This window comes from Bradyrhizobium sp. MI1.4 (assembly GCF_055811315.1).
In genome coordinates this window covers 56274-104105 of sequence record NZ_JBVVPP010000021.1, presented here as the reverse complement: position 1 = coordinate 104105, position 47832 = coordinate 56274, and the positions used below count along the sequence as shown (strand labels likewise).

At 64.3% G+C, this 47832-nt stretch carries 46 protein-coding genes and 2 pseudogenes (1 of these 48 cut by a window edge); 32 read left to right on the top strand and 16 right to left on the bottom strand.

Features of this window, described 5'->3' with window-relative positions; translation table 11 throughout:
- Nucleotides 1–108: 108 nt before the first annotated feature.
- The 3 genes from AC0L23_RS22800 to AC0L23_RS22790 form a co-directional block, all read right to left on the bottom strand.
- On the bottom strand, nucleotides 109–1296 hold the full coding sequence (locus AC0L23_RS22800) for an acetyl-CoA C-acyltransferase (protein ID WP_085351713.1): 1188 nt from the start codon (nucleotides 1294–1296) through the stop codon (nucleotides 109–111).
- Complete coding sequence (gene pimA / locus AC0L23_RS22795; RefSeq protein WP_085361632.1) at nucleotides 1293–2987, bottom strand: dicarboxylate--CoA ligase PimA; 1695 nt, start codon at nucleotides 2985–2987, stop codon at nucleotides 1293–1295. The genes AC0L23_RS22800 and pimA overlap by 4 nt, the downstream gene beginning before the upstream one ends.
- Before the next feature lie 217 nt (nucleotides 2988–3204).
- Entirely contained in the window at nucleotides 3205–5301 is a 2097-nt protein-coding gene (locus AC0L23_RS22790; RefSeq protein ID WP_085361633.1) for a 3-hydroxyacyl-CoA dehydrogenase NAD-binding domain-containing protein, read from the bottom strand.
- A gap of 127 nt (nucleotides 5302–5428) precedes the next feature.
- On the opposite strand from AC0L23_RS22790, the gene AC0L23_RS22785 reads away from it, so the two are divergent.
- The 11 genes and pseudogenes from AC0L23_RS22785 to AC0L23_RS22735 form a co-directional block, all read left to right on the top strand.
- Nucleotides 5429–6295 (top strand): IclR family transcriptional regulator, encoded by an 867-nt coding sequence (locus AC0L23_RS22785; RefSeq protein ID WP_018458483.1) that lies wholly within the window; start codon nucleotides 5429–5431, stop codon nucleotides 6293–6295.
- A 66-nt stretch (nucleotides 6296–6361) separates the two neighbouring features.
- Entirely contained in the window at nucleotides 6362–7159 is a 798-nt protein-coding gene (locus tag AC0L23_RS22780; RefSeq protein WP_085361635.1) for an ABC transporter ATP-binding protein, read from the top strand.
- The gene (locus AC0L23_RS22775) at nucleotides 7156–7869 is read left to right on the top strand and encodes an ABC transporter ATP-binding protein (RefSeq protein ID WP_007599709.1); all 714 of its coding nucleotides are present in this window, start codon (nucleotides 7156–7158) and stop codon (nucleotides 7867–7869) included. The genes AC0L23_RS22780 and AC0L23_RS22775 overlap by 4 nt, the downstream gene beginning before the upstream one ends.
- A 12-nt stretch (nucleotides 7870–7881) precedes the next feature.
- Nucleotides 7882–8760, top strand: coding sequence for a branched-chain amino acid ABC transporter permease (locus tag AC0L23_RS22770; RefSeq protein ID WP_007599708.1), 879 nt, complete (start codon nucleotides 7882–7884; stop codon nucleotides 8758–8760).
- Nucleotides 8761–8762: 2 nt separating this feature from the next.
- Nucleotides 8763–9779 carry a branched-chain amino acid ABC transporter permease gene (locus AC0L23_RS22765; protein ID WP_026233593.1) on the top strand — a complete coding sequence of 339 codons (1017 nt, stop codon included), beginning with the start codon at nucleotides 8763–8765 and terminating at the stop codon, nucleotides 9777–9779.
- Between the two features lie 31 nt (nucleotides 9780–9810).
- A complete protein-coding gene (locus AC0L23_RS22760; RefSeq protein WP_026233592.1) occupies nucleotides 9811–11046 on the top strand; it encodes an ABC transporter substrate-binding protein in 1236 nt (411 codons plus the stop codon).
- Nucleotides 11047–11165: 119 nt separating this feature from the next.
- Nucleotides 11166–12392, top strand: a complete 1227-nt coding sequence (locus AC0L23_RS22755) for an ABC transporter substrate-binding protein (protein WP_085361636.1) — start codon at nucleotides 11166–11168, stop codon at nucleotides 12390–12392.
- Nucleotides 12393–12631: 239 nt separating this feature from the next.
- Nucleotides 12632–13861: an ABC transporter substrate-binding protein gene (locus tag AC0L23_RS22750; RefSeq protein ID WP_085351708.1), complete on the top strand. Its 1230-nt coding sequence runs from the start codon at nucleotides 12632–12634 to the stop codon at nucleotides 13859–13861.
- A 193-nt stretch (nucleotides 13862–14054) separates the two neighbouring features.
- Nucleotides 14055–15338: a glycerate kinase type-2 family protein gene (locus tag AC0L23_RS22745; RefSeq protein ID WP_085351707.1), complete on the top strand. Its 1284-nt coding sequence runs from the start codon at nucleotides 14055–14057 to the stop codon at nucleotides 15336–15338.
- A 187-nt stretch (nucleotides 15339–15525) separates the two neighbouring features.
- Nucleotides 15526–16470 (top strand): annotated as a pseudogene (locus AC0L23_RS22740) (PAS-domain containing protein); the annotation flags it as partial.
- 25 nt (nucleotides 16471–16495) lie between these two features.
- Nucleotides 16496–17338 (top strand): annotated as a pseudogene (locus AC0L23_RS22735) (putative bifunctional diguanylate cyclase/phosphodiesterase); the annotation flags it as partial.
- 198 nt (nucleotides 17339–17536) lie between these two features.
- Here AC0L23_RS22735 and AC0L23_RS22730 read toward each other — a convergent pair.
- Nucleotides 17537–18058: a MarR family winged helix-turn-helix transcriptional regulator gene (locus tag AC0L23_RS22730; RefSeq protein ID WP_085351833.1), complete on the bottom strand. Its 522-nt coding sequence runs from the start codon at nucleotides 18056–18058 to the stop codon at nucleotides 17537–17539.
- Nucleotides 18059–18234: 176 nt separating this feature from the next.
- Here AC0L23_RS22730 and AC0L23_RS22725 point away from each other — a divergent pair, with 176 nt between their 5' ends.
- Genes AC0L23_RS22725 through AC0L23_RS22715 form a run of 3 tightly spaced genes read left to right on the top strand, consistent with a single transcriptional unit; the run spans nucleotide 18235 to nucleotide 21780 of the window.
- Nucleotides 18235–19275 (top strand): branched-chain amino acid ABC transporter permease, encoded by a 1041-nt coding sequence (locus tag AC0L23_RS22725; protein WP_085385074.1) that lies wholly within the window; start codon nucleotides 18235–18237, stop codon nucleotides 19273–19275.
- Nucleotides 19276–19282: 7 nt separating this feature from the next.
- Entirely contained in the window at nucleotides 19283–21052 is a 1770-nt protein-coding gene (locus AC0L23_RS22720) for a branched-chain amino acid ABC transporter ATP-binding protein/permease (protein WP_085361637.1), read from the top strand.
- The gene (locus AC0L23_RS22715; protein WP_018458475.1) at nucleotides 21049–21780 is read left to right on the top strand and encodes an ABC transporter ATP-binding protein; all 732 of its coding nucleotides are present in this window, start codon (nucleotides 21049–21051) and stop codon (nucleotides 21778–21780) included. The genes AC0L23_RS22720 and AC0L23_RS22715 overlap by 4 nt, the downstream gene beginning before the upstream one ends.
- Before the next feature lie 181 nt (nucleotides 21781–21961).
- On the opposite strand, the gene AC0L23_RS22710 is transcribed toward AC0L23_RS22715, so the two are convergent.
- Nucleotides 21962–22585, bottom strand: a complete 624-nt coding sequence (locus AC0L23_RS22710; protein ID WP_473357439.1) for a pyridoxamine 5'-phosphate oxidase family protein — start codon at nucleotides 22583–22585, stop codon at nucleotides 21962–21964.
- A gap of 120 nt (nucleotides 22586–22705) precedes the next feature.
- Here AC0L23_RS22710 and AC0L23_RS22705 point away from each other — a divergent pair, with 120 nt between their 5' ends.
- On the top strand, nucleotides 22706–23590 hold the full coding sequence (locus AC0L23_RS22705; protein WP_085361640.1) for a LysR family transcriptional regulator: 885 nt from the start codon (nucleotides 22706–22708) through the stop codon (nucleotides 23588–23590).
- A gap of 5 nt (nucleotides 23591–23595) precedes the next feature.
- On the opposite strand, the gene AC0L23_RS22700 is transcribed toward AC0L23_RS22705, so the two are convergent.
- Nucleotides 23596–24015: a PaaI family thioesterase gene (locus AC0L23_RS22700; RefSeq protein WP_018458472.1), complete on the bottom strand. Its 420-nt coding sequence runs from the start codon at nucleotides 24013–24015 to the stop codon at nucleotides 23596–23598.
- A 234-nt stretch (nucleotides 24016–24249) separates the two neighbouring features.
- Nucleotides 24250–25419, bottom strand: a complete 1170-nt coding sequence (gene pobA, locus AC0L23_RS22695) for a 4-hydroxybenzoate 3-monooxygenase (RefSeq protein ID WP_026233588.1) — start codon at nucleotides 25417–25419, stop codon at nucleotides 24250–24252.
- Nucleotides 25420–25633: 214 nt separating this feature from the next.
- Here pobA and AC0L23_RS22690 point away from each other — a divergent pair, with 214 nt between their 5' ends.
- The 9 genes from AC0L23_RS22690 to AC0L23_RS22650 all read left to right on the top strand — a co-directional run bounded on the left by AC0L23_RS22690 (nucleotide 25634) and on the right by AC0L23_RS22650 (nucleotide 34578).
- The gene (locus AC0L23_RS22690; RefSeq protein ID WP_085361641.1) at nucleotides 25634–26650 is read left to right on the top strand and encodes a TRAP transporter substrate-binding protein; all 1017 of its coding nucleotides are present in this window, start codon (nucleotides 25634–25636) and stop codon (nucleotides 26648–26650) included.
- Between the two features lie 219 nt (nucleotides 26651–26869).
- On the top strand, nucleotides 26870–27379 hold the full coding sequence (locus AC0L23_RS22685; RefSeq protein WP_085361642.1) for a TRAP transporter small permease: 510 nt from the start codon (nucleotides 26870–26872) through the stop codon (nucleotides 27377–27379).
- 2 nt (nucleotides 27380–27381) lie between these two features.
- Nucleotides 27382–28701: a TRAP transporter large permease gene (locus AC0L23_RS22680; protein WP_018458468.1), complete on the top strand. Its 1320-nt coding sequence runs from the start codon at nucleotides 27382–27384 to the stop codon at nucleotides 28699–28701.
- 12 nt (nucleotides 28702–28713) lie between these two features.
- Entirely contained in the window at nucleotides 28714–29175 is a 462-nt protein-coding gene (locus AC0L23_RS22675) for a DUF3237 domain-containing protein (RefSeq protein WP_085361643.1), read from the top strand.
- Between the two features lie 254 nt (nucleotides 29176–29429).
- Nucleotides 29430–30239, top strand: a complete 810-nt coding sequence (locus AC0L23_RS22670; protein ID WP_085361644.1) for a crotonase/enoyl-CoA hydratase family protein — start codon at nucleotides 29430–29432, stop codon at nucleotides 30237–30239.
- Nucleotides 30236–32119 carry a feruloyl-CoA synthase gene (locus tag AC0L23_RS22665; RefSeq protein ID WP_085361645.1) on the top strand — a complete coding sequence of 628 codons (1884 nt, stop codon included), beginning with the start codon at nucleotides 30236–30238 and terminating at the stop codon, nucleotides 32117–32119. Before AC0L23_RS22670 ends, AC0L23_RS22665 begins: the two co-directional genes overlap by 4 nt.
- Before the next feature lie 25 nt (nucleotides 32120–32144).
- A complete protein-coding gene (locus AC0L23_RS22660; RefSeq protein WP_085351697.1) occupies nucleotides 32145–32906 on the top strand; it encodes an SDR family NAD(P)-dependent oxidoreductase in 762 nt (253 codons plus the stop codon).
- Between the two features lie 10 nt (nucleotides 32907–32916).
- The gene (locus AC0L23_RS22655) at nucleotides 32917–33348 is read left to right on the top strand and encodes an acyl-CoA thioesterase (protein ID WP_085351696.1); all 432 of its coding nucleotides are present in this window, start codon (nucleotides 32917–32919) and stop codon (nucleotides 33346–33348) included.
- Between the two features lie 78 nt (nucleotides 33349–33426).
- Entirely contained in the window at nucleotides 33427–34578 is a 1152-nt protein-coding gene (locus tag AC0L23_RS22650) for an ABC transporter substrate-binding protein (RefSeq protein ID WP_085361646.1), read from the top strand.
- A gap of 177 nt (nucleotides 34579–34755) precedes the next feature.
- On the opposite strand, the gene AC0L23_RS22645 is transcribed toward AC0L23_RS22650, so the two are convergent.
- Nucleotides 34756–35484 carry a glutathione S-transferase family protein gene (locus AC0L23_RS22645; protein WP_085351694.1) on the bottom strand — a complete coding sequence of 243 codons (729 nt, stop codon included), beginning with the start codon at nucleotides 35482–35484 and terminating at the stop codon, nucleotides 34756–34758.
- Between the two features lie 38 nt (nucleotides 35485–35522).
- Nucleotides 35523–35828, bottom strand: coding sequence for a hypothetical protein (locus AC0L23_RS22640; RefSeq protein ID WP_085351693.1), 306 nt, complete (start codon nucleotides 35826–35828; stop codon nucleotides 35523–35525).
- A gap of 112 nt (nucleotides 35829–35940) precedes the next feature.
- Here AC0L23_RS22640 and AC0L23_RS22635 point away from each other — a divergent pair, with 112 nt between their 5' ends.
- Nucleotides 35941–36639, top strand: a complete 699-nt coding sequence (locus AC0L23_RS22635) for a helix-turn-helix transcriptional regulator (RefSeq protein ID WP_007599649.1) — start codon at nucleotides 35941–35943, stop codon at nucleotides 36637–36639.
- Between the two features lie 2 nt (nucleotides 36640–36641).
- Nucleotides 36642–36971 carry a YkgJ family cysteine cluster protein gene (locus AC0L23_RS22630; RefSeq protein WP_018458459.1) on the top strand — a complete coding sequence of 110 codons (330 nt, stop codon included), beginning with the start codon at nucleotides 36642–36644 and terminating at the stop codon, nucleotides 36969–36971.
- Between the two features lie 73 nt (nucleotides 36972–37044).
- On the opposite strand, the gene AC0L23_RS22625 is transcribed toward AC0L23_RS22630, so the two are convergent.
- Nucleotides 37045–37443 carry a hypothetical protein gene (locus AC0L23_RS22625; protein WP_018458458.1) on the bottom strand — a complete coding sequence of 133 codons (399 nt, stop codon included), beginning with the start codon at nucleotides 37441–37443 and terminating at the stop codon, nucleotides 37045–37047.
- A gap of 307 nt (nucleotides 37444–37750) precedes the next feature.
- Nucleotides 37751–38098: a DUF3307 domain-containing protein gene (locus AC0L23_RS22620; protein WP_018458457.1), complete on the bottom strand. Its 348-nt coding sequence runs from the start codon at nucleotides 38096–38098 to the stop codon at nucleotides 37751–37753.
- Nucleotides 38099–38499: 401 nt separating this feature from the next.
- Between AC0L23_RS22620 and AC0L23_RS22615 the strand changes: the two genes are divergently transcribed.
- From AC0L23_RS22615 to AC0L23_RS22600, 4 genes are all read left to right on the top strand, one after another.
- On the top strand, nucleotides 38500–39945 hold the full coding sequence (locus AC0L23_RS22615; protein ID WP_085361647.1) for a TAXI family TRAP transporter solute-binding subunit: 1446 nt from the start codon (nucleotides 38500–38502) through the stop codon (nucleotides 39943–39945).
- A gap of 104 nt (nucleotides 39946–40049) precedes the next feature.
- Nucleotides 40050–40268: a hypothetical protein gene (locus AC0L23_RS22610; RefSeq protein WP_085351690.1), complete on the top strand. Its 219-nt coding sequence runs from the start codon at nucleotides 40050–40052 to the stop codon at nucleotides 40266–40268.
- Nucleotides 40269–40376: 108 nt separating this feature from the next.
- The gene (locus AC0L23_RS22605; RefSeq protein WP_085351831.1) at nucleotides 40377–41486 is read left to right on the top strand and encodes a cyclic nucleotide-gated ion channel; all 1110 of its coding nucleotides are present in this window, start codon (nucleotides 40377–40379) and stop codon (nucleotides 41484–41486) included.
- 30 nt (nucleotides 41487–41516) lie between these two features.
- On the top strand, nucleotides 41517–42302 hold the full coding sequence (locus tag AC0L23_RS22600) for an enoyl-CoA hydratase/isomerase family protein (RefSeq protein WP_085351689.1): 786 nt from the start codon (nucleotides 41517–41519) through the stop codon (nucleotides 42300–42302).
- Here AC0L23_RS22600 and AC0L23_RS22595 read toward each other — a convergent pair whose 3' ends face one another.
- Together AC0L23_RS22595 and AC0L23_RS22590 are read right to left on the bottom strand one after the other, a co-directional pair.
- Complete coding sequence (locus AC0L23_RS22595) at nucleotides 42303–42737, bottom strand: DUF6157 family protein (RefSeq protein WP_085351688.1); 435 nt, start codon at nucleotides 42735–42737, stop codon at nucleotides 42303–42305.
- Nucleotides 42738–42754: 17 nt separating this feature from the next.
- Complete coding sequence (locus AC0L23_RS22590; protein ID WP_085351830.1) at nucleotides 42755–43399, bottom strand: glutathione S-transferase family protein; 645 nt, start codon at nucleotides 43397–43399, stop codon at nucleotides 42755–42757.
- An 81-nt stretch (nucleotides 43400–43480) separates the two neighbouring features.
- Between AC0L23_RS22590 and AC0L23_RS22585 the strand changes: the two genes are divergently transcribed.
- Both AC0L23_RS22585 and AC0L23_RS22580 read left to right on the top strand, forming a co-directional pair.
- Nucleotides 43481–44500 carry a helix-turn-helix transcriptional regulator gene (locus AC0L23_RS22585; protein ID WP_085361649.1) on the top strand — a complete coding sequence of 340 codons (1020 nt, stop codon included), beginning with the start codon at nucleotides 43481–43483 and terminating at the stop codon, nucleotides 44498–44500.
- Nucleotides 44501–44599: 99 nt separating this feature from the next.
- Entirely contained in the window at nucleotides 44600–44833 is a 234-nt protein-coding gene (locus tag AC0L23_RS22580) for a hypothetical protein (protein WP_018459448.1), read from the top strand.
- Between the two features lie 68 nt (nucleotides 44834–44901).
- On the opposite strand, the gene AC0L23_RS22575 is transcribed toward AC0L23_RS22580, so the two are convergent.
- From AC0L23_RS22575 to AC0L23_RS22565, 3 genes are all read right to left on the bottom strand, one after another.
- A complete protein-coding gene (locus AC0L23_RS22575) occupies nucleotides 44902–45849 on the bottom strand; it encodes a fatty acid desaturase (RefSeq protein ID WP_018459447.1) in 948 nt (315 codons plus the stop codon).
- Between the two features lie 15 nt (nucleotides 45850–45864).
- Entirely contained in the window at nucleotides 45865–46881 is a 1017-nt protein-coding gene (locus tag AC0L23_RS22570) for an alpha/beta fold hydrolase (RefSeq protein WP_085385073.1), read from the bottom strand.
- Nucleotides 46882–47034: 153 nt separating this feature from the next.
- On the bottom strand, nucleotides 47035–47832 hold the 3' portion of the coding sequence (locus tag AC0L23_RS22565) for an MBL fold metallo-hydrolase (protein ID WP_018459445.1). 6 nt of this gene lie beyond the right edge of the window; 798 of the gene's 804 nt are visible here — the last part of the coding sequence; its start codon lies off the right edge, out of view — the gene reads right to left on this strand; the stop codon is at nucleotides 47035–47037.

Genomic DNA, 47832 nt, shown 5'->3' with positions numbered 1-47832 from the left:
ACCACCGGCCTTCGTTGGTTTGCGAAGGCCATTGTTGTTCGCGTGCCACACTCCTGCTGCGGAGTATGGGTCCCGGCTTTCGCCGGGACGACGGTTACTGGACGACGGCTACTGCAACACCTCGAAAAGCCCCGCCGCGCCCATGCCGCCGCCGACGCACATGGTGACGACCGCGTACTTCGCCTTGCGGCGGCGGCCTTCAATCAGAGCGTGGCCGGTGAGGCGCGCGCCCGACATGCCGTAGGGATGGCCCACCGCGATCGCGCCGCCGTCGACATTGATCTTGTCGGGGTCGATGCCGAGCTTGTCGCGGCAATACAGCACCTGCACCGCGAAAGCTTCGTTCAGCTCCCACAGGCCGATGTCGTCGACGGTCAGGCCATGACGCTTGAGCAGGCGCGGCACGGCGAATACCGGGCCGATGCCCATCTCGTCCGGCTCGCAGCCGGCGGAGACGAATCCGCGGAAGATGCCGAGCGGGTTGAGCCCGCGCTTCGCCGCTTCCTTGTCGCTCATGATCACGCTCGCGCTGGCCCCGTCCGAAAGCTGGCTGGCATTGCCGGCGGTGACCGAAAATCCCTCACCGCGCACGGCCTTGAGGCCGGCGAGGCCTTCTGCGGTGGTCTCGGGGCGCGGGCCCTCGTCCTGCGACAGCGTGACGTCCTTGAACGAGACTGCACCGGTGGCCTTGTCGGTCACCGCCATCTTTGTGGTGATCGGCGCGAGTTCGTCCTTGAACTTCCCGCCCTGCTGGGCCGCGGCGGTGCGGCGCTGGCTCTCCAGCGAATAGTCGTCCTGCTTCTCGCGCGAGATGCCGTAGCGCTTGGCGACGATCTCGGCGGTGTCGATCATGGGCATGTAGACCTCGCCCTTGATCTCGAGCAGCGCCGGGTCCTGCGCGTGGAAGCCGTTCATCTTGTCGTTCTGCACCAGCGAGATGGACTCGCCGCCGCCGCCGACCGCGATCTCGACACCGTCGAAGATCACCGAACGCGCGGCGAGCGCGATCGCCTGCAGGCCCGAGGCGCATTGCCGGTCGATAGTGGTGCCGGCGACGGTGACGGGGAGACCGGCACGGAGCAGCGCCTTGCGCGCGATGTTGCCGCCGGTCGCGCCCTGCTGGAGTGCTGCGCCCATCACGACGTCCTCGACCTCCTTGGGGTCGATCTTGGCGCGCGCGACGGCCTCGCCGATGGCGTGGCCGAGCAGGGTTGCGCCCTCGGTGGCGTTGAGCGCGCCGCGATAGGCCTTCCCGATCGGGGTGCGGGCGGTGGAAACGATGACGGCGTCGGTCAAGAGCGATCTCCTGATGCAAGTTGGGTGGCAAGTTGGGCGGATTGTGACGGTTTCTGCCGCTGGCGCAATTCGTGGCGCGACAGCTTTCCGACCGGCGTGCGCGGCAGATCGTGGACGAATTCGACCTCCGCCGGCAATTCGTGCTTGCCGAGCTTGCCGGCGAGCTGAGCGCGCAGCTCGTCGAGCGAGAACGGCTTTGCATCCGTCTTCAGCTTGATGAAGGCTTTGGCGGCCTCGCCGCGGTACTGGTCGGGAATACCGAGCACGATCACCTCGTGCACGCCTGGTATGGTATAGATCGCCTGCTCGATCATCTGCGGATAGACGTTGAAGCCGCCAGAGATGATCATGTCCTTCTTGCGGTCGACCAGGAAGAAATAGCCGTCGGTATCAACATAGCCGATGTCGCCGGTGAGGAAGCGGCCGTCGACGAAGGCCTCCGCGGATCCTTCGGGCTTATTCCAGTAGCCTTTGGTGACGTTCGGGCCCTTGATGCGAATCTCGCCGACTTCGCCCGGCGGCAGCACCTTCGTGGGATCGTCCAGGGAAACGACGTCGAGCTCGATGCCGGGCAGCATCAGGCCGATCGAGCCGGGCTTATCGGGACCTGTGGGCGGATGGCCGGTGCCGGGCGAGCAGGTCTCGGTCATGCCCCAGCCGCTGCGGAGCTTCTTGCCGACTTTGCGCTCGAAGAAACTCGCGATCTCCACCGGCAGCGGCGCTCCCCCGGAGCCGATCGTCGCCAGCGAGGAGAAATCGCGCTTGTCGAGATCGGGAAGGGCTGCGATCGCGATCCACATAGTCGGCACGCCGGGAAAGTAGGTTGCGCGCTTGATTTCGATGTCGCGCATCACCGCTTCGACGTCAAAACGCTGATGCAGCGAGATCAGATTGCCGCGCCTGAGCGAGGACAGCAGCACGACGGTGAGCGCATAGATGTGGAACAGGGGCAGCACGCAGATCACGCGCTCGACGACGTCGCCACGCGTCGCGCGCGACGGCTTGCCCCAGACGTCGTAGATCGACACGGCCGAGGTGAGATTGCCGTGGGTCAGCATCGCGCCTTTGGGCAAGCCGGTGGTGCCACCGGTATATTGCAGCAGCGCGACGTCGTCGGCGCTCACTTGCCGCCACTCTGCCGGCGCGGTGGCGCCCTCGACAAAGGCCTTGAAGGTGACGATGCGGGGATCGCTGGGGATCGCAGCCTGCGGCGTGCCGACCTTACCCCAATTATCGTCCTCGCAGACCACCAGGCGGTCGATCAGGCCCTTCTCCAGGAATTTCAGCGCGGTCGGCAGCAACGCCGCCAGGTTAGAGGTGACGAGCAGGCGCGAACCGGAATCGGAGACCTTGTGCGTCAGCGCGATCTCGCCGTCGAGCGGTGAGAGATGCGCGACGCGGGCGCCGGCCTTCAGCGCGCCGAAGAAATTGACGGGATGGTCCGGCGTATTGCCGAGGAACAGCGCGACCGAACTGTTCTTGCCGTAGCCGGCGCGCAGGAAGGCGGCGGCTGCGCGCTCAGCCATCGCGGCGAGTTCGGTGTAGCTAATCGGATGGTCGCGGAATTCCAGCGCGGTGCGCGGGCCGTACTCGGCGGCGGCTTTTGCCAGCAGATCAGGCAGCGTGCCCTGGACGATGGTGTCGTCCCAGCGCACGCCCTCGGGATAAAACTGTTCGCCGGGATGGGTCATTAGGGGTCGTTACTCTGCAAGGCGGCCGCGACGATGTCGTGTGAGGTGGGCACAAGCGGACCGGCTCCCTTCTCCCTTGTGGGGAAAGGTTGGGGAAGGAGGTGGCCACAAACGCCGGCGCCCGGGGCTGCCCCCCTCCCTGACCCTCCCCCACAAGGGGGGAGGGAACGGAGAGAGCGTTGCCCGGGACGAGACATCACAGCCACCGCCAATCCAATCACGCCGCTTTCGAGCCCGCCGCGAGCGAGGCGAAGGTCTTGCCTTCGGCCGCGAGCTTCTTCAGCAGCGGCGCGGGCTCGAGGCTCGGATCGTTGGTCTCCTTGGCGTAGTAGGAGAGCCGATCGGCGATGTGCTTGAGGCCGACGGTGTCGGCCCAGAACATCGGGCCGCCGCGGTAGATCGGCCAGCCATAGCCATAGAGCCAGACCACGTCGATATCGGACGGGCGCGCGGCAATGCCCTCTTCCAGGATCTTCGCGCCCTCGTTGATCATCGGGTACATCATGCGCTCGAGGATCTCATCGTCGCTGACGACGCGCTTCTTGCGGCCCAAACGAAGCAGCGTCTCATCGATCAGCTTCTCGACTTCGGGATCGGGCAGCGCCGAACGGGAGCCGGCTTCGTATTTGTAATAGCCCTTGCCGGTCTTCTGGCCGAAGCGTCCGGCTTCGCAGAGCGCATCCGCGATCTCCGACTTGATGCCGCGGTCCTTGCGCGAGCGCCAGCCGATGTCGAGGCCGGCGAGGTCACCCATCGCGAACGGCCCCATCGGCATGCCGAACTTCGTCACGACGGCGTCGACCTGCTGCGGAAGCGCGCCTTCGAACAGCAGCTTCTCCGACTGCTTGCCGCGCTGGGCCAGCATGCGGTTGCCGACAAAGCCGTCGCAGACGCCGACCACGGCCGGCACTTTTGCGATCTTGCGCGCGATCGAGACCGCCGTCACGAGGGCATCCGGCGCGGTCTTGTCGGCGCGCACGATCTCGCACAATTTCATGACGTTGGCGGGCGAGAAGAAGTGCATGCCGAGCACGTCCTGCGGACGCTTGGTCGACTTCGCGATCTCGTCGATGTTCAGGTAGGAGGTGTTGGAGGCGAGCACGGCGCCCGGCTTGACGTACTGGTCGAGCTTGCCGAACACTTCCTTTTTCACTGCCATGGTCTCGAACACGGCTTCGATGACGAGGTCGGCGTCGCCGACGTTCTCGATGCCCACGACGCCGTTGATCAGCGCCATGCGCTTCGCGGGCGCATCCGCCGGGATGCCGCCCCGCGCCGCGGTCGCTTCCCAGTTCTTCTGCATGATGCCCATGCCGCGCTTGAGCTGCTCCTCGCCTGTCTCGATCAGGGTGACGGGAAAGCCGGCATTGGCAAAGGACATCGCGATGCCGCCGCCCATCGTGCCGGCGCCGAGGATGGCGACGCGGTTCACGGGCCGCGGCTTGGTCCCTTCAGGAACGCCGGCGATCTTGCTGGCCTCGCGCTCGGCGAAGAAGGCATAACGCTGCGCCTTGGACTGATCGCTGGCGACGAGCTTCAGGAAGCCCTCGCGCTCCTTCTTCAGACCTTCGTCGAACGGCAGGTCGATGGCGTAGCCGACGGCGTCGGCCGCCGCGAACGGCGCTTCCAGGCCGCGCGACTTCTTGGTCATGGCGGCGACCGCATTGGTGAAGATCGAGCGGTCGGCCTTGGCCGCCGCGATCTTGGAGTCGTCGTCACGCAGGCGGCGCAGCGGACGCTTCTCAGCCAGCAGCTTTCGTACGAAGGCTTCGCCTCCGGCGGCCGGGCCCTCGACGATCTCCTCGATCAGACCGTTCTTCAGCGCTTCCGCCGCACCGATCGGATCACCGCCGACGATCATCTTGACCGCGAGCTCCGGTCCAACAGCGCGCGGCAGGCGCTGGGTGCCGCCGGCGCCCGGCAGCAGGCCGAGCTTCACCTCGGGGAGGCCGAGCTTGGCTTCCTTCACCGCGACGCGGAAATGACAGGCGAGCGCGACCTCGAGGCCACCGCCGAGCGCGGTGCCGTGGATCGCAGCCACGACCGGCTTCGGTGAATTCTCGATCTCGGAAAGCACGTCGTTAAGGGCGGGCGGCTTCGGCGGCTTGCCGAATTCGGTGATGTCGGCGCCCGCGATGAAGGTGCGGCCGGCACAGGTCAGCACGATGCCCTTGATGACGGGATCTGCGACCGCCGCCTTGATGCACTCCAGAATTCCGCCGCGAACCGCAGCGCTCAGTGCGTTGACCGGAGGGCTGTCGACCGTGACGATCCCGACTTCGTCATGACGCTCAAGCTTGACCACTTCGCTCACGGTGTCCCTCCTTGGTGGGGTAACTTTGTTCAATTTCGCATTGCGGAATTTAATTCCGCATCTTGACGGCAGGGTTATTTTGAAGCACGTGGCTTGTCAACGACTCCGCGCAAGAAGCAGATCAGGGATGAAGCGTACAGGAAAGAAGACAGCGACCGATCGGAATTTCGTCGTCGCGCTTTCCCGCGGACTTGACGTATTGCGCGCATTCCAGCCCAGCGACGGACTTCTTGGCAATCAGGAAATCGCGGCCCGCACCAATTTGCCCAAGCCGACGGTTTCGCGGCTGACCTATACCTTGACCAAGCTCGGCTATCTGACGCCGGTTCCCCGCTTCGAGAAATATCAGCTTGCGCCGGCCGCGATGGCGCTCGGCTACGCCGCGTTGTCCAATCTCGGCGTTCGGCATTTGTCCGAGCCGTTTCGCGAGGAAATGATGCGTGCGACCGGCGGTGCCGTCGCCATCGGCGGCCGCGACCGGCACAGCATGATCTATTTCGGGCAGAGCCGTGGCAGCGAGACGGTCGGCGTTCAACTGGACGTCGGCTCCCGGGTGCCGATTGCAACCAGCGCGATGGGCCGCGCCTATTTCTGGGCACTCGACGAAGACAATCGCGCTGAACTGTCCCGCGTCTTGCGCGAACATTACGGCAGCCGCTGGCCCAAGATGCGCGACGGCTTGGAACGTTCCGGCGAGACGGTCGCGAAATATGGATTTGCGATTTCGGTCGGCGACTGGCACGACGACATCGGCGCCGCCGGCGTCGCGCTCAGGCTCAACGACGGAACCGGTCCCTACGCATTCAATTGCGGCGCGCCCGCATTCCGCTTCACGGAAGAGCGTTTGATCAACGACATTGGACCGCGTCTGCTTGCGATGGTAAGGAACATCGAAGCGGCACTCGGGGGTCTGATGCCGCATTCCAAAAAAGACGTCAGCAAAAAGCTGAAATCAGGAGGGAAAGTTGCGCGTGTGGCCGAGGGGATCAGATAGCCTTTGTCATCATCGGGAGCGGTTCACATCGCCCCTTCGCTCACTGAACACAGTGGGCGAGACGAGATGACGCAGGCACAGCTCGCGCAGGGGACATCGCCCCTGCTCGCGGTTCGCGACGTCAGCGTCGTGTTCGGCGGCATCGTCGCGCTCAATGGTGTGTCCTTTGACATGCACAAGGGCCAGATCCTCGGCTTGATCGGCCCCAACGGCGCCGGCAAGACCACGCTCTTCAACTGCCTCTCGCGGCTCTACCAGCCGTCGTCCGGCGACATCCTGATGGAGGGCGCGAGCATCCTGACGCGCCCGCCGCACCGGATCGCGGAGATCGGCATCGGCCGCACCTTCCAGAACGTGGCGCTGTTTCCGAATTTGTCGGTGATGGACAATGTCCGCGTCGGCACCCATGCCCGCACCTCCAGCGACATCATCAGTGACTCGCTGCGGCTGGCCTGGGTTCGCCGCAGCGAGAGCGACGTCAACAAGAAGGTGCACGAGATCCTCGCCTATCTCGACCTCGAGGACGTTGCCCACACCGTTGTGTCGGGCCTGCCGTTCGGCACGCAGAAGCGCGTCGAGCTGGCGCGCGCGCTCGCTGCCGATCCGAAGATCCTGCTGCTCGACGAGCCCGCCGGCGGGCTCAACCACGAGGAAGTCCACGTGCTCGGCGACCTCATCCGCCGCATCCGCGACGAACGCCACATGACCGTGCTGCTGGTCGAGCATCACATGGGCCTCGTGATGTCGATCGCCGACCACGTCGTCGCGCTGAATTTCGGCAAGAAGCTCGCGGAAGGCACGCCCGCCCAGGTGCAGGCGGATCCCGACGTCATCAAGGCCTATCTCGGGAGCAAGGACCAATGACGACACTGCTCAACGTCAAGGACCTGCGCGCCTATTACGGCCAGGTCCAGGCGCTCCACGGCCTCTCCTTCTCGCTCAGCGAGGGATCGCTGACCACGCTGCTGGGGGCGAACGGCGCCGGCAAGACCACCACGCTGCGCGCGATCTGCAACATGGTGCGCTCGACCGGCGGCATCGAGTTCGACGGCAAGCCGCTGAATAACCGCTCCACCGAGAGCATCGTTCGGTTCGGCATCGCCCATGTGCCGCAGGGCCGCGGCACTTTCACCACCATGACGGTGGAGGAAAACCTCCAGCTCGGCGCCATCACCCGCAAGGACAGCGCCGGCATCGTCTCCGACATCGAGCGCATGTATGCGCATTTCCCGGTGCTCAAGCAGCGGCACACGCAGCAGGCCGGCACGCTCTCGGGCGGCGAGCAGCAGATGCTGGCGGTCGCCCGCGCCCTGATGCTGCGGCCGCGGCTGATGCTGCTGGACGAGCCTTCGTTCGGCCTGGCGCCGCTGGTGGTGCGCGACCTGTTCGGCATCCTCGGCAAGATCAACCGCGAGGACAAGGTGTCGATCCTGGTGGTCGAGCAGAACGCCCAGCTCGCGCTGGAGCTCGCCGACCAGGCCTATGTGATCGAGACCGGGCGCATCGTGATGTCGGGCAACGCCAAGGACATCGCGAACAACGAAGAAATCCGCAAATCCTACCTGGGTTACTGAGGAGCCGGCACGATGGAGCTGTTCACCAACCAAGTGCTGGCCGGCATCGCCACGGGCGCGATCTACGCCTGCATGGCGCTCGCCGTGGTCATGATCTATCAGGCGATCGACCATCTCAACTTCGCCCAGGGTGAGATGGCGATGTTCTCGACCTTCATCTCCTGGCAGCTGATGCAATGGGGCATCCCATATTGGGCTGCCTTCGTGATCACGCTGGCATTGTCCTTTGTCGGCGGCATCGCGATCGAGCGCATCCTGTTCAAGCCGCTCGCCAAGGCGCCGGTGCTGACCAACGTCGCCGGCTTTATCGCGCTGTTCGCGATCATCAACTCCTCGGCCGGCCTGATCTGGGACTTCACCATTAAGCAGTATCCGACCCCGTTCGGCTCCTCGCCCTTCCTCGGCAGCCAGCTGATCTCGACCCACCAGGCCGGCATGATCGGCGTCACCGTGCTGCTGCTGCTCGGCCTCTACTTCTTCTTCCAGTACACCAAGATCGGCCTCGCCATGCGCGCGGCCGCCTCCGTGCCTGAATCGGCCCGACTGGTCGGCATCAACACGAGCTGGATGATCGCGCTCGGCTGGGGCATGGCGTCCGCGATCGGTGCGATCGCCGGCATGCTGATCGCACCGGTCGTGTTCCTCGAGCCCAATATGATGGGCGGCGTGCTGATCTACGGCTTCGCCGCGGCGGTGCTCGGCGGACTGACCAGCCCGTTCGGCGCCGTGGTCGGCGGCTTCCTGGTCGGCGTCTTCGAGAACCTCGCCGGCACCTACATTCCCGGCGTCGGCAACGAGCTGAAGCTTCCGATCGCGCTCGCGCTGATCATTTCTGTCCTGGTCGTCAAACCCGCTGGCCTGTTCGGCCGGCAAATCGTCAAGCGAGTTTGATCATGAGCGCTGCAGAAGACGTCGTCACGGAAGCCCCGGCCGTCGAGGCGGTTCCGAAGCGGGCGATGACGCTGGGCACGGGCACCTCCCTGTTGGTGCTGGCGGTGCTGTTGATCGTGCCGGTGTTCGTCAAGAACTTCATCATCTTCCAGATGACGATGCTCCTGATCTACGGGCTCGCGGTGCTGGCCTTGAACATCCTGACGGGCGGCTCCGGCCAGTTCTCGCTCGGCCAGAGCGCCTTCTACGCCGTGGGCGCTTATACGTCGGCGGTGCTGATGGAGTACTTCAACGTCAACTATGCGCTGACAATTCCGATTTCCGCCGCGGTCTGCTTCGCATTCGGCTACCTGTTCGGCAAGCCGGCGCTGCGGCTGTCGGGCGTCTATCTCGCGCTCGCGACCTTTGCGCTTGCCACCGCGATGCCGCAGCTGCTGAAGCTGAACTTCCTCGAGCACTGGACCGGCGGCGTGCAGGGCCTCGTCGTCACCAAGCCCGACGCGCCGTTCGGGCTGCCTATGTCGCAGGACACCTGGCTCTACTACTTCTCGCTCGCCGTCGTGCTCGCGATCTACATCTTCTCGGTCAACCTGCTGCGCTCCCGGTCGGGCCGCGCCTTCATGGCGATCCGCGACAACGAGATCGCGGCCTCCTCGATGGGCGTCAACGTCGCACTGTACAAGACGCTGGCCTTCGGCGTGTCCGCCGGCATCACCGGCGTTGCCGGCTCGCTTGGCGCCATCGCCGTGCAGTTCGTCGCGCCCGACAGCTACACGATCACGCTGGCGATCTCGCTGTTCCTCGGCATGGTCGTCGGTGGCGTCGGCTGGCTGCCCGGCTCGTTCGTCGGCGCCGCCTTCATCATTTTCGTGCCGAACATGGCGGAGGGCATCTCCAAGGGCCTCTCCGGCGCGGTGTTCGGCGTACTCCTGTTCGCCGTCATCTACCTCGTGCCGCACGGCGCGAGGCAGATTGCGATCATGGGCCAGCAACTCGTCGGCCGGCTCAGAAAGAACTGACAACCCGTTGATTAAGCTAAGGAGACCCGAATTGTTTTTTGAAAGAACACTGCGAACCGCTGCGCTGGTGACGGCAACGGCGGTCATCACTCTCACCTCCGGCGCCGCATTCGCCCAGAAAAAATATGACACCGGCGCGTCCGATACCGAGATCAAGATCGGCAACATCATGCCGTATAGCGGTCCGGCCTCGGCCTATGGCATCATCGGCAAGACCGAAGAAGCCTACTTCAAGATGATCAACGACAAGGGCGGCATCAACGGCCGCAAGATCAACTTCGTCACCTATGACGACGGCTATTCGCCGCCGAAGGCCGTCGAGCAGGTCCGCAAGCTGGTCGAGAGCGACGAGGTGATCGTCGTGTTCAACCCGCTCGGCACGCCCTCGAACAGCGCGATCCAGAAATACCTCAACGCCAAGAAGATCCCGCAGCTGTTCGTCGCCACCGGCGCCACCAAGTGGAATGACCCGAAGAACTTCCCCTGGACCATGGGCTGGCAGCCGTCCTACCAGAGCGAAGCGCAGATCTACGCGAAATGGCTGTTGAAGGAAAAGCCGGACGCCAAGATCGCGATCCTCTATCAGAACGACGATTTCGGCAAAGACTACCTCAAGGGCACCAAGGACGGCCTGGGCGCCAAGGGCGCGTCCATGATCATCATGGAAGAAAGCTACGAGGTGTCCGAACCCTCGATCGACGGTCACATCGTCAAGATCAAGGCGGCCAATCCCGACGTCCTGCTGATCTACGCGACGCCGAAGTTCGCGGCCCAGACCATCAAGAAGACCGCCGAGCTGAGCTGGAAGCCGCTGCAGATCCTCACCAACGTGTCGATCTCGGTCGGCAGCGTGATGAAGCCGGCCGGCTTCGAGGCCTCGCAGGGCGTGCTGTCGGCGGCCTATGCCAAGGACTCCACGGACCCGCAGTGGGCCAACGACCCCGGCATGAAGAAGTGGAACGAGTTCGTCGACAAGTACATGCCGGGTGCCGACAAGTCCGACACCAGCATGGTCTACGGCTACGGCGCGGCGTCGACGCTGGCCAAGGTCCTGGAGATGTGCGGCGACGATCTGACCCGGGCCAACATCATGAAGCAGGCGGCCTCGTTGAAGGATTTCGCACCGGACACCCTGCTGCCCGGCGTCAAGATCAACACCAGCCCAACCGACTTCGCCCCGATCGCCCAGCTCCAGATGCAGCGTTTCAAGGGCGAGAAGTGGGAACTCTTCGGCGAGATCATCAGCGGCGACATCGCCACGGAGTGACGCTCTGACGCTATAGTCGACACATCGAGAAGCCCCCGCGAACGATCGCGGGGGCTTTTTGTTGACGTCCCGCATCAATCTTGTTCAATGCGGCGGCGATCCGTTCCGGGTGGAGAAAGATGACTGCCGTTCGATTTCAGGTTGCGGGCGTTCTGGCCGCATTCGCGTTGTGCACTGCGATGAGCGGCCCGGTCTTGGCGCAGAAGAAATACGACAGCGGCGCTTCCGATACCGAGATCAAGATCGGCAACATCATGCCCTATAGCGGCCCGGCCTCCGCCTATGCGGCGATCGGCAAGGCCGAGGAAGCCTATTTCAACAAGATCAATGCCGAGGGCGGCATCGGCGGCCGCAAGATCAAATTCATCTCCTACGACGACGGCTATTCGCCGCCGAAGACGGTGGAGCAGGCCCGCAAGCTGGTCGAGAGCGACGGGGTGCTGCTGATCTTCGGCTCGCTCGGCACCTCCACCAACGGTGCCATCCGCAAATACATGAACGAGAAGAAGGTGCCGCAATTGTTCGTGGCGAGCGGCGCCTCGAAGTGGAACGATCCGAAGCAATATGCCTGGACCATGGGCTGGCAGCCGAGCTACGCCAGCGAGGCGCGCATCTACGCCAAGTACATCATGAAGGAGAAGCCGGACGGCAAGATCGGCGTGCTCTATCAGAACGACGATTTCGGCAAGGACTACCTGAAAGGGCTGAAAGAAGGCCTTGGACCCAAGGCCTCGATGATCGTGCTGGAAGATGGTTACGACACGTCGGAGCCGGCAATCGACGAGAACGTTGTGAAATTGAAGGCCTCGGGCGCCGACATCTTCGTCAGCATCACCACACCGAAATTTGCAGCGCAGGCGATCAAGAAGGCGGCCGAGATCAGCTGGCATCCGGTCCACATCATCTCCAACGTCTCGGCCTCGGTCGGCGGCGTACTCGAGCCGGCGGGGCTCGAGATCTCGCAAGGGATCCTGTCGGCGAGCTACACCAAGGACGCCTCCGACCCGCAATGGAATGCCGATGACGGCATGAAGAAATTCTACAACTTCCTCGCCAAATACGATCCCAAGGCCAACAAGCTCGATGCCGGCGTGGTGTTCGGCTATGCCGCCGCGCAGACCATGGTGAAGGTGCTGCAAATGTGCGGCGACGACCTCACCCGCGACAACGTCATGAAGCAGGCCGCCTCCTTGAAGGATTTCCAGCCCGACACGCTGTTGCCAGGCATCAAGATCAACACCGCAGCCGACGATTTCGCCCCGATCGAGCAGCTCCAGATGATGCGCTTCAAGGGCAAGAAGTGGGAGCTGTTCGGGGACGTGATCTCGAGCGAGCTCGACCACTGAAGTCGCGCAACTCAAACTCGCTCCTGATCGGTTCATCAACTCAAGCGGATGTCTCTTCTCGCAGTCGCACACGAGCGCGCGGCCGCCCCTGACTACTAAAGAAGCAGCCTCCGCGACCCCGCCGCAGGGGCTTTCTGTTGTAGGCATCAGGTAAATCGTATTGAATTGCGGCTGCGTCACCAAAAACAGGCAACACAAGAAAAGGGACGCACACACACCAAGAAAATAGGGAGATAGGAATGCCCGCTGTCACCGGCAAACTTGCGGCCGCGTCACTGGCGCTCGCGCTCATTGCGGCCTCGGCCTCCACTGCATCGGCCCAGAAGAAATACGACACCGGCGCGACCGATACCGAGATCAAGGTCGGCAACATCATGCCTTACAGCGGACCGGCCTCCGCCTACGGCATCATCGGACGGACCGAAGCCGCCTATTTCAAGAAGATCAACGACGAAGGCGGCATCAACGGTCGCAAGATCAACTTCATCAGCTACGACGACGCCTACTCGCCGCCGAAAACGGTGGAGCAGGCGCGCAAGCTGGTCGAGAGCGACGAGGTGCTGTTCATCTTCAACTCGCTCGGCACGCCGCCGAACTCGGCGATCCACAAATACATGAACTCGAAGAAGGTGCCGCAGCTCTTCGTCGCCACCGGCGCCACCAAGTGGAACGATCCGCAGAACTTCCCCTGGACCATGGGGTGGCAGCCCAACTACCAGAGCGAGACGCAGATCTACGCGAAGTGGCTGCTGAAGAACAAGCCCGACGCCAAGATCGCCGTGCTGTTCCAGAACGATGATTACGGCAAGGATTATCTCAAGGGCCTGAAGGACGGCCTCGGCGCCAAAGCCGCGTCGATGATCGTCGTGGAGGAGAGCTACGAGACCTCCGAACCGACCATCGACAACCACATCGTCAAGCTGAAGTCGACCGGCGCCGACGTCTTCATGAACATCACGACGCCGAAATTCGCAGCCCAGGCGATCAAGAAGAACGCCGAGATCGGCTGGAAGCCGCTGCACTTCCTCAACAACGTCTCTGCCTCCGTCGGCAGCGTGATGAAGCCTGCCGGCTTCGAGAACGGCCAGGACATCATCTCGGCCGATTATCTGAAGGACGTATCGGATCCGCAGTGGGCCAATGATGCCGGCATGAAGGACTTTCTCGCCTTCATGACCAAATACTTCCCCGAGGGCGACAAGCTCGATAAGGGCACGATCGTCGGCTATGCCGTGGCCCAGACCCTGGTTCAGGTCTTGAAGCAGTGCGGTGACGATCTCACGCGCGACAACGTCATGAAGCAAGCGGCGAATCTGAAGGACTTCCGCACCGAGGCCCTGCTGCCGGGCGTGAAGATCAACACCTCGCCGACCGATTTCGCGCCGATCAGCCAGCTTCAACTCGAGAAGTTCAAAGGCGAGAAGTTTGAGCTGTTCGGAGACGTGATCAGCGCCGACGTCGGCGGTTAGCCCCATCAAGGACGCGACGACGGAAACCCCCTGCGAACCATCGCAGGGGGTTTTTGCTTGCGCGGCGATTATGATCACGCGATTGCACAATCGAATGATGGCAAAGCCGGCTTACGCTTTGGCGCATGATGCGGTAGGCAGGAGAGCGGCGCGTTCGCCGCCAGTCTTTCCTGTCCGCTCAAGGCCCTTCGTCATGACCGACCGACGCCCCCTGCTCCGCGCGCTCTACGACGCCGCCGTTGCCGCCGCTCATCCGAGCACAATTCTGGCGCCGCACCTGCGGCCCGCGCCAAAGGGACGCGTGATCTGTCTCGCCGCCGGCAAGGGCGCGGCCGCGATGGCCGCCGCCGCCGAGCGGCATTATCTCGACACGCTCGGGCTCGCACCAGAACGCCTCGTCGGCATCGCCACCACGCGTCACGGCTACGGCGTGCCGACGCGCCGCATCCGCGTGGTCGAGGCCGGTCATCCCGTGCCCGACGAAGCCGGCCTGAAGGGCGCGGCCGACACGCTGGCGCTCGCGGCCGAGGCCGGGCCGGACGATCTGCTCTTGGTGCTGCTCACCGGCGGCGGCTCGGCGAACTGGATCGCGCCCGTCAACGGCATCAGCTTCGGGCAGAAGCAGGCGGTCAACAAGGCGCTGCTCCGCTCCGGCGCGCCGATCGGCGAGATGAATGTCGTGCGCAAGCATCTGTCGCGGATCAAGGGCGGGCGGCTGGCGCGCGCCGGCAAAAATGCCGCCGAGATCGTGACGCTTGCGATTTCCGACGTGCCGCATGACGATCCCTCCGCGATCGCCTCAGGTCCGACCGTGCCCGATCCGACCACGCTCAATGATGCGCGCGCCATTGTCGCCAGGTACAAGCTCGACATCGACGATGCCGTCCGCCGCGCGCTGGACGACCCCGCCAACGAGAGCTGCAAGCCCGGTGATGCCGCCTTCGCGCGCGCGCATTTCGAATTGATCGCACGTCCGAAGCAATCGCTCGACGCTGCGGTCAAACTCGCGCATGAGGCCGGTTACGAGACGATCGATCTCGGCGCCGACCTCGAAGGGGAGGCCCGCGACGTTGCCGCCGATCACGCCAGGCTGGCGCTTCAGGCCCGCGCGCAGGGCAAGCGGGTCGCGATCCTCTCCGGCGGCGAGCTCACGGTCACCGTGCGCGGCAATGGCCGCGGCGGGCCGAACCAGGAATATGCGCTGGCGCTCGCCGGCCTCTTGAAGGACACGCCTGACATCTCCGCGCTCGCCGGCGACACCGACGGCGCCGATGGCGGTGCCGGCAATCCCACTGATCCCGCCGGCGCGCTGATCGACGCGGCGACGTTCGCGAAGATGGCGGCGCAGCGGCTGGAGCCGCAGGCCTATCTCGACAACAACGACGCGACCACGTTCTTCGAGGCGACGGGCGACCTGTTGCTGCCGGGGCCCACGCTGACCAATGTGAACGACATCAGGGTAATCCTGGTCGACTGACACGGCGGCATCGCCATCCCGCCGGCGCCCCGCGCGGTTCGGCGGACGACATGGTTAACGATCTCTGAATTCTCGTCGGTGTCCTCTTTTCCAGGGGGCGGGCATCGCCGCCCTTAACCTCGCGTTCGCCGCAGTTTCAGGAACATGTCCCGAAATTGGGCGAATTGTCGGGCTGATCTACCGCGAGATGTACGCGCTCTCGCCCGACCAGGTGCACCCGGGCACGCCGATCAAGGACCTGATCGAGCATCGGCTCAAACTGGGCCTGAGCATCGGCGGAGAAGCCGGCGCCTATGTCCGTGCCCGCACCGAGGGTTCGGTCGTCAGTGAGCAGACGGTCCAGCAATTCGCCGACGGACGAATCATCGCCTACACCATTCATCCCCTGCCCGACGGCGGCGGCATGGCGACGCACGAGGACATTACAGAGCGCGAAGAGCTCAGTCGGCGGTTGCAGGAGCGCAACTTCCAGTTCGACATCGCGATCAACAACATGTCGCACGGACTCTGCTTCTTCAGCGCCGACCATCGGCTGGTGGTCTGCAACACGCACTTTATCGAGATGTACGGCCTGCCGCCCGACCGCGTTCGTCCGGGCACGCCGCTCCAGGAGATCCTCGACCTACGCTACGAGGTCGGCAGCGTGCCGGCGATGACGCGGGAGGAATACGCCAAATGGCGGACCGATGTCGCCATGTCAGCCGAGGCCATGGACAGCATCGTCGAGATGCAGAACGGGCGAACCTTCAAGATCAGGCACCGACCGATGCCCGATCTCAGGTGGGTCGCGACCCACGAAGACATCACCGAGCAGCGCAAAGCGGAATTGCAGATCGCGCATATGGCGCACCACGACGCGCTGACGGACCTCGCCAATCGCGCCCTGCTCGGCCAGCGCCTCAAGCAGGCGCTCGAACAGGGCGGGATGTTCGCGATCCACCACGTCGATCTCGACAAGTTCAAGGCCGTCAACGACACCCTGGGCCACCAGGCCGGCGACATCCTGCTGCAGGATGTCAGCCGCCGCCTCAAGCAGCTCGCGCGCGACAGCGATACGGTCGCGCGCATGGGTGGCGATGAATTCGTGATCCTCCAGACGCCGATTTCCGATTCGAGCGAGGCGGACCTGCTGGCGCGCGACGTTGTCAGGACGCTGAGTGCTCCGTTCGGGCTCGACGGACACCAGACCCATTGCGGGCGCGAGCATCGGGATCGCGATTGCGCCTGGCGACGGCTCGACGCCCGAGCAACTCCTGCACAATGCCGATCTGGCCCTGTATCGCGCGAAAAGCGACGGCCGCGGCATGCACTGCTTCTTCGAACCGGCCATGGGCGAAGAGGCGCAAAGCCGTCGCGCGCTGGAGCAGGACCTGCGCAACGGCCTTGCCGCCGGCCAGTTCGAACTGCACTACCAGCCGGTCGTGAAGACCGACGGCGGCGAGATCAGCGGCTTCGAAGCCTTGATCCGCTGGCGACATCCCCGGCGCGGACTGGTCGCGCCCAACAGCTTTATCCCGCTTGCGGAAGAGATCGGCCTGATCGTGCCGATCGGCGAATGGGTGATCCGGCAGGCCTGTGCCACTGCAAGCCGATGGCCGGACCATCTGCACGTCGCCGTCAACATCTCGGCGGTGCAATTCCGCCAGCCGGGCCTGACGGAGGTGATCGTCGGCGCGCTGGCGGCCTCCGGCCTCGATCCGCGGCGGCTGGAGATCGAGATCACGGAAAGCGTGTTTCTGCAGGACAGGAACGGAACGCTGACGACGCTGCACCAGCTCCGGGCGCTGGGCATCAAGGTCGCCATGGACGATTTCGGCACCGGCTATTCGTCACTGACCTATCTGCAATGCTTCCCCTTCGACAAGATCAAGATCGACCGGTCTTTCGTCAGCGGCGTGGAAAACAATGCGGCATCCCTCAGCATCGTGCGGGCGGTGGCGGCACTGGCGCGCGGGATGGGCATGACGACGACGGCGGAGGGGGTGGAGAGCGAGGAGCAACGGGACCGGATCGCAGCGGAGGGCTGCACGGAAATGCAGGGCTATTTGTTCAGCCCTCCGTTGCCCGCCGAGGAAATCGAGCGCCATTTCCTGTCCGCGAAAACACCTGCCATGCCCGACCGGTTCGCTCTGCGGCATAACCGCCGCCAGCCCGCCCGCGCTTCCGGGTTTGATGCCCGGTCGCCGGGCAATCAACCGTCAAAACTCGTTGGCGATCTTCGAGAGCATCCCGAGCAGGGCTTCGCGGTTGGACGGCCCGAGCAGCTCGTTCAGCCGGGCCTCGTGCTTGGTGGCGACGAGCTTCTTGGCGCGGGCCAGCACGGCCTTGCCCTTGTCGGTCAGCACCAAGATGTGCGAGCGGCGGTCGTTGGTGGAGCGGATCCGCGCGCAAAGGTCGCGGCTCTCGAGATTGTCGAGCATCGCCACGAAATTCGGGCGCAGGATGCCGAGGGTGGAGGCGATCTCGGTCTGGTTACGGCCGGGGTTTTTCTCGACCAGCAGCAGCACGGAGAACTGCGCCGGCGTGAGCTGGAGCGAGGCCATGCAGCGCAGGAAGTTCTCGAACACCTTGAGCTGTGCCCGCTTCAGGACATAGCCGAGCTGCTCCGAGAGCTCGCCGAGCTGGAGGGCTTCGCCGGGCCCGTCGGCCGCGTCCTTGCGGCCCTTGGCTGTGTCGGCGGGTTTTTCAGAAGACTTTTCAGCGGTTTTGGAAACGGTCATCGCCTCATGCTCGCAATCCCGTTAAGTTCGGGAGGATCGTTCGCCACCCTTGATGTTATATTTGATAATTGTTATGGACCATATCAAATATCGTCAGCGCTGTTCAATGGCTGTGAGCGGACCGTCCACCACAATCAGGGGACCGGTCCTGAATCTTTGAGGGGGAGCGTCCGGTCTTGAATACCACCATCATGCTGTTCCTGCTGCAGGACGGCATCACCAATGGCGCGATTTATGCGCTGCTCGGCCTGGCGCTGGTGCTGGTGTTCGCCGTCACCCGCGTCATCCTCATTCCACAAGGCGAATTCGTCACCTATGGCGCGCTGACCTATGCCTCGCTGGCCGCGGGCCAGATGCCGGGCACGGCCAAACTCGCGCTCGCCCTAGGCCTCGGCGCCTTCGCGTTCGACCTGTTCGCCGCGCGCAAGGCGCTGCACGGACGCCTGGTGCTGCGCAGCGTCCTCACCAATATCGTGCTGCCGGCCATCGTGCTGGCGCTGACCGTCTACTACGCCGCTCAGAAGCCGCCGGTTGCGGTCTGCATCGCGCTGTCGCTGGTGATCGTGGCGATGATCGGCCTGTTTCTCTACCGCATCGCATTCCAGCCGCTGGCGCACACCTCCGTGCTGGTGCTATTGATCGCCTCGGTGGGCGTTCACCTCGCGCTTCAGGGTTTGGGCCTTTTGTTCTTCGGCGCCGAAGGCCAGCGCGGACCTGCCGTGCTGTCCGGCTCCTTCACCAGCGGTGCGCTGCGCTTCACCGGCCAGAGCATCACGGTCTATGGCATTACCATCGCCTTCATCGTCGGGCTGTGGCTGTTCTTTGGGTTGACACTTTACGGCAAGGCGCTGCGCGCGACCGCTGTGAACCGGCTCGGTGCCCGGCTCGTCGGCATCCGCACCACGCTATCCGGGCAGATCGCCTTCCTGCTGGCGTCCGTCATCGGCGCACTGTCGGGCATCATGATCGTGCCGATCACGACGCTGTATTACGACTCGGGCTTCCTGATCGGCCTGAAGGGCTTTGTCGCCGCGATCATCGGCGGGCTTGTCAGCTACCCCCTCACCGCCGTCGCGGCGCTGGTCGTCGGCATCGTCGAGGCGTTCTCGTCCTTCTATGCCTCCAACTACAAGGAGGTGATCGTTTTCATGCTCTTGATTCCCGTGCTGCTGCTGCGCTCGCTCGCGGCGCCTGCGGTCGAGGAAGAGAAGGACTGACGCCAAGATGCAGAGCCGGCTCCCCATCCTCATCTTCGCGCTGATCATGGCGGCGATCCCGTTTGTTCCGGGCATGCCCCCATTCTGGATCGTGCTGCTCGACAATATCGGCCTCGCGGCCCTGGTCGCGATGGGCCTCGTGCTGCTGACCGGCGTCGGCGGCCTGACCTCGTTTGGACAAGCGGCCTTCGTCGGCTTCGGCGCCTACACCACCGCGGTGCTGTCGACAACCTACGGCATGTCGCCCTGGCTGACGCTACCACTGTCGCTGGTGGTCAGCGGATTGCTGGCGGTGCTGCTCGGCCTCGTCACGGTCCGTCTCTCCGGCCATTATCTGCCGCTCGGCACGCTCGCCTGGGGACTCGGCTTGTTCTATCTCTTCAGCAAGCTGGAATTTTTGGGAAGAAACGACGGCATCTCGGCGATCCCGCCGCTGTCGATCGGCTCGTTCAAAATGCTCTCGCCCGGCTCGATCTACTACGCGATCTGGGTTGCCGTGATCCTCTCGGCGTTGCTCACGATGAACCTGCTGGACTCCCGCACCGGCCGCGCCATCCGCGCGCTCCGGCGCGGCCATGTCGCGGCCGAGGCGTTCGGCGTGCACACCCCGCGGGCGAAAATGCTGGTGTTCATCCATGCCGCCGTGCTCGCCGGCCTCTCCGGCTGGCTCTACGCCCATCTTCAGCGCGCGGTGAACCCGACGCCGTTCGGCGCGCAGGCGGGCATCGAGTATCTCTTCATCGCCGTGGTCGGCGGCGCCGGCTATGTCTGGGGCGGCGTCCTGGGCGCGGCGCTGGTCGTGGTCCTGAAGGAAGTGCTGCAGAGCTATCTGCCGTTGATCCTGCCCGGCTCGGGCCAGGTCGAGACCATCGTGTTCGGCATCATGCTGGTGGCGCTGCTCCAGCTCGCACCCGGCGGCGTCTGGCCCTGGCTGATGTCGTTCCTGCCCCAGCGTACCAGTGGCAAGAAGCCAGACACTTCGCTGAAACTGGAGCAGCGCACCCGCTCGCCCGGCCAATCCAGCGTCCTGCTCCAGGTCGAGAAGGCCCGGAAACAATTTGGCGGCGTGGTCGCGGTGAACAACGTCTCCTTCGACGTCCAGGCTCGCGAGATCGTCGCGCTGATCGGCCCCAACGGCGCCGGCAAGAGCACCACCTTCAACCTGATCACCGGCGTGCTGTCGGCCAGCTCGGGCTCGATCTCCGTGCTCGGCAACAAGGTCGACAGGGCGCCGCCGCAGGAGATCGTCAAGCTCGGCATCTCCCGCACCTTCCAGCACGTCAAGCTGGTGCCTGATATGACCGTGCTGGAAAACGTCGCGATCGGTGCCCATCTGCGCGGCCATTCGGGGCCGATCTCCTCGATGCTGCGGCTCGACCGCACTGATGAGGCAAAGCTGCTCGCCGAAGCCGCCCGCCAGATCGAGCGGGTCGGACTTGGCGAGCAGATGCATCAGCTCGCAGGCTCGCTCTCACTGGGACAGCAACGGATCGTCGAGATCGCCCGTGCGTTGTGCGTCGATCCGATGCTGCTGCTGCTCGACGAGCCGGCCGCCGGCCTGCGCCACATGGAGAAGGAGCGGCTCGCGACGCTGCTGCGCGAGCTGCGCGACGGCGGCATGAGCGTCCTGCTGGTCGAGCACGACATGGGCTTCGTCATGAACCTCGCCGACCGCATCGTGGTGCTCGATTTCGGCACCAAGATCGCGGAAGGAACGCCGGCCACGATCAAGACCAATCCCGAAGTGATCAAGGCCTATCTCGGAGTGGCGGCATGAGCGCGCTGTTGTCCGTCGCCAACGCCCATGTCGCCTATGGCAAGGTCGAGGCCGTGCGCTCGGTCTCGCTCGAAGTCGGCCAGAACCAGATCGTCACCATCGTCGGCGCCAACGGCGCCGGCAAGACCACGCTGCTCTCCGCCATCATCGGCATTTTGCCGCTGAAAGGGCGTGTTTCATTCGCAGGTCAGGACCTGTCGCGGCTCGACATCGAGGACCGCGTCGCCATGGGGCTTGGCCTCGTTCCCGAGCACCGCGAATTGTTCGTGACCATGAATGTCGAGGACAATCTCGAGTTAGGGGCCTTCCGCATCGAGAGAAGCAAGGCGAAAGCCTCGATGGAGCGGGTCTACACGCTGTTTCCGCGGCTCAAGGAGCGGCGCAAGCAGCTCGCCGGCACGCTCTCCGGCGGCGAGCAGCAGATGCTCGCAATGGGCCGCGCACTGATGGGCGAGCCCAAGCTCCTGATGCTGGACGAGCCGAGCCTCGGCCTCGCCCCGATCATCGTCGCCGACATTTTCCGCATCGTCACCGAACTGCGCGCCGCCGGCGTCTCCGTGCTGCTGGTCGAGCAGAACGCGCAGGCGGCATTGAAGATCGCGGATCAGGCCTATGTCATGGAGCTCGGCGAGTTCGTGCTCAGCGGCAAGGCCAGCGACATCGCGGCGAACGAGCGCGTGGCGGCGAGCTATCTCGGCTTCCAGCACGAAGGCGCGAGTGTGTTGTAGTTTCGAGACGCTTCCTCAAACTCATCTGTCATCGTCCGCCTAGTGCGCAATTGCGCACAGGGGCGGACGATCCAGTATTCCAAAGACCGCTGTGCTTGAACCGAGGCGCCGCGGCGTACTGGATGCCCCGCCTTCGCGGGGCATGACATCGGAGGATTCAGGGAGAGACGAAGATCGTGGCCTAGCTTGCCCCCTTCTCCCCCTTCAGCGCCGCCACCTCCGCCTCCAGCTCCGCGATTTTCGCATCCCTTGCCGCCAGCGCCGCTGCCACATCGCCAGCGTCGAACTTCTGCGGGATGTGCTGCGGGCAGTTCGTGTCCCACGCTTCGATCTTGAACAGGATCACCTGCTCGGGCCGAGCCCGATAGCCTTTCGGCATCAGCGATGTCGTCAGCGCCTCGTCGTCCTCGACCACCCGCGCTTCGCCCCAGATCTTCACCCGGCGGCGATGGGCGTAGTCCATCACGAAGATGTAGGCCTTGGGATTTTCGGACAGGTTTCCCTGCGTGATGTATTGCCGATTGCCGGCGTAGTCCGTGAAAGCCACCGTCTGCTTGTCCAGCACCTTCAAGAAGCCCTTCGGGCCGCCACGATGCTGGATGTAGGGCTGGCCGTCGGCCGAGGCCGTGGCGAGATAAAAGCTGTTGGCGTCGGCCAGGAACGCCGCGAGGTTCTCATCGACCTCGGTGCGCCACCCGCGCTGCTCGGCATGCGCATAGCCTTCGCGTGATCCCTTTCGGGTCTGGATCGACTTCACCGCCGGCGTGAACGCCACGTCGCTGGCGTAGGTGTGAGTTGCCGTCATCGGACGATCTCCTGAAATCCCGGCGCATCCCCGCGTCTTCGCCATCCAAAATGGACTTTTCGCCGGCTAAAACAATCGGCCCGCTTGACACTTCATCATTGCGGTATATGCAATAATGCCATGGATCGCCTCGAAGCCATGCATGTTTTCGTCACCGTCGCCGACCTGCGCGGCTTCGCGCCGGCGGCACGAAAACTGCGGCTGTCCCCCTCCGCGGTGACGCGGCTGATCGCGGCGCTGGAGGAGCATCTTGGCGCGCGGCTGTTGCAGCGGACCACCCGTCAAGTGACCCTGACCGACGTCGGCACGCGCTATCTCGAGCGCGCGCGTCGCATCCTCGCCGATGTCGAGGAGGCCGACGGCTCGGCACGGGAGGAGCGCAACCGACCGAGCGGGCGGCTGGTGGTGTCGGCGCCGGTCGGCTTCGGCCGGCTGCATGTCGGGCCTGTCATGATCGCCTACCGCAAGCGCTATCCCGAGGTCGCCTGCGAATTGCGGCTGTCGGACAATCTGGTCAATCTCGTGGAAGATGCCGTCGACGTCGCGGTGCGGATCGGCCATCTCGCCGACTCCTCTCTCGTCGCGCGCCAGGTCGGCGAGATGCGGCGGATCGTGGTGGCGACACCTGGCTATCTCAAGCGCCATGGCGAGCCGAAGACGCCGGAGGCATTGCTCGGGCACCAGACCATCGCCTTCGGTCCATCCGCGAACTGGCGCTTCGTGCAGGACGGCCGCGACATCGAGGTGGCGCCGAATCCACGCTTCGCCAGCAACAGCGCCGACGCCGCCCTGCAATATGCCGAGGCGGGCGGCGGCGTGACCCGGGTGCTGGCCTATCAGGCTGCCGAGGGCCTGCGGCGCGGGCGGCTCAGAATCGTGTTGGCGAAATACGAGCAGCCGGCGTTGCCGATCCACATCGTCTACCCGACCTCGCGCCTGCTCTCCGCCAAGGTGCGCGCCTTCGTCGATCTCGTGGTGGAGACCGCGGAGTGGAAATTCGGGTGACGCCCTCACCCCTTCTTCGGCACGACGCGAAAGGTGCCGCTGGCGCGGGCGATCACGGCGCCGTCGGCCTTCGCGAGGCACTGCGCGAAACAGATCGTGCTGCCGGTCTTGATCGCCTCACCCTCGACCGCGAGCCATTGGCCGATCTCGCCGGCGCCGACATAGTCGACCGACAGCGAGATCGTGACCAACGAGGTCGTCCAGCCCGTCGCCTGCGCGCAGCTGTAGCCCATGGCGGCATCGGCCAGCGCCGCGATCAGGCCGCCATGGATCAGCCCGCGCGCGTTGGTGTGCGGTTTCGCCAGCCGCAATCCCACGGTGACGCCGTTGTCGGTCTTCCTGGAGTAAAGCGGCTCCCAGGGATCGGTGAGCGGGGCTTTGCGAAAGTGCGGCTCGAAGCCGGCGGGAATGTCGGTGCTGGTCATGTCCGTCTCGCGTTGGTGGCTCCCGCCATTGAACGCGGCAGACGGGACAGATGCACCACCTACAAAGTTTTAAACGGAATTTGCGCGGGTGTTTGAAAGGAGTGGCGCCGTCGCCCCGCTATCCCTGTCATCACCCGCGAAAGCGGGTGATCCAGTATTCCAGAGACGGTGACGTGATACGGAGAGGCCGCGGCGTACTGGATGCCCCGCTTTCGCGGGGCATGACGGCGCGCCCTAAAACGGCAGCCCCACGTAATTCTCCGACAGCGAGGTCATCGCGGCCTGCGACTGCGTGACATAGTCGAGCTCGGCGAGCTGGATGCGCGCGCCGATGGTGCCGGTGTCGGGGAATTTGTGCAGCATCGAGGTCATCCACCAGGAGAAGCGCACGGCCTTCCAGACCCGCGCCAGCGCCTTCGCCGAATAGGCATCAATGCCGGCGCTGGATTTTTCGTCGTAGAACTCGCGAAACGCACTCGACAGATAATGCGCGTCGCTCGCGGCCAGGTTCAGCCCCTTGGCGCCGGTCGGCGGCACGATATGGGCGGCGTCGCCGCACAGGAACATCCTGCCGAAGCGCATCGGCTCGGCGACGAAGCTGCGCAGCGGCGCAATGCTCTTCTCGATCGAGGGGCCCGTGACCAGGCTGTCGGCGGCGTCCTGGTCGAGCCGGCGCTTGAGCTCATCCCAGAAACGGTCGTCCGGCCATTGGTCGACGTGGTCGTCGAGCGCGCACTGCACATAGTAACGGCTGCGCCTGGTCGAACGCATGGTGCAGAGCGCAAAGCCACGGGCGTGGTTGGAATAGATCAGCTCGTGGCTGACCGGCGGCGTCTCGGAGAGGATGCCCAGCCAGCCGAACGGATAGATGCGCTCGAACTCCTCGATGGCCGAAGCCGGAACGCTGGCGCGGCTGACGCCGTGAAACCCGTCGCAACCGGCGATGAAATCGCAATCGATGGTGTGGGTGACGCCATCTTTCACGTAGGTTACGCGCGGGTGACCGCCGTCGAAATCCTGCGGCTGCACGTCCTTGGCCTCGTAGACCGAGGTGAGGCCGGCGGCCGTGCGCGCATTCATCAGATCGAGCGTGACCTCGGTCTGGCCGTAGATCATGACCGTCTTGCCGGTCGCAGCCTTCATGTCGATGCGGTGGCGGCGCCCGGAGAAGGTGAGTTCGATCCCTTCATGCACCAGCCCTTCGGCATGCGCCCGTGCGCCGGCGCCGATCTGGTCGAGCAGCGCAACTGTTCCCTCCTCCAGCAGTCCGGCACGGATGCGGCCGAGCACATAGTCCGGGCTCTGCCGCTCCAGAATGACATTGTCGATGCCATAATGATGCAGCAGTTGCCCAAGCAACAATCCTGCCGGCCCCGCCCCGATGATTGCGACTTTTGTCCGCAATACTTGCTCCTCCCGATCCTGTAGCCTTTCGGCGTGGCTCGCTTGTCGCGGCCGTCCGCGCACGATAATTATATCATATAACGGTTGGGCAAAAGGGAGTGCGCGGCGGCACGTCGCGCCAGTTCCGGCTTGAACGCGCCGGCCAACTAGATAACATGTTAATTAACGAGACCGGGCCATCGAAGCCCGCCGTCAAAAGAGGGAGAGACGCGTGATGAGGAAAGCCTGTCTGGCGTTGCTGCTGGCAGCAAGCGTGAGCCCTGCGTTCGCGCAGGACAAGACCTTCGATTTGAAGATCTCGCACTGGGTGCCGGCCTCGCATCCACTACAGAAATCGCTGGAGGACTGGGCTGCTGCGGTCGAGAAGGATTCCGGCGGCACCATCAAGGGCAAGGTGTTTCCGGCCCAGCAGATGGGCAAGGCGTTCGACCATTACGACATGGCGCGCGACGGCATCGCCGACGTCACCTATGTCAATCCCGGCTACCAGCCCGGCCGTTTCCCGATCATCGGCGCTGGCGAATTGCCATTCCTGATCTCGGATGCCAAGGGCGGCTCGATGGGGCTCGACGCCTGGTATCGCAAATACGCCGAGAAGGAGATGAAGGACGTCAAATACTGCCTCGCCTTCGTCCACTCGCCCTCCTCCTTCCACTCCCGCACCAAGAAGATCGTGATGCCGGAGGACGTGAAGGGCCTGAAGATCCGCCCCGCCCACGCCACCATGGCGAATTTCGTTACCTCGCTCGGCGGCACCAATGTGCAATCCTCCGCGCCCGAAGTGCGCGACATCATCGAGCGCGGCGTCGCCGATGGCGTCACCTTCCCCTGGGGCTCGCTGGTGCTGTTCGGCATCGACAAGGTGACCAAATACGACATGGAGGCGCCGCTCTACACCACGACCTTCGTGTTCGTCATGAACAAGGACAAGTACAATGCGATGTCCGACAAGCAGAAGGCCGCAATCGACAAGAATTGCACGGTCGAGATGGCGGGCGTGGTCGGCGAGCACTGGGGCAAGTTCGAGGATGCCGGCATCGACAAGGTCAAGGCGGAAACCGGTCACGAGGTCTACAAGCTGACGCCCGAGCAGACCGCCGCCTGGAAGAAGGCCGCCGAGCCGCTGGTGAAGACCTGGTCCGACGGCGCGAAGAAGACCGGCGCGGATCCGGACGCGGCGCTTAGCGAGCTGAAGGCATCGCTGAAGAAGTACAACGCGCTGGCGGAGTGAAGCTGCGACGCGATCGGCCTCTCCTCCCCTCTCTCCGTCTTTACGGGGAGAGGGGTGGGGTGAGGGGCCGCTTCCGCAAGAAGAGTGAGAGATGGACTCGTGGAGAGTCCCCTCACCCGACCGCATCTACGATGCGATGCGGCCTCTCTCCGCACGCGGGGAGAGGCGAGGAGCAGCAGCCGAGTCGAGAACGAGAATGACATCACCTAGGACACTCCCATGAAGCGCGCCTGGATGGATCGCGTGATCGATTCGATCGAGTGGATCGCAGCCGGCTTCGTCGGCATCGTCGCGCTCGACATCTTCCTGTCGGTGTTGCTGCGCAACACGCTGAACTATTCGATCCCCGATAGTTTCGACATCGGCCGCATGCTGCTCGGCATCCTCATCTTCTGGGGCATCGCCGCGACCTCCTATCGCGGCACCCACATCACCGTCGACCTCGTCTGGGGCAATGTCGGGCCGCGCTACCAGCGCTGGATCGACGTGTTCGCGACCCTGGTGCTGCTGTTCGTCGTGACGGTGCAGACCTGGACGCTGTTCGACAAGGTGCGCGGCACCTACAACGACAACGTCCAGACCTTCGACATGCACATGCCGACCTGGCCGTTCTTCGCGATCGCCTGGATCGGCGACGTCTCGGCCGTGCTGCTGATCGCGATCCGCACCTACCGGTTGATCTTCCATCCCGAAGAGATGCACGACCCCAAGCTGAAGGCGACGGAGTAATCATGAGCACCGATGCCGTCGCCGTAATCGGCTTCGTTTCCCTGTTCGCCCTGATGCTGCTGCGCGTGCCGGTCGGCATGGCCATGGGCCTCGTCGGCGTCTCCGGCTTTTCCTATCTCGTTGGCGCCACGCCGGCGCTGAAGCTGGTCGGCCAGACCTCGATGCGCACGGTGACCGACTACACCTTCGGCGTCATTCCGATGTTTTTGCTGATGGGCTCCTTCGTCAGCAATTCCGGCATGAGCCGCGAACTGTTCCGCGCCGCCAACGGCTTTGTCGGCCATTTGCGCGGCGGACTCGGCATCGCCACCGTCGGCGCCTGCGGCGGCTTTGCCGCGATCTGCGGCTCCTCGGTCGCGACCGCCGCGACCTTCTCCGCGGTCGCTTACCCCGAGATGCGCCGCTTCGGCTATCCGCAGTCGTTTGCCACCGGCGTGATCGCGGCCGGCGGCACGCTGGGTGCGATGCTGCCGCCCTCCACCGTGCTCGCCGTCTACGGCATCATCACCGAGCAGGACATCGGCAAGCTGTTCATCGCCGGCATCATCCCGGGCATCCTGGCGATGACCATGTACATGATCACGATCTTCCTGATCGGTTATTTCCGGCCCGACTTCCTGCCCAAGGGCAAGGAGCTGCCGTGGCGCGAGCGCTTCGCCGGCCTGAAGGACATCTGGGCGCCGGTGCTGCTGTTCGTGTTCGTGATCGGCGGCCTTTACGGCCTGCCCTATTTGCCGCGCTTCACGCCGACGGAAGCGGGCGGCGTCGGCGCCGCCGGCGCCTTCATCATCGGCGTGGCGACCGGCCGGCTCGACCGCGAGAAGATTCTGGCCTCACTGCTCCAGGCGACGCGCACGGCCGCCGCCGTGTTCACCGTGCTGATCGGCGCATTGATCTTCGGCTATTTCCTCACGGTGACGCAGACCCCGCAAAAGGTGACGGAATTCCTCACCGGCCTCGGTCTCGGCCCCTACGGCGTGCTGGCGCTGATCATGGTGATGTATCTCGTGCTCGGCTGCCTGATGGACGCCATGGCGATGATCATCCTCACCGTGCCGATCATCTTCCCCGTGATCATGCATCTCGGTTTCGACCCGATCTGGTTCGGCGTCATCATCGTCATGACGGTCGAGCTCGGCCTGATCCATCCGCCGGTGGGCATGAACGTCTTTGTCATCAAGAGCGTGGTGAAGGACGTTTCCTTCTCCACCATCTTCAAGGGCGTGATTCCGTTCGTGGCGACAGACCTGGTGCGCCTGGTGATCCTGATCGCCTTCCCGCTGCTGGCGACGTGGTTGCCGACGCGGATGATGGCGCATTGAGGAGGTGAAGCGATGACCACGCCGTCGCTGGAAACCAGATACGTCTTTACCGTCACCGCACGCATCGGCGACGTCGTCACCGCCGGCGAGACCGGTATCGGCATTCGCCGCATCATCCCGATCGTCGGCGGCGAGGTGACGGGTGCGATCACCGGCAAGGTGCTGCCGTTCGGCGCGGACTTCCAGACCATCCGCCCGAATGAGCTGATTGATCTCGAAGCGAAGTACGCGTTCCAAACCGATGACGGCGCCACCGTCTATGTCGAGAACAAGGGCATGCGCTTCGGCCCGGTCGAGCTGTTGCAAAAGCTCAAGCGCGGCGAGCCGGTGGATCCCAAACTGATCTATTTCCGCACCGTGCCGAAGTTCGAGACCGGGCATGAGAAATACCGCTGGCTGATGCAGCACATTTTTGTCGGTTCAGCAGCCCGGCATGCGGACCGCGTCGTGATCGACGTGCATCAGGTGATGTGAAGGCTTCAGTGCCCTTCGCCGTCGTCCCGGCGAAGGCTGGGACCCATACCGCGTGATCTGTCGATCGCGAATAGTCGGAGTACCGAACGACTTGGCCAAACTTCTCCCTGTGGTTATGGCTCCCGGCCTCCGCCGGGACGACACCGCATTTGGAGGGCGCCTTTTGCCCGCCTGACTGACCCAAGAGGCGCCTAGCCCCTTGTTGACTCCTCCTGAATTCGTTATACAACATAACTATTCTGACAAGGACGCAAATGACACAGGGAAACGCCGAGACCGCTGACGCGGGCGCCTCCGGGCTTTTGAAGATCGAGCGGGCGGACCGGGTTTTGACCGTCGGCCTCAATCGGCCGGCCAAGCGCAATGCGCTCAACGACGGCATCATCCTGGAGATCGGCGAGTGTTTTGCGGCCCTGCCCGAGGATATCGGCGCCGTCGTCATCCACGGCATCGGCGACCATTTTTCCAGCGGTCTCGACCTCTCCGAACTGACCGACCATGATGCCAGTGGCGGCCTTCTCCATTCCCAGATGTGGCACCGGGTGTTCGACCGCATCCAGTACAGCCGCGTGCCTGTGATCGCCGCGCTCAGGGGCGCCGTGATCGGAGGCGGGCTGGAGCTCGCCTGCGCGGCGCATATCCGTGTCGCCGAACCCTCGACCTATTTCGCGCTGCCGGAGGGGCAGCGCGGCATCTTCGTCGGTGGCGGCGGTTCGGTGCGCCTGCCGCGCCTGATCGGCGTCGCCAGGATGATGGACATGATGCTGACCGGCCGCGTCTATTCCGCGACCGAAGGCACCTCCTACGGCTTTGCGCAATATGTCACGGAAGCCGGCAACGGGCTCGGCAAGGCGATGGAGCTTGCGACCAAGGTCGCCTCCAACGCGCCGCTGACCAACTTCGCCGTGCTCCAGGCGCTGCCGATGATCGCGGAGGCCAATCCGCAGACCGGCCTGTTGATGGAATCGCTGATGGCGACGGTGGCGCAGAGCGACAAAGAGGCAAAACGCAGGATCCGCGAGTTCCTCGAACACAAGACCGCAAAGGTGAAGCCGAAATCATGAGCGCGCAGCCGTCCTCTTCCAGCATGGAGCGCGGCGCGAGCACTTCCCCGCTGCGGCCCATTTCGTTCGGCGATCCCGTCGTCAATATCGAGCGGCGCGACGACGGCACGATTTATCTGCGGCCCAAACAGCCGCTCGGCGATTATCCGGCCCGCATCACCGACCGCCTGCATCACTGGGCGAGCGCGACGCCCGATCGCGTCTTCATGGCCGAGCGCGAAGGTGGCCGCGGCTGGCGCAAGATCAGCTACGCCGAGCTGCTCGCCGCGAGCCGGCACATCGCCTCAGGGCTCATTGCGCGCGGGCTGTCGGCGGAGCGGCCGCTCGTCATCCTCTCCGGCAATTCGATCGACCACGCATTGCTCGCGTTCGGCGCGTTCTATGCCGGCATTCCGTTCTGCCCGGTGTCGCCGGCCTATTCGCTGGTATCGAAGGATTACGGCAAGCTCTCCTACCTGATGAAGCTGCTGACGCCCGGCCTTGTCTTCGCCGAGGACGCCGACAAGTTCGCCGACGCGCTCGCGGCCAACGTCTCGCTCGGCACCGAGATCGCCGCGTCCTACGGCCACGTGCCGGGCCGCGACGTCACCTTGCTCGCCGACCTCATTGCAACCCCGATCCGCGGCGATCTGGACGAGGTCCACGGCAAGATCGGCCCCGACACCATCGCGAAATTCCTGCTGACCTCGGGCTCGACCGGCAACCCCAAGGCGGTCATCAACACCCAGCGCATGATCTGCGCCAACCAGGTGATGCTGCGCGAGACACTCGCCTTCCTCAGGGACGAGCCGCCCGTCATCATCGACTGGCTGCCCTGGAATCACACTTTTGGCGGCAACCACAATATCGGGCTGACGCTCTACAATGGCGGCTCGATGTATCTCGATGCCGGCAAGCCGGTGCCTGGAGGCATCGAGGAAACCGTGCGCAATCTCCAGGAGATTTCGCCGACGGTCTATTTCAACGTCCCCAAGGGCTACGAGTCGCTGCTGCCTTATCTGCGCGACGACCAGGGCCTCCGCGCAAAATTCTTCGACCGGCTGCACGCGATGTTCTTCTCGGGCGCGGCGCTGTCGCCGTTCGTCTGGAACAGCCTCGACGAGCTGGCGGTGAAGGAAAAAGGCTACCGCGTACCGATGCTGACCGGCCTCGGTGCAACCGAGACCGCGCCGTTCTTCATGTCGGTCAACCCGCGCACCAGCCGCTCCGGCCATGTCGGGCTTCCCGTATCCGGCAATGACGCCAAGCTGGTGCCGAACAACGGCAAGATGGAAGTTCGTTGCAAGGGGCCGAACGTGATGCCCGGCTACTGGCGCCAGCCCGACATCACCGCAAATTCGTTCGACGAAGAAGGCTTCTACAAGCTCGGCGATGCCCTTAAGCCCGTCGATCCCGATGATCTCAATGCCGGCTTCGATTTCGACGGCCGCATCGGTGAGGATTTCAAGCTCGGCAGCGGCACTTGGGTCAGCGTCGGCCCATTGCGCGCGCGCTTCGTCGCGGCCTGCGCGCCGCTGGTGCGCGACGTCGTCATCGCCGGCATCAACCGAGACGAGATCTCCGCGCTCGTCGTGCTCGATCTCGACGGCTGCCGGCTGATCAACCCGACGCTGCCGACCGACGATCTCGTCGTCGCGACCCGCGACCGGCTGGTGCGCGAGGCATTTCGCGAACGGCTGACCCGCTTTCTCAGCGCGGCCACGGGATCCTCGACGCGGATCACGCGCGCGATCCTCATGGACACGCCGCTCTCGATCGACAAGGGCGAAGTCACCGACAAGGGCTCGATCAACCAGCGCGCGGTGCTCGAGCATCGCAGCCTGCTGATCGAGGAGCTCTACGCTGCCAATCCATCGGACCGTGTGATATCGGTCGGCTAAGAAAACATCGCACCAGGAGAACGCCATGTTGTTGAAGGATCAGGCAGTCATCGTCACCGGCGGCGCATCGGGACTGGGCGCGGCGACCGCGCGTAAGCTGGCGGCGCAGGGCGCCAGGGTCGCGGTGTGCGACCTCAATGCCAAGCTCGCGGAAACCGTGGCCGCGGAGATCAAGGGCGTCGCGGTGACCTGCGATGTTTCCGATGCGGCTTCCGCTGAGGCTGCGATCGCTCAGGCAACCAAGGCCCATGGACCCGCGCGCGTGCTGGTCAATTGCGCCGGCATCGGCGTTGCCAAGCGCGTCGTCGGCCGTGACGGCCCGATGGCGCTCGCGGATTTCGACAAGGTGATCAAGGTCAACCTGATCGGCACCTTCAACATGCTTCGCCTTGCCGCGAACGAGATGTCCAAGCTCGAGCCGCAGGCAACCGGCGAGCGCGGCGTCATCATCAACACGGCGTCCGTTGCCGCTTATGACGGCCAGATCGGGCAATCGGCCTATTCGGCCTCAAAAGGCGGCATCGTCGGCATGACGCTGCCGATCGCGCGCGAGCTGGCGCAGTTCGGCGTCCGCGTGCTGACGATCGCGCCCGGCCTGTTCCTCACACCGCTGCTCGCCAACCTGCCGCAGGAAGCCCAGGACTCACTCGCCGCCGCAATCCCGTTCCCGCGCCGGCTCGGCCACGCCGAGGAGTTCGCGGCACTGGCGCTGCACATGGTCGAGAATTCGTACCTGAACGGCGAAGTGGTGCGCCTCGACGGCTCGCTACGCATGGCGCCGAAATAGGGCGCAGCATATGTTCGTGAACCGGCGCGACGTCCAGATCCAGTGGGGTGACTGCGACCCCGCCAACATCGTCTATTACCCGCGCTATTTCGCGATGTTCGACGATTCGACGTCGACCCTGTTCGAAGTCGCCGGCTTCTCCAAGCAGGACCTGGTCCGCAAATACGGCTTGGTCGGCATTCCCATGGTCGACACGCGCGCCAAGTTCTACATCCCCTCGACTTACGGCGACTGGATCACCATCGAAACGAAGGTCGAGAGCATCAAGCGCTCGAGCTTCGAGGTGAAGCACAGCGTCTACAAGGGCGAGGCGCTGGCGATCGAGGGTTTTGAGACCCGTGTCCTGGTCGGCCGCGACCCCGTTAACCCCGACAAACTGAAATCGGCACCGTTTCCTGCGGAAATGGTAGCCAAATTCACCGGGAGCGAGGCCCGGAGCTAAATCGCCACATCACCAAAAGAGGGGGCTGAATTACCCCCCGATTTCTGCTTTCAAAGAAACACATAAAGGGAGGAATAGATGAAACGCTTTTACCTGACCGCCGCCGTCACCGCGGCCGCGCTTGCGCTGCCAGCCGCGCCCGCGCTGGCCCAGACCGCCGAGGTCACCATCGGCATCACCACCACCACCACCGGCCCGGGCGCAGCGCTGGGCATTCCCGAGCGCAATGCGCTGGAGTTCGTGCCGAAGGAGATCGGCGGCATGCCGCTGAAGGTGATCGTGCTCGACGACGGCGGCGATCCGACCACCGCGACCACCAACGCCCGCCGCTTCGTGACCGAATCCAAGGCCGACATCATCATGGGCTCGGCGCTGACGCCGCCGACCATCGCGGTGTCCAACGTCGCCAACGAAGCCGGCATTCCGCATTTCGGCCTGGCGCCGTTCCCGATTACGCCGGAGCGCATGAAGTGGTCGGTGGCGATGCCGCAGCCGATCCCGATCGTGGGCAAGGTGCTGTACGACCACATGAAGTCCAAGGGCGTGAAGACCGTCGGTTATATCGGCTATTCCGACTCCTATGGCGACCTCTGGTTCAACGATTTGAAGGCGCAGGCCGTGCCGATGGGCATAACCATCGCCGACGAGGAGCGCTTCGCTCGCCCCGACACGTCGGTGACCGGACAGGTGCTGAAGCTCGTGGCGGCGAATCCCGATGCCATTCTGGTCGGCGCTTCCGGGACCGCGGCCGCGCTGCCGCAGACCGAGCTGCGCGAGCGTGGCTATCAGGGCCTGATCTACCAGACCCATGGTGCCGCCAGTATGGACTTCATCCGCATCGCCGGCAAAGCTGCGGAAGGCGTGCTGATGGCCTCTGGTCCCGTCATGGATCCCGAGGACCAGCCGGACGAAGCCGCCACCAAGAAGCCGGGCCTCGCGCTCAACTCGGCCTATGAAGCCAAGTACGGCCCGAACAGCCGCAGCCAGTTCGCCGGTCACTCTTACGACGCCTTCGAGATTCTCAAGCGCATCATCCCGGCGGCACTCAAGACGGCGAAGCCAGGCACGCCGGAATTCCGCGAGGCGATTCGCCAGGCGCTGCTGTCGGAGAAGGAGCTTGCGGCGAGCCAAGGCGTCTACAATTTCACCGAAAAGGATCGCTACGGCCTCGACGAGCGCTCGCGCATCCTGCTCACGGTGAAGAACGGCAAGTACACGCTGGTGAAATAGACGCAACGGCAGGATTGAGACGACGAGAGCCGGCCCGATGGGCCGGCTCTTTTTGTTTGCAGCGAGCGTAATGCCGGATCGCGTTTGAACAACAGCACCGCTCTCTGAGTTCCCTCCTCCCTTGTGGGGGAGGGGACACACCTTTCTCGGGGCGCTAGATGAGTCTCATTCCAGGCCTCAAGCCGCCTGCCGCAGCGGGGTCCAGGCGAACTCCGGATAGTAACTGTCCATCATCCGGTCGACATAAGCGGTGAGGTTCGGAAATCCTTCGGCGCGACGGCGCAGTGCGGATTCGAAGAACGGCGTCAGGATCCCGGCGAGTGCACCGAAGGCGGTGGCATCGACGCCGCAGGGCTTGTTGCCCATCAGATAGGACTTGTCGCCGAGTTGCACCGAGAGCGCAAACAGCGAGCGCACGGCGAGATCGACGTCGTCATCGGGCGCGTGGCGGCCGAGTCCGGAGAGCAGGTAGTTCTCGGCGACACGGAATTGCGCATCCTCGCGCAACTTCTCGCGATTGTGCTCCGGCGCGCCGTCGAAGAAATGCGCAGGCCCCTTGGCGAAGTTGACCGGATCGACCCAGCGCGCCCCGACCAGCGCAAAATAAACGTGATGCTCGATCATGCGCTCGAATGCCCAGGCCTGCGCGCGCTCGACGAGCGACAGACCGGCGTCGAAATCGAAGCCGTAGCGGCGCTCGATATGGGCGCGGATGAAAGTGGAATCGGCGACCGCCTCGCCGCTATCGTCGATGAAGGGCAGCTGCCCCTTGGGTGATGCGGGTGGCATCGCCCGCTCCTTCCGGTAGGGCAATCCCGCCATCTTAAGCTGCACCTCCGTCTTGGTGACGAAGGGGCTGATTTCCGGCAGGCCGAAGCCGGCGCCAAAGCCGTAAAGCGTGATCATGAAGGCTCTCCTGAAACGACCGAAAGAGTTGAGGGAACTTAACCGCGGGCTGCTGCCACCATGGTGGCAGCAGCCGTGATATCTTCTGCGAAACGGGCCCCCCGCCAGGCGCGGGCCATGACATGACGGACCAGCGCGTCCGCGGCCTGGACCAGGAAGCGAGCCACCATGGTCGCGAGCGCAAGGCGGAGGTCGAGGACCATGAGATCAAGGGATACGAGGCGGCCGAACGCCCATGCGTACCAAGCTCGGGCTTGCAAAGTCGGGACTCGCAAAGGCTGGACCTGTAAAGGCGGGGTCCGCCACAGCGCAGCGGCCGGGCCGAAATGAGTTGGAATGATCATGGACAAATCCTCTTCAGTCGACGTGTTGTCCCGGTATAGAACTCCCCTGCTGCCAACATCCTGTCAGCAGCCGCGCGCCGCCTTCTGAAAAACCACTGACAAGAGATCCGTCATGAGACGCGCCGACCGGCTGTTTCAAATCATCCAGGTGCTGAGGCGCACGCGTAAGCCGCTGACGGCGGACGCCATCGCGGCCGAGCTCGAGACCTCGAAGCGCACGATCTATCGCGACATCGCCACGCTGATCGGCCAGCGCGTGCCGATCCGTGGTGAAGCCGGCATGGGCTATATCCTGGAAAAGGGTTTTGACCTGCCGCCTTTGATGCTGACACCCGACGAAATCGAGGCGGCGGTGCTGGGCGCGCAATGGGTCGCCGGCCATGCCGATCCCGCGCTGGCGCGTGCGGCTGAAGATCTGATGGCCAAGATCGCCGACACTGTCCCTGAGCGCCTGCGTCCGTTCGTGCTGGAGCCGGCAAGCCGGGCCCGACCGAGCTGGAACAGGGAGCCGGACCGCCTGGACATGGCTCGCACGCGCACCCAGATCCACGAAGGCAAGAAGATCATGCTGCGCTATCGCGACGAGCAGGGCCGCGCCAGCGAGCGCATGATCTGGCCGATTTCGATCGGCTATCTCGAAGCCGTGCGCCTGCTCGCGGCCTGGTGCGAGCTGCGCGGCGACTTCCGCAGCTTCCGCACCGACCGCGTGGTCGACGCGAGCTATCCCGACGAGAGATATCCTGAAAGGCGCGACGTGCTGCGCGCGAAATGGCGCCAGAGCCTGGTCTGGGGCCCGCCAAAGGACACGTGACGATGGATGAGAACGCCCCGATCGACCTGTCGAGCTGTTGCCAGAGTTGCGGCGCCTGCTGCGGCTATTCGGCGAACTGGCCGCGCTTCTCGATCGAGAGCGACGAGGAGCTTGCCGCGATTCCCGAAGCGCTCGTCAACGACCGTCAATCCGGCATGCGCTGCGAAGGCGATCGCTGTTCGGCGTTGCAGGGGAACATTGGAAAAGCGACCGCGTGCGGCATCTATGCAGTGCGGCCGGACGTGTGCCGCACCTGCATGCCGGGCGATGCCGAATGCGCGATGGCGCGACGGAAATTCGGGCTGCCGGTGATAGAGGCCGCCGGCGCATGATCCGGAAAAGTGTGCAGCGGTTTTCCGCCGAGATCATACGCCAATAGAGAGCTAGAGCGCGATCGATCGTGCTTTAGGCCGGGACGGCTTCGCCGATCTCGTCGTCGATCTCGTCGTCCAGCGGCGCGAGCACCGAGAGCGGCTTGGTCGACAGCGTGATCGGCTTGCGGCCACCCGACAGCGACGGCGAGGATTTCGCCGCGCCTTCGCGCGCAAGCGCGTAGAGCGTCGAACCGACACGGCCGCCGTTCTCGATCAGGTCGCGCTCGTTACAGCTGCCAGCGATCGCGACCGCCAGCGAGTGCAGATGGCTGCGCCGATAGCAGAACAGCGCCAGCCTGGCGCGCGCGTCAGGGGAAACACTTTCAACCAGCCTCGGCAGGCCACTCTCGCTGGCGCGGTACATCTCGCCAAGGAGTTCGTCGCGGACCGGGCAGGAATCGCCTTCAAAGGTATCGCGGCTTGAAAACATTGCAGTTCTCCCTCGTCTGGGAAGATGCAGTGCAATTCTCTAATGAAAGGTTAACCACGCTGCCCGGTAGTCACCCGGGGGTCCTTGCGCGTGGGCCGCGAATCAATGGGCTGGGCGGGGATCCAGCCGCGCTATCTGAGCCGATGAGTCAGGCGCGAACGCCTCCACGCGTCATGGCCGGGCTTGTCCCGGCCATCCACGGAAAGCCGAGAGGCGCGAAGAACGTGGATGCCCGGGACAAGCCCGGGCATGACGACCTCTTGTGGATGCCGATGGACGACCACCTACGCGCCGAGGCCGCCAGCGGTCAGTTCGCCGCCATGAAGATGGAGAGGCCGAAGCCAGTCAGATGGTGCAGGGCCTGGTCGACACCGATCAGGGTCCAGAACCAGGGATGCGCAAGATCGACACCGAAATTGGCTGAGACGAGGCCCTTGGCGCGGTCGATCGTGATGTGGATGACGAAGTCGATCAGCGCCACAAACCAGAATTTCGGCGCCACGATCAGGATCAGCGGCAGCGCAACCGCAAGGTGAACCAGGCAGTGCACCAGGAGCGGCAGGGCCCAGCCGTGCTTCTGGTCCTTGCCGTGCGCCATCCAGGCGGTCTGGAGGACGAAATCGGCGATGATGTGCTTGAACGTCAGCAGCAACATCCAACCAATGAGGGCTTCGACCGGAACCGCCGATGACAGGGGTGGAAACGACAAGGCGCCCTCGTTGACGTGACAAGAAGAATTGGAGCGTTCAGCGCAATCTCTTCCTGGACCGGTCAAATCGCCGGGACTTGCGATTTATGACACCTCCCGCGGCGGAATGCAGCCGGGGGGAACCGGAAAATCGCCAACTGTGGCTAACTGGTGATAGGATGACCAATCGCCGGGGCCGAGTTGAGTAAGGTTACCTTCGGCTCGGAATTTGCATTCCGCGGCCTGCGCGCTACCATCGTCAGTAGAGAATATCGTTCTTTTTTCAGACGTTTACGAATTACAGGGCGACCGCAGCGATCACATCCGCAAGCCGCCCGCCACCGGAAGCATAAGGCCAGAGTGCTGCCATGAGTACTGAGGGCCCGACGTCATCGCCGATCGAGCCACCGCCCCGGCGACCCAAGGTGATCAAGACCAATCAGCAGCAGGTCTTCCTCTACGTCGTGCTGACCCTGCTGTTGTCGCTTGCCACCGTCTGGGGCGGCCGCATGCTGGTGCACAATTCGGAGACGCTGACCTTTGCCGTCGGCGCCGCCAACAGCGACGAGGCGCTGTTCGCAGCCAAGCTCGCCGCCGTCCTGAAGAACAACGCCTCGCGCTTCCGGATCAAGATCGTCAACAACGCCGACAACGCCAAGGCGATCGCCCGGTTCGACCACAAGCAGGCCGACCTCGCGGTGCTGCGCACCGACGCCAAGGTGCCGCTGCGGGCACGCACGCTCGCGATCCTCGAGCACGATATCGTGCTGCTGCTCGGGCCCGGAAACAAGAAGATCAAGTCGCTCGCCAAGCTGAAGAAGAAGAAGGTCGCCGTCGTCGCCGACAACGACTCCGCGCTCGTCTTCGTCCGCGGTATCCTCGACGTTCCGGAGGGTGCGGACGCGGGGAGGATCCAGATGGCGCCACAGGGCGCTACGCTCGACAAGCTGCTCGCGCCGGCGAGCGGCTTTGGCGCAGTCGTCGCCATCGTCCACGCCTCGCGGGCGGTGCGGGACAAGGCGTATGAGCAGGTCGCCAGGCGCGGCGGCTTCACGCTGAACGCGATCGACGAGGCGAAAGCGCTGGCGCGCAAGATCCCCGGCATTTCCAGCGAGACGCTGACGGCGGGCACGCTGTCTGCATCGCCGGAAATTCCCGGCGACGATCTCGACACGATCGGGCTCGAATGGTTGCTGGTCGCCCAATCCAGGATGTCGCCGACGGCGGCCGGGGAGCTCGCGCGCACCGTCTACGAGAACAAGTCCGCGCTCGGGCTCGACAGCGGCTTTGCCACTAGGATCGAGCCCGCCTCCGTCGAGAAGGACGCCTTCGTGATGGCGCATCAAGGGGCGGCCGACTACATCAACGACGACACCAAGTCGTTCATGGATAAGTACAGCGACCTGATGTATCTCGGCGCTGCCGCGCTCAGCGTCATCGGCTCGATCTTCGCCGCGATCTACGCCAAGATCACCCGGATCGCGCCGGAGAAGGCCAGCGAGCTGGCCACCGCCATCCTCGACATCGGCGAGCGGATCGAACATGCGCATTCGCTCGACCAGCTCGAATGTCTCCAGGACGAGCTGGAAGGCATTTTACGCGGCGCCGTCATCGGCCTCAGAGACGGCACGATCAGTACCGACGGGCTCGACACCTTCAAGCTCGGCTACGAATTCGTCCGCGACGAGATCGGCATGCGCCGCGACTATCTCAAGCGCCATGCGGGCGCGGGCGAGAAGGCCGCTCAGGATGTGGCCCCTTCCCAGCACGACGAGAGCAATGTCGTGGTGGTGAAGACAGCTCAGAGTGCCTGACCCGGCGACGCCTTGCCGGCACGTCTTCGAGCGACCGGGGGCCCTAGGCCGGGAACCGTCCCTGTCCACAACCGTTTGTTCTCGGATCAACCGGAGACCGCGCCATGCGTGCACTCCTCATCATCTTCCTGCTGGGAATGTTGGCCGCGGTTGGCTATTTCGTTTATTCCGCGATGGCGGTCGAGGGCGAGCCGATCCCGACGGAAGGCTACGTGGCGCTGGCGTTGGGGGCCGGTTTTTCCATTCTTGTCGGCATCGGCTTGATGGTGCTGCTGTTCTTCAGCAGCCGTCGCGGCTACGACGAACCGCCGCATTTCAAGTAGCGGCGCGTGGTCCGGCGGACCGTCGTTGACGGCCTCGAGCCGGGCAGGCACTTTGGCAGCGAGGTTCCAGCCGGGGACCGCAAAGACGAAACTGAGCCGCCTGCCCGCATGTCCAAGCCGCTGATCTCCGCTCTGGCCCAGTTCGCGGCCGCCACGGCCGGCCGCAACATGACCAGGGCGGCCTATGTGGCCGTCGCCGTCGGCGTGCTTGCCATGGTGCTCCTGACGGTCAACCCGGCCTATGAGACGGCACATCGCTGGGTCGACGCCCTGCTTTGGACCTGTCTCGTGTACTTCGTATACGAATGGGTGGTCCGGCTGCGCCATATGACGCGACAGGGGCGCCTTGCACTCTACATGTCCTCCTCCGCCGGGCTGGTCGACGCGGTCGGTGCGTTGGCCGTGCCGGCCGCGCTGATTCTCGGGATCGAGCCCAGGACGGCGTGGCTGCTCAGCGTGCTCTGGGTGCTGAAGGTGGTGCCGGGCATTCCCGGCCTGCGGCAGCTCCGCCGCGTGCTGGTGCTGGAATCGGGGCCGCTGGTCAGCGTGCTCGTGATCTTCCTGATGGTGGTCTTCCTGGCCTCGGTTGCCGAATATTTCCTGGAACGGGACGTGCAGCCGCAGACGTTCGGCAGCGTGCCGGCCGCGCTGTGGTGGGCCGTCGCAACCCTGACGACGACGGGCTATGGCGACGTGGTGCCGGTGACGCCGCTGGGCCGCATGGTGGCGGCGCTGGTGATGATCTCCGGCCTCGGTGTGTTCGGCCTCTGGACCGGTATTTTGGCGACCGGCTTTGCCGCGGAGACCCGGCGCGACAATTTCCTCAAGACTTGGGAATCCGTCAGCAAGGTGCCGTTCTTTGCAGCGCTTGGACCGGCCGCCATCGCCGACGTCACCCACATGCTGCGCACCATGGAGCTGCCGGCGCGCACCATGATCATCCGCAAGGGTGCGCAGGGCGACTGCATGTATTTCATCGCCGCCGGCGAGGTCGAGGTCGACCTGCCCGGCAAGAAGGTGCGGCTCGGCGATGGCGCCTTCTTCGGCGAGATGGCCTTGCTCGGCAACAATTTGCGCGGCGCCAACGTCTCGACCACCAAGGTGTCGCGGCTTCTTGTGCTCGACCTCGTCGACTTCCGCGTGCTGATGGCGCGGCATCCCGATCTCGCCGAGACCATCGATGCCGAGGCGAAGCGGCGCGCGCTCGAAAACAAATAAATGGCGACAAGCAAATAAATGGAGACAAGAATGTCGGACACAGCCGACGCAGCCACTGGCCCGGTGCTCGAACTCGTTGGCGCACGCGCCACCATCCGCCTCAACCGGCCCAAACATCTCAACCGGCTCCAGGCCGAGGATCTCGGCGAACTGGTCAAACTGTTCGACCGGGTCGAGGCCGATCCTGCTATCCGCGTGCTGGTGCTGACCGGCACGGGGCGCGCCTTCTCCGCGGGCTATGACCTCAATTCCGTTGCCGAGCGCGCGGTCAGTGCGAACGAGCAGCAGAGCGCGGGATCGGCGTTCGAGGTGGTCGTCAACCGGCTGGAGGATCTCGGCGTCCCCACGATCTGCCGGCTCAACGGCGGCGTCTATGGCGGCGCGACCGACCTCGCGCTTGCCTGCGACTTCCGCATCGGCGTCGATACCGCCGAGATGTTCATGCCCGCGGCACGGCTCGGGCTGCATTACTACAGCAGCGGCATCAAGCGTTACGTGACGCGGCTCGGCGTCGACAATGCAAAAAAACTGTTCCTGACCGCGCAAAAGATCAGCGCGCCGGAGATGCTGCGGATAGGCTATCTCACCGACATGGTGGCGTTGGAGTTTCTGGACGAAGAGGTCGACAGGCTCGCTGCGGTCCTCGCCGGCAACGCGCCGCAAGCGATGCGCGGCATGAAGCGCGCGATCAACGAATTCGCCCGCGGCGAACTCGATCAGCAGGCCGCCGACCAGCGTCACCGCGACAGCATGCGCGGCGACGAGATCAAGGAAGGCATCAAGGCGTTCGCGGAGAAGCGACCGCCGAAATTCTGATCAGGCCCGCTTCGACCGCATCGCGCGCACCTGCGTGAGCCTGGGATCGCGGGCAAGCGCCTTGTAGCGTTTGCTCTCGATGGGATAGATCGCGATCCGGCCCTTGCTATCGGCATGAACGCCCCAGCCGAAGCGCTTACCCAGGCTCGACGCCCTCATGCACGCCTGCCCTCGGGAGAAGAACGCTTCGCGGGCCGCCTGCTTCTCCGTTTTCGTCGCCTTCACGGCGAGTTCGCGTCCCGGCGCAGACGTCGCGAAGATCACGTCGTCGGACGTGTATTTGTAAGGCGCCTTGGCGATCATCCCGTATTGCAGACACGCCACCGTCGGCTTTCCCGCGCGCAGCGGCGGCTCTTCGCCGGTACGCGCAGGACAATCTTCAGCAACCTGGATGAAGGTGTTGAAGCAGTTGGTCGTGTGCACCGGCTTCGTCATCTGCAACCCCGGTTCATTCAACCGCCAGCCGCCGCAGCATGCTGCGCCGCCATCTCAGCGTCCGCCGCGTTGATGCGCTGGAACGCGGGCCGCAAGGTCATGCGTTCGGCATAGCGGACGAACACGTCCTTTTTCGGCACAATGCCGAACATCATGGTCCAGCTGAACGCGACGCCCCACAGCACGTCGGCGGCCGTCATGCGCTCGCCGAGCAGATACGGTCCCTTCGACAGCTGCGCCTCGAGCGCGCCGAGCATGATGTCATAGTCGGCATACGGCGATTGCGTGATCGGTGCCGGCTCGCGCTGCATGAACTTGTCGATTAGGGCCGGCTCGAACGAGGCGCCGTAATAGGCGATCCAGCGCAGATACGGGCCGCGCAGCGGATCGTTCAGCGCGGGTGTCAGCCCCGCCTGCGGAAACAAATCGGCGAGATATATGGTTATCGCGACCTGCTCGGTCACCAGCGCGTTGCGGTGATGGATCGCCGGCACCTTGCCGAGCGGGTTGACGACGAGATAGGCCGGCTGGCGCTGCTCGCCGGCCTTCATGTTGAGGACATGAAGATCATAGGGCGCCCCCAGCTCCTCCAGCAGCACCCGCGTGCCGGTGGCCCGGGTTTGCGGCGAATAATACAGCGTGATGCGGTTCGGATCAGTCATGGCGGTCTCCATCTGCCGGCTGGCGATGGCGTTGTAGCGGACCATACCTGACATCCTGTGTCAGGTATGGTTTAAGGAATCATGCGCGCGAGCCGGATGCTGTCGATCCTCACCACCCTCCAGGCCAAGGGGCAGGTCACCGCGCCCGAGCTCGCGCAGGCCTGCGAAGTCTCGGTGCGCACGATCTACCGCGACATCGACGCGCTCGCGGCGTCCGGCGTCCCCGTCTATGCCGACCGCGGGGCGGAGGGCGGCTATCGCCTGCTCGACGGCTATCGCGTGCGGCTGAACGGTCTGTCGCAGAGCGAGGCGGAAGCGCTGTTTCTGGGGGGATTGCCGGGCCCAGCGGCGGCGTTCGGGCTGGATGCGGCGATGATCGCCGCACAGAACAAGCTGATGGCCGCGCTGCCCGCCAATTTGCGCGAAGACGCCGGACGGATGCAGGAGCGCTTTCACCTCGACGCGCCGGGCTGGTTCGGCGAGGCGGAAGAACCGAAGCATCTGCGCACGATCGCCGCCGCGACCCTGCGCGGGACACTGATCAAGATCCGCTACCAGAGCTGGCGCGCCGAGAAGCAGCGTCGCGTCGCGCCGCTCGGTCTCGTGCTGAAAGGGGGCAGCTGGTATCTCGCAGGTCTGGTCGACGGCAGCGTGCGGACCTATCGCGTCGCGCGCGTGCTCGACTGCACCGCGCTCGACGATCGGTGTGAGCGGCCCGCCGGTTTCGATCTCGCCGGCTATTGGCGGGATGCAACGCTGCGTCTTGAGGCCGAGATGCATCCCAATGTCGCGATCGTTCGGCTGTCGCCCTTCGGCGTGAAACTGCTCGATGCACTGAGCCAGCCTTACGTCAGGGCGCGTACGCAGCTCGAAGAGACCGCGGATGCGGACGGCTGGCGCATTGCCAGAGTGCCGACCGGAAAGACGTCATGGCATGCCGCCGCCGAATTGTTGCGGCTCGGGCCCGAGGCCGAAGTGCTGGAGCCGGCCGACCTGCGCGAGAAGATGGCCGAGCTGACAGAGGCGATGGCTGTGCGCTATCGCGCGGCGCGGAAAACAGGACGGCGGCGCGACGCGCCGCGACCGACGAAACACTCCTGAAACACGATTCTCCCCGCGCCGCATGAACGCATTCGCGTTTCGGCTCGACCGAGATGCAGGGACACAACAACGGCCCTTACGCCAAACTGGAGAATGAAAATGTTTCGTAAGCTTGCACTTGGTCTGATCGCCGCCGGCTCGCTCGGCGTTGCCGCTCTCGCCCCCACCGCCGCGTCGGCCCACGGCTTCCACCATCACTGGGGTCACGGCTGGGGCTTTGGCGGGGTCTACGTCAACAGCGGCGTCAACAATTGCTATCAGGAGCGCGTCGTCCAGACCCGCCACGGCCTGCGCGTCCGCGTCGTGAACGTCTGCGCGTACGGGATCTACTGATATCCCGCATTCACGACAAAGCCCCGATCGCACCGCGATCGGGGCTTTGCGCGTCGATCTTTCTTCCGCTAGCCGGCCTGTCTATGTCGCCGAAACCAGGCCCAGGTCTCGCGCGTCGTCCGGATGTAGCCGCGGCCACGATGGACGATTTCGCCGTCGACGATCCCGTTCAGCTTCGGCAGTGCGTGGAACGGGATCGAGGGATAGGCGTGATGCTCGACATGGTAGGGCATGTTCCACGCGATCCATTTGACGATCGCGCCGGTGTAGGTGGTGCGGGTGTTCTGGAATGCGCTGCGGGTACGCTCGCAGCCGGTGTGCTCGGCGTAGAGATAGGGACGCAGGAAGAACTGCCCAATGATCAACGGCACGATCCAAACCCAGAGCAGCAGCGCCGACGAGAACCACAACGACAGCACGAGCAGCAGCGCATAGAGCGCGACATAGGCGCGCGCCTCGGTGACGATGATGGCGCGCCTGTTCTCGGGGATCCATGGCACGACGACCTTGCCGGTGACGGCATGGCCGAGCATCAGCCACAGGCGGCCGGCGACCTGAAGCACGCCGCTATAGGCGAGCGCGAGCTGCGTGTCGGATTTCGGCTTCACGCCGACGACGAGCTCCGGGTCCCTCTCGGGGTCTTGGGTGTAGCGGTGATGGTCCCAGTGAAACAGGCAATAATATTCGTAGGGCAAGCCGATGATGAAGCCCGAGAGATAGCCGACCACGAGGTTGAGACCGCGACTTTTGAACGCGGTCTTGTGCGCGGTCTCGTGCACGGCCATGAACAGGAAGGCGACGAGATAGCCCTGCACCGCCATCAGCGGCAACGCCCAAAGGATACCCCAGGTCGTCGAGACCCGCCAGATCAGCGCGCCGACCAGTACGACCATGCCGTAATGGCCGAGGCTCTGCACGGCGCCCCTGAGGTTGGACCGCACCGACAGTTCACGCAGCATCGCCGGCGCCAACGGCTTCAGCCGATGGCCGGAGTCTGAAACGGTTGCGTCGCTCATGATCGGATGCCTGCCCTACTTGCCGAGAAGCTCCGCGATCTCGGCCTTGATAAAGGCCCGATCGCGCGGATTGTTGATCGGGTTGCCGGCGCGATGGCCGTGCAGCGACGGGATCGGATGCAGCACCGCAGAGCGCGCATTGACCAGCCGGCCGAGTTCGTCCTCGTTGTCGAGGACGTCGAAATAGCGGTCGGTCGCACCGGGCATCAGCAGCATGTGGGCCGTGATCGCACCGAGCGCGCGATCGAAATCGCCGTTGAATGTGGCGCAGCGACTGATATCGCCGTTCTGCCAGATCTCGATCTGCGCCAGGAGATCGTTGGCATCGCGCCGGGCAAACGCCGCGTCCCATGCACGGACGAGATAGTCGTCCAACGAGGTGAAGCCTGCTTCGCGCCAGATCTCGTCGCGATAGAAACCGTGCGACATCGCCCAACCCGCGTAGACTCGCCCCATGGCGCGATAGCCTGCGACGGGCTTCTCGGCGAAGCGGCCGTCACGGAAGGCGGGATCGGCGGTCAGCGCGGCCTTCACACTTTCCAGGAAGACGTAATTATAGGGCGCGCAACGGGCACTGCCGCAGACGACGGCCGCCCGTTCGACCATATCGGGATGCAGCGCCGCCCAGTGATAGGCCTGCATGCCGCCCATCGACCAGCCATAGACCAAGGCTAGCTTCGAGATGCCGAACCGCTCGGTGAGCAGCCGATGCTGGACAGCGATGGCATCGTGATAGCTCACGATCGGGAACGGCGCGGCGGTATTCGACGGCGAGGACGACAGGCCGTTGCCGAACAGGTTCGGAATCACGATGAAGTAGCGCGTGGGGTCGAGCACGCCGTCGGGGCCGATCAGCCACTCGGTGTCGGTGTGCTGCGCGCTGAACGAGGTCGGATAGAGAATGACATTGTCCTTGTCCGGACCGAGCGTGCCGTAGGTCTTGTAGGCGAGCTTGAGCGAAGGGACGACGTCCCCGGACTGGAGCCTGACGTCGCCGGCCTCGAAGATCTCGTAGTCGCGCCCTGCCGTCATGGACCGAACTCCCGCTCACGCGGCAAGCGCGCCGCGGACACAGCGATGCATCGATCATGCCGGTCCCGCAGACGCATCGGCGCGTCACGCTTAATACTGTACTTATAGTCCATTTATTGTGAATCAGCAAGATAAATCCGGTCGCGAGCCGGCTCAGGCGATGGCGGCCAGATAGCGCGCGACAGAGGCCGCGAAGGCGGCCTTGGCGCCTGCGGCGATGTTGCGGTCCCACCAGGCGCCGTAGATGCGATCGAAGGCCAGCGGCTCGACGGCAGCCGCAATCCGTCGCACTGCGGCGGCATTGAGTGGCATGTAGTTCGGATATGAGTACATGAAGCTGACGAAGCGGCGATCCATCGTGACCTGCGCGATATCGCCGGTGAGCAGCGCGCCCCTGCCGTCCGCACCCCTCGCATGGTGCAGCATGGTGGCGCCGGCGAAGTGACCACCGGTGCGCAGGAGCAGCACATCGTCGGAGATGCGATGGTTTTCGCCGGTCCAGTGCACGATCGACGCATGCGGACGCGTCACCCATTGGCGATCATCGGCGTGCAAATAGACCGGCACCCCGCCGAACGCCTCGCTCCAGTCGGCGAGCGCGCCATAGTAATGCGGATGCGAGATCGCGATCGCCTTCAACCCGCCGAGCGACCGCATATGCGCGATCGCCTCCGGCGTCGCCAGCGGTACGCAGTCCCACATCAGCCAGCCGTCCGCGAGCGGCACCAGCAGCGCCCGCTGGCCGATCGCAAAACTTGGCTCGAGCGCGATGCCGGTCAAGCCGAGATCGTCGCGCCAGGCCAGGCAGTGACGTTCCGAGAGCGCCTCGCGCGTGAGGAAAGTCTGGCCCTTCCAACCGACGTATTGCCGCTCGTCCTCGCAAATCTGACAGGCCGCGGGCGGATTTTCGCCATCCGGGAATTGCGCGCCGCAGGTTTCGCAGGTCCAGAG

What these genes read in the sequence shown, in the direction of transcription:
- AC0L23_RS22650 (WP_085361646.1), top strand. Translation starts at nt 33,427, where the DNA reads ATGAAACGCTTTTACCTGACCGCCGCCGTCACCGCGGCCGCGCTTGCG.
- AC0L23_RS22610 (WP_085351690.1), top strand. Translation starts at nt 40,050, where the DNA reads ATGCGTGCACTCCTCATCATCTTCCTGCTGGGAATGTTGGCCGCGGTT.
- AC0L23_RS22655 (WP_085351696.1), top strand. Translation starts at nt 32,917, where the DNA reads ATGTTCGTGAACCGGCGCGACGTCCAGATCCAGTGGGGTGACTGCGAC.
- AC0L23_RS22755 (WP_085361636.1), top strand. Translation starts at nt 11,166, where the DNA reads ATGACTGCCGTTCGATTTCAGGTTGCGGGCGTTCTGGCCGCATTCGCG.
- AC0L23_RS22585 (WP_085361649.1), top strand. Translation starts at nt 43,481, where the DNA reads ATGCGCGCGAGCCGGATGCTGTCGATCCTCACCACCCTCCAGGCCAAG.
- AC0L23_RS22670 (WP_085361644.1), top strand. Translation starts at nt 29,430, where the DNA reads ATGACACAGGGAAACGCCGAGACCGCTGACGCGGGCGCCTCCGGGCTT.
- AC0L23_RS22620 (WP_018458457.1), bottom strand. Translation starts at nt 38,098, where the DNA reads ATGTTGCTGCTGACGTTCAAGCACATCATCGCCGATTTCGTCCTCCAG.
- AC0L23_RS22665 (WP_085361645.1), top strand. Translation starts at nt 30,236, where the DNA reads ATGAGCGCGCAGCCGTCCTCTTCCAGCATGGAGCGCGGCGCGAGCACT.
- AC0L23_RS22750 (WP_085351708.1), top strand. Translation starts at nt 12,632, where the DNA reads ATGCCCGCTGTCACCGGCAAACTTGCGGCCGCGTCACTGGCGCTCGCG.
- AC0L23_RS22635 (WP_007599649.1), top strand. Translation starts at nt 35,941, where the DNA reads ATGAGACGCGCCGACCGGCTGTTTCAAATCATCCAGGTGCTGAGGCGC.
- AC0L23_RS22595 (WP_085351688.1), bottom strand. Translation starts at nt 42,737, where the DNA reads ATGACGAAGCCGGTGCACACGACCAACTGCTTCAACACCTTCATCCAG.
- AC0L23_RS22615 (WP_085361647.1), top strand. Translation starts at nt 38,500, where the DNA reads ATGAGTACTGAGGGCCCGACGTCATCGCCGATCGAGCCACCGCCCCGG.
- AC0L23_RS22630 (WP_018458459.1), top strand. Translation starts at nt 36,642, where the DNA reads ATGGATGAGAACGCCCCGATCGACCTGTCGAGCTGTTGCCAGAGTTGC.
- AC0L23_RS22745 (WP_085351707.1), top strand. Translation starts at nt 14,055, where the DNA reads ATGACCGACCGACGCCCCCTGCTCCGCGCGCTCTACGACGCCGCCGTT.
- AC0L23_RS22730 (WP_085351833.1), bottom strand. Translation starts at nt 18,058, where the DNA reads ATGACCGTTTCCAAAACCGCTGAAAAGTCTTCTGAAAAACCCGCCGAC.
- AC0L23_RS22780 (WP_085361635.1), top strand. Translation starts at nt 6,362, where the DNA reads ATGACGCAGGCACAGCTCGCGCAGGGGACATCGCCCCTGCTCGCGGTT.
- AC0L23_RS22715 (WP_018458475.1), top strand. Translation starts at nt 21,049, where the DNA reads ATGAGCGCGCTGTTGTCCGTCGCCAACGCCCATGTCGCCTATGGCAAG.
- AC0L23_RS22645 (WP_085351694.1), bottom strand. Translation starts at nt 35,484, where the DNA reads ATGATCACGCTTTACGGCTTTGGCGCCGGCTTCGGCCTGCCGGAAATC.
- AC0L23_RS22600 (WP_085351689.1), top strand. Translation starts at nt 41,517, where the DNA reads ATGTCGGACACAGCCGACGCAGCCACTGGCCCGGTGCTCGAACTCGTT.
- AC0L23_RS22590 (WP_085351830.1), bottom strand. Translation starts at nt 43,399, where the DNA reads ATGACTGATCCGAACCGCATCACGCTGTATTATTCGCCGCAAACCCGG.
- AC0L23_RS22680 (WP_018458468.1), top strand. Translation starts at nt 27,382, where the DNA reads ATGAGCACCGATGCCGTCGCCGTAATCGGCTTCGTTTCCCTGTTCGCC.
- AC0L23_RS22570 (WP_085385073.1), bottom strand. Translation starts at nt 46,881, where the DNA reads ATGACGGCAGGGCGCGACTACGAGATCTTCGAGGCCGGCGACGTCAGG.
- AC0L23_RS22765 (WP_026233593.1), top strand. Translation starts at nt 8,763, where the DNA reads ATGAGCGCTGCAGAAGACGTCGTCACGGAAGCCCCGGCCGTCGAGGCG.
- AC0L23_RS22640 (WP_085351693.1), bottom strand. Translation starts at nt 35,828, where the DNA reads ATGATCATTCCAACTCATTTCGGCCCGGCCGCTGCGCTGTGGCGGACC.
- AC0L23_RS22700 (WP_018458472.1), bottom strand. Translation starts at nt 24,015, where the DNA reads ATGACCAGCACCGACATTCCCGCCGGCTTCGAGCCGCACTTTCGCAAA.
- pimA (WP_085361632.1), bottom strand. Translation starts at nt 2,987, where the DNA reads ATGACCCATCCCGGCGAACAGTTTTATCCCGAGGGCGTGCGCTGGGAC.
- AC0L23_RS22625 (WP_018458458.1), bottom strand. Translation starts at nt 37,443, where the DNA reads ATGTTTTCAAGCCGCGATACCTTTGAAGGCGATTCCTGCCCGGTCCGC.
- AC0L23_RS22575 (WP_018459447.1), bottom strand. Translation starts at nt 45,849, where the DNA reads ATGAGCGACGCAACCGTTTCAGACTCCGGCCATCGGCTGAAGCCGTTG.
- AC0L23_RS22580 (WP_018459448.1), top strand. Translation starts at nt 44,600, where the DNA reads ATGTTTCGTAAGCTTGCACTTGGTCTGATCGCCGCCGGCTCGCTCGGC.
- AC0L23_RS22660 (WP_085351697.1), top strand. Translation starts at nt 32,145, where the DNA reads ATGTTGTTGAAGGATCAGGCAGTCATCGTCACCGGCGGCGCATCGGGA.
- AC0L23_RS22775 (WP_007599709.1), top strand. Translation starts at nt 7,156, where the DNA reads ATGACGACACTGCTCAACGTCAAGGACCTGCGCGCCTATTACGGCCAG.
- AC0L23_RS22675 (WP_085361643.1), top strand. Translation starts at nt 28,714, where the DNA reads ATGACCACGCCGTCGCTGGAAACCAGATACGTCTTTACCGTCACCGCA.
- AC0L23_RS22705 (WP_085361640.1), top strand. Translation starts at nt 22,706, where the DNA reads ATGGATCGCCTCGAAGCCATGCATGTTTTCGTCACCGTCGCCGACCTG.
- AC0L23_RS22685 (WP_085361642.1), top strand. Translation starts at nt 26,870, where the DNA reads ATGAAGCGCGCCTGGATGGATCGCGTGATCGATTCGATCGAGTGGATC.
- AC0L23_RS22690 (WP_085361641.1), top strand. Translation starts at nt 25,634, where the DNA reads ATGAGGAAAGCCTGTCTGGCGTTGCTGCTGGCAGCAAGCGTGAGCCCT.
- AC0L23_RS22785 (WP_018458483.1), top strand. Translation starts at nt 5,429, where the DNA reads ATGAAGCGTACAGGAAAGAAGACAGCGACCGATCGGAATTTCGTCGTC.
- AC0L23_RS22605 (WP_085351831.1), top strand. Translation starts at nt 40,377, where the DNA reads ATGTCCAAGCCGCTGATCTCCGCTCTGGCCCAGTTCGCGGCCGCCACG.
- AC0L23_RS22710 (WP_473357439.1), bottom strand. Translation starts at nt 22,585, where the DNA reads ATGACGGCAACTCACACCTACGCCAGCGACGTGGCGTTCACGCCGGCG.
- AC0L23_RS22720 (WP_085361637.1), top strand. Translation starts at nt 19,283, where the DNA reads ATGCAGAGCCGGCTCCCCATCCTCATCTTCGCGCTGATCATGGCGGCG.
- AC0L23_RS22770 (WP_007599708.1), top strand. Translation starts at nt 7,882, where the DNA reads ATGGAGCTGTTCACCAACCAAGTGCTGGCCGGCATCGCCACGGGCGCG.